This window comes from Bradyrhizobium sp. UFLA05-89, from assembly GCF_059803475.1.
In genome coordinates this window covers 55,904-112,339 of the sequence record NZ_JBANBA010000006.1, presented here as the reverse complement: position 1 = coordinate 112,339, position 56,436 = coordinate 55,904, and the positions used below count along the sequence as shown (strand labels likewise).

At 63.5% G+C, this 56,436-nt stretch carries 52 protein-coding genes and 1 pseudogene (2 of these 53 only partly in view); 35 read left to right on the top strand and 18 right to left on the bottom strand.

The genetic code is table 11. The features are described 5' to 3' along the window. Both SO139_RS05415 and SO139_RS05410 read left to right on the top strand, forming a co-directional pair. Positions 1–1,134, top strand: the 3' portion of a protein-coding gene (locus tag SO139_RS05415; protein WP_449376888.1) for an ABC transporter substrate-binding protein. Its footprint begins 63 nt before the window's first position; only the last 1,134 of its 1,197 coding nucleotides appear in the window; its start codon lies beyond the left edge, outside the window; it ends in the stop codon at positions 1,132–1,134. 35 nt (positions 1,135–1,169) lie between these two features. After that, positions 1,170–1,880 (top strand): SDR family NAD(P)-dependent oxidoreductase, encoded by a 711-nt coding sequence (locus SO139_RS05410; RefSeq protein ID WP_449376887.1) that lies wholly within the window; start codon positions 1,170–1,172, stop codon positions 1,878–1,880. Positions 1,881–1,903: 23 nt separating this feature from the next. Here SO139_RS05410 and SO139_RS05405 read toward each other — a convergent pair whose 3' ends face one another. Both SO139_RS05405 and ggt read right to left on the bottom strand, forming a co-directional pair. Then, positions 1,904–2,191, bottom strand: a complete 288-nt coding sequence (locus SO139_RS05405; protein WP_449376886.1) for a hypothetical protein — start codon at positions 2,189–2,191, stop codon at positions 1,904–1,906. Positions 2,192–2,532: 341 nt separating this feature from the next. Continuing rightward, positions 2,533–4,248: a gamma-glutamyltransferase gene (ggt, locus tag SO139_RS05400; protein WP_449377019.1), complete on the bottom strand. Its 1,716-nt coding sequence runs from the start codon at positions 4,246–4,248 to the stop codon at positions 2,533–2,535. Positions 4,249–4,891: 643 nt separating this feature from the next. Between ggt and tolQ the strand changes: the two genes are divergently transcribed. The 11 genes from tolQ (at position 4,892) to SO139_RS05345 (ending at position 18,875) form a co-directional block, all read left to right on the top strand. Next, complete coding sequence (gene tolQ, locus SO139_RS05395; RefSeq protein WP_449376885.1) at positions 4,892–5,608, top strand: protein TolQ; 717 nt, start codon at positions 4,892–4,894, stop codon at positions 5,606–5,608. A 37-nt stretch (positions 5,609–5,645) separates the two neighbouring features. After that, on the top strand, positions 5,646–6,113 hold the full coding sequence (locus SO139_RS05390) for a biopolymer transporter ExbD (protein ID WP_449376884.1): 468 nt from the start codon (positions 5,646–5,648) through the stop codon (positions 6,111–6,113). Continuing rightward, positions 6,110–7,057 carry a cell envelope integrity protein TolA gene (gene tolA / locus SO139_RS05385; RefSeq protein ID WP_449376883.1) on the top strand — a complete coding sequence of 316 codons (948 nt, stop codon included), beginning with the start codon at positions 6,110–6,112 and terminating at the stop codon, positions 7,055–7,057. The genes SO139_RS05390 and tolA overlap by 4 nt, the downstream gene beginning before the upstream one ends. Positions 7,058–7,076: 19 nt before the next feature. Continuing rightward, a complete protein-coding gene (gene tolB, locus SO139_RS05380; protein WP_449376882.1) occupies positions 7,077–8,444 on the top strand; it encodes a Tol-Pal system beta propeller repeat protein TolB in 1,368 nt (455 codons plus the stop codon). Positions 8,445–8,681: 237 nt separating this feature from the next. Then, positions 8,682–11,012, top strand: a complete 2,331-nt coding sequence (locus SO139_RS05375; protein WP_449376881.1) for a putative bifunctional diguanylate cyclase/phosphodiesterase — start codon at positions 8,682–8,684, stop codon at positions 11,010–11,012. Positions 11,013–11,186: 174 nt separating this feature from the next. Continuing rightward, complete coding sequence (locus SO139_RS05370; protein ID WP_449376880.1) at positions 11,187–11,912, top strand: N-acyl amino acid synthase FeeM domain-containing protein; 726 nt, start codon at positions 11,187–11,189, stop codon at positions 11,910–11,912. Between the two features lie 288 nt (positions 11,913–12,200). Then, positions 12,201–12,689 carry a peptidoglycan-associated lipoprotein Pal gene (gene pal / locus SO139_RS05365; protein ID WP_449376879.1) on the top strand — a complete coding sequence of 163 codons (489 nt, stop codon included), beginning with the start codon at positions 12,201–12,203 and terminating at the stop codon, positions 12,687–12,689. Positions 12,690–12,889: 200 nt separating this feature from the next. Continuing rightward, on the top strand, positions 12,890–13,918 hold the full coding sequence (gene ybgF, locus SO139_RS05360; protein WP_498539752.1) for a tol-pal system protein YbgF: 1,029 nt from the start codon (positions 12,890–12,892) through the stop codon (positions 13,916–13,918). Between the two features lie 75 nt (positions 13,919–13,993). After that, entirely contained in the window at positions 13,994–15,064 is a 1,071-nt protein-coding gene (tilS, locus tag SO139_RS05355; protein WP_449376877.1) for a tRNA lysidine(34) synthetase TilS, read from the top strand. Between the two features lie 242 nt (positions 15,065–15,306). Beyond that, a complete protein-coding gene (ftsH, locus tag SO139_RS05350) occupies positions 15,307–17,229 on the top strand; it encodes an ATP-dependent zinc metalloprotease FtsH (protein ID WP_284268825.1) in 1,923 nt (640 codons plus the stop codon). A 440-nt stretch (positions 17,230–17,669) separates the two neighbouring features. Next, positions 17,670–18,875, top strand: a complete 1,206-nt coding sequence (locus tag SO139_RS05345; protein ID WP_449376876.1) for an ABC transporter substrate-binding protein — start codon at positions 17,670–17,672, stop codon at positions 18,873–18,875. Positions 18,876–18,890: 15 nt separating this feature from the next. Here SO139_RS05345 and SO139_RS05340 read toward each other — a convergent pair whose 3' ends face one another. Together SO139_RS05340 and SO139_RS05335 are read right to left on the bottom strand one after the other, a co-directional pair. Next, complete coding sequence (locus SO139_RS05340; protein ID WP_449376875.1) at positions 18,891–20,393, bottom strand: hypothetical protein; 1,503 nt, start codon at positions 20,391–20,393, stop codon at positions 18,891–18,893. A gap of 103 nt (positions 20,394–20,496) precedes the next feature. After that, positions 20,497–22,014 (bottom strand): hypothetical protein, encoded by a 1,518-nt coding sequence (locus tag SO139_RS05335; RefSeq protein ID WP_449376874.1) that lies wholly within the window; start codon positions 22,012–22,014, stop codon positions 20,497–20,499. Between the two features lie 333 nt (positions 22,015–22,347). Here SO139_RS05335 and SO139_RS05330 point away from each other — a divergent pair, with 333 nt between their 5' ends. The 3 genes from SO139_RS05330 (at position 22,348) to SO139_RS05320 (ending at position 24,662) form a co-directional block, all read left to right on the top strand. Continuing rightward, positions 22,348–22,512: a Flp family type IVb pilin gene (locus SO139_RS05330; protein WP_027521915.1), complete on the top strand. Its 165-nt coding sequence runs from the start codon at positions 22,348–22,350 to the stop codon at positions 22,510–22,512. A gap of 92 nt (positions 22,513–22,604) precedes the next feature. Continuing rightward, the gene (locus SO139_RS05325; protein WP_449376873.1) at positions 22,605–23,840 is read left to right on the top strand and encodes a glycosyltransferase family 87 protein; all 1,236 of its coding nucleotides are present in this window, start codon (positions 22,605–22,607) and stop codon (positions 23,838–23,840) included. A 144-nt stretch (positions 23,841–23,984) separates the two neighbouring features. Further along, complete coding sequence (locus tag SO139_RS05320; protein WP_027521917.1) at positions 23,985–24,662, top strand: TetR/AcrR family transcriptional regulator; 678 nt, start codon at positions 23,985–23,987, stop codon at positions 24,660–24,662. Between the two features lie 6 nt (positions 24,663–24,668). Here SO139_RS05320 and pyk read toward each other — a convergent pair whose 3' ends face one another. Together pyk and SO139_RS05310 are read right to left on the bottom strand one after the other, a co-directional pair. Beyond that, positions 24,669–26,105: a pyruvate kinase gene (gene pyk, locus SO139_RS05315; RefSeq protein WP_449376872.1), complete on the bottom strand. Its 1,437-nt coding sequence runs from the start codon at positions 26,103–26,105 to the stop codon at positions 24,669–24,671. Beyond that, a pseudogene (locus tag SO139_RS05310) lies at positions 26,102–26,568 on the bottom strand (DUF1036 domain-containing protein). Before SO139_RS05310 ends, pyk begins: the two are co-directional and overlap by 4 nt. A gap of 160 nt (positions 26,569–26,728) precedes the next feature. On the opposite strand from SO139_RS05310, the gene SO139_RS05305 reads away from it, so the two are divergent. From SO139_RS05305 to SO139_RS05285, 5 genes are all read left to right on the top strand, one after another. Beyond that, positions 26,729–27,031, top strand: a complete 303-nt coding sequence (locus SO139_RS05305) for a DUF1244 domain-containing protein (RefSeq protein ID WP_449376870.1) — start codon at positions 26,729–26,731, stop codon at positions 27,029–27,031. 195 nt (positions 27,032–27,226) lie between these two features. Then, the gene (locus SO139_RS05300; protein ID WP_254099882.1) at positions 27,227–27,499 is read left to right on the top strand and encodes a DUF2312 domain-containing protein; all 273 of its coding nucleotides are present in this window, start codon (positions 27,227–27,229) and stop codon (positions 27,497–27,499) included. An 86-nt stretch (positions 27,500–27,585) separates the two neighbouring features. Beyond that, positions 27,586–29,352, top strand: a complete 1,767-nt coding sequence (locus SO139_RS05295) for an adenylate/guanylate cyclase domain-containing protein (protein WP_449376869.1) — start codon at positions 27,586–27,588, stop codon at positions 29,350–29,352. Positions 29,353–29,460: 108 nt separating this feature from the next. Then, on the top strand, positions 29,461–30,321 hold the full coding sequence (locus SO139_RS05290; protein ID WP_449376868.1) for an AraC family transcriptional regulator: 861 nt from the start codon (positions 29,461–29,463) through the stop codon (positions 30,319–30,321). Continuing rightward, a complete protein-coding gene (locus SO139_RS05285; RefSeq protein WP_449376867.1) occupies positions 30,321–30,740 on the top strand; it encodes a DUF1801 domain-containing protein in 420 nt (139 codons plus the stop codon). Before SO139_RS05290 ends, SO139_RS05285 begins: the two co-directional genes overlap by 1 nt. Before the next feature lie 109 nt (positions 30,741–30,849). Here SO139_RS05285 and SO139_RS05280 read toward each other — a convergent pair whose 3' ends face one another. Beyond that, on the bottom strand, positions 30,850–32,499 hold the full coding sequence (locus SO139_RS05280; protein WP_449376866.1) for a peptidoglycan L,D-endopeptidase MepK: 1,650 nt from the start codon (positions 32,497–32,499) through the stop codon (positions 30,850–30,852). Positions 32,500–32,824: 325 nt separating this feature from the next. Continuing rightward, entirely contained in the window at positions 32,825–34,567 is a 1,743-nt protein-coding gene (locus tag SO139_RS05275) for a L,D-transpeptidase family protein (protein WP_449376865.1), read from the bottom strand. Here SO139_RS05275 and SO139_RS05270 point away from each other — a divergent pair. Then, the gene (locus SO139_RS05270) at positions 34,551–35,300 is read left to right on the top strand and encodes a pentapeptide repeat-containing protein (RefSeq protein WP_449376864.1); all 750 of its coding nucleotides are present in this window, start codon (positions 34,551–34,553) and stop codon (positions 35,298–35,300) included. The genes SO139_RS05275 and SO139_RS05270 overlap by 17 nt on opposite strands. 153 nt (positions 35,301–35,453) lie before the next feature. Here SO139_RS05270 and SO139_RS05265 read toward each other — a convergent pair whose 3' ends face one another. After that, the gene (locus tag SO139_RS05265) at positions 35,454–36,956 is read right to left on the bottom strand and encodes a sigma-54-dependent transcriptional regulator (RefSeq protein WP_449376863.1); all 1,503 of its coding nucleotides are present in this window, start codon (positions 36,954–36,956) and stop codon (positions 35,454–35,456) included. A 124-nt stretch (positions 36,957–37,080) separates the two neighbouring features. Between SO139_RS05265 and SO139_RS05260 the strand changes: the two genes are divergently transcribed. The 6 genes from SO139_RS05260 (at position 37,081) to SO139_RS05235 (ending at position 45,662) form a co-directional block, all read left to right on the top strand. Continuing rightward, a complete protein-coding gene (locus SO139_RS05260; RefSeq protein ID WP_449376862.1) occupies positions 37,081–38,976 on the top strand; it encodes a M3 family oligoendopeptidase in 1,896 nt (631 codons plus the stop codon). A gap of 350 nt (positions 38,977–39,326) precedes the next feature. Next, entirely contained in the window at positions 39,327–42,326 is a 3,000-nt protein-coding gene (locus SO139_RS05255) for a patatin-like phospholipase domain-containing protein (RefSeq protein ID WP_449376861.1), read from the top strand. Between the two features lie 152 nt (positions 42,327–42,478). After that, entirely contained in the window at positions 42,479–42,631 is a 153-nt protein-coding gene (locus tag SO139_RS05250; protein ID WP_449376860.1) for an aa3-type cytochrome c oxidase subunit IV, read from the top strand. A 136-nt stretch (positions 42,632–42,767) separates the two neighbouring features. Further along, positions 42,768–43,895: a Re/Si-specific NAD(P)(+) transhydrogenase subunit alpha gene (locus SO139_RS05245; RefSeq protein ID WP_449376859.1), complete on the top strand. Its 1,128-nt coding sequence runs from the start codon at positions 42,768–42,770 to the stop codon at positions 43,893–43,895. Positions 43,896–43,907: 12 nt separating this feature from the next. Continuing rightward, on the top strand, positions 43,908–44,225 hold the full coding sequence (locus SO139_RS05240) for a proton-translocating transhydrogenase family protein (RefSeq protein WP_254099863.1): 318 nt from the start codon (positions 43,908–43,910) through the stop codon (positions 44,223–44,225). Between the two features lie 39 nt (positions 44,226–44,264). Further along, a complete protein-coding gene (locus tag SO139_RS05235) occupies positions 44,265–45,662 on the top strand; it encodes an NAD(P)(+) transhydrogenase (Re/Si-specific) subunit beta (RefSeq protein ID WP_449376858.1) in 1,398 nt (465 codons plus the stop codon). Here the strand turns inward: SO139_RS05235 and SO139_RS05230 are convergent. Beyond that, positions 45,649–46,569 carry a hypothetical protein gene (locus tag SO139_RS05230; RefSeq protein ID WP_449376857.1) on the bottom strand — a complete coding sequence of 307 codons (921 nt, stop codon included), beginning with the start codon at positions 46,567–46,569 and terminating at the stop codon, positions 45,649–45,651. The genes SO139_RS05235 and SO139_RS05230 overlap by 14 nt on opposite strands. A 129-nt stretch (positions 46,570–46,698) precedes the next feature. Between SO139_RS05230 and SO139_RS05225 the strand changes: the two genes are divergently transcribed. The 4 genes from SO139_RS05225 (at position 46,699) to SO139_RS05210 (ending at position 50,091) form a co-directional block, all read left to right on the top strand. Next, on the top strand, positions 46,699–47,502 hold the full coding sequence (locus tag SO139_RS05225) for an alpha/beta hydrolase (protein ID WP_474800854.1): 804 nt from the start codon (positions 46,699–46,701) through the stop codon (positions 47,500–47,502). A gap of 63 nt (positions 47,503–47,565) precedes the next feature. Continuing rightward, positions 47,566–48,663, top strand: coding sequence for a calcium:cation antiporter (locus tag SO139_RS05220; RefSeq protein WP_449376855.1), 1,098 nt, complete (start codon positions 47,566–47,568; stop codon positions 48,661–48,663). 102 nt (positions 48,664–48,765) lie between these two features. Beyond that, entirely contained in the window at positions 48,766–49,050 is a 285-nt protein-coding gene (locus SO139_RS05215) for a cupin domain-containing protein (RefSeq protein WP_449377018.1), read from the top strand. A 93-nt stretch (positions 49,051–49,143) separates the two neighbouring features. Next, on the top strand, positions 49,144–50,091 hold the full coding sequence (locus tag SO139_RS05210) for a hypothetical protein (protein ID WP_449376854.1): 948 nt from the start codon (positions 49,144–49,146) through the stop codon (positions 50,089–50,091). A 29-nt stretch (positions 50,092–50,120) separates the two neighbouring features. Here the strand turns inward: SO139_RS05210 and SO139_RS05205 are convergent, their stop codons facing one another. Next, positions 50,121–50,789 (bottom strand): tetratricopeptide repeat protein, encoded by a 669-nt coding sequence (locus tag SO139_RS05205; RefSeq protein ID WP_449376853.1) that lies wholly within the window; start codon positions 50,787–50,789, stop codon positions 50,121–50,123. A 126-nt stretch (positions 50,790–50,915) separates the two neighbouring features. Beyond that, positions 50,916–51,218, bottom strand: coding sequence for a 30S ribosomal protein S21 (gene rpsU / locus SO139_RS05200; RefSeq protein WP_027525171.1), 303 nt, complete (start codon positions 51,216–51,218; stop codon positions 50,916–50,918). 264 nt (positions 51,219–51,482) lie between these two features. On the opposite strand from rpsU, the gene aqpZ reads away from it, so the two are divergent. After that, positions 51,483–52,205: an aquaporin Z gene (aqpZ, locus tag SO139_RS05195; RefSeq protein ID WP_449376852.1), complete on the top strand. Its 723-nt coding sequence runs from the start codon at positions 51,483–51,485 to the stop codon at positions 52,203–52,205. Positions 52,206–52,329: 124 nt separating this feature from the next. Here the strand turns inward: aqpZ and SO139_RS05190 are convergent, their stop codons facing one another. Together SO139_RS05190 and purE are read right to left on the bottom strand one after the other, a co-directional pair. Next, on the bottom strand, positions 52,330–53,436 hold the full coding sequence (locus tag SO139_RS05190) for a 5-(carboxyamino)imidazole ribonucleotide synthase (RefSeq protein ID WP_449376851.1): 1,107 nt from the start codon (positions 53,434–53,436) through the stop codon (positions 52,330–52,332). Then, a complete protein-coding gene (gene purE, locus SO139_RS05185) occupies positions 53,433–53,921 on the bottom strand; it encodes a 5-(carboxyamino)imidazole ribonucleotide mutase (protein ID WP_449376850.1) in 489 nt (162 codons plus the stop codon). Before purE ends, SO139_RS05190 begins: the two co-directional genes overlap by 4 nt. Before the next feature lie 142 nt (positions 53,922–54,063). Here purE and SO139_RS05180 point away from each other — a divergent pair, with 142 nt between their 5' ends. Next, the gene (locus tag SO139_RS05180) at positions 54,064–54,798 is read left to right on the top strand and encodes a GGDEF domain-containing protein (protein ID WP_449376849.1); all 735 of its coding nucleotides are present in this window, start codon (positions 54,064–54,066) and stop codon (positions 54,796–54,798) included. Positions 54,799–54,908: 110 nt separating this feature from the next. Here SO139_RS05180 and SO139_RS05175 read toward each other — a convergent pair whose 3' ends face one another. From SO139_RS05175 to SO139_RS05165, 3 genes are all read right to left on the bottom strand, one after another. Continuing rightward, positions 54,909–55,160 (bottom strand): hypothetical protein, encoded by a 252-nt coding sequence (locus SO139_RS05175; protein ID WP_449376848.1) that lies wholly within the window; start codon positions 55,158–55,160, stop codon positions 54,909–54,911. Positions 55,161–55,184: 24 nt separating this feature from the next. Further along, positions 55,185–55,400, bottom strand: a complete 216-nt coding sequence (locus tag SO139_RS05170) for a hypothetical protein (protein ID WP_254099836.1) — start codon at positions 55,398–55,400, stop codon at positions 55,185–55,187. Between the two features lie 102 nt (positions 55,401–55,502). Next, complete coding sequence (locus tag SO139_RS05165; RefSeq protein WP_027553252.1) at positions 55,503–55,709, bottom strand: YdcH family protein; 207 nt, start codon at positions 55,707–55,709, stop codon at positions 55,503–55,505. Positions 55,710–56,039: 330 nt separating this feature from the next. Between SO139_RS05165 and SO139_RS05160 the strand changes: the two genes are divergently transcribed. Beyond that, positions 56,040–56,225, top strand: coding sequence for a YdcH family protein (locus tag SO139_RS05160; protein ID WP_449376847.1), 186 nt, complete (start codon positions 56,040–56,042; stop codon positions 56,223–56,225). 114 nt (positions 56,226–56,339) lie between these two features. Here the strand turns inward: SO139_RS05160 and SO139_RS05155 are convergent, their stop codons facing one another. Continuing rightward, a protein-coding gene (locus SO139_RS05155) for an NAD(P)/FAD-dependent oxidoreductase (RefSeq protein ID WP_449376846.1) crosses the window boundary here: on the bottom strand, positions 56,340–56,436 show its final stretch. Its footprint extends 1,007 nt past the window's final position; only the last 97 of its 1,104 coding nucleotides appear in the window; its start codon lies off the right edge, out of view; the stop codon is at positions 56,340–56,342.

The window sequence follows — 56,436 nt, the reverse complement described above, 5'->3', positions numbered from 1 at the left end:
GAAACGCCCGGAGTCAGCGAAACCGAGATCAGGATCGGCGCGACGTTTCCGTTCAGCGGTCCGGCTTCTCCCTTGAGCAACACCGGCAAGGGTCTGATCGCCTACGTCAATTCGATCAACGATCGCGGCGGCGTCAATGGTCGGAAGATCAATCTGATCACCTATGACGACGCCTATAGTCCGCCGAAGACGGTGGAGCAGACCAGGAAGCTCGTCGAAAGCGACGAGGTGGCGTTCCTGTTCAGCCCGCTCGGCACGCCCGGAATCGGCGCGACCATCAAATATGTCAACGCGAAGAGGGTACCTCATCTCTTCGTCGTGAGCGGCGCGACCAAGTTCACGAATTTCTCCGAATTCCCCATGACCACCACGGGGTTGCCGAGCTACACCACGGAAGGGCGCATCTATGCGCGCTACATCACGCAGACCAAGCCGAATGCCAAGATCGCGATCCTCTATCAGAACGACGATCTCGGCCGGGACTTCATCAGCGCCTTCAAAGATTATCTGAAGGACGGCTTCGACAAGAAAGTCATCGCGTCCTCTTATGAGGTGAGCGAGCCGACCATCGAGTCCCACATGGTGTCGCTGAAATCCTCTGGCGCCGAGGCGTTCCTGTTCGCGGGCACGCCGAAGTTCGCGGCGCAGGCCATCAAGAAGGCCGACGAGATCGGCTGGAAGCCCTTGTTCCTGATCAACCTGGTGTCGACCTCGGTCTCTTCGACCATCGTGCCGGCGGGACAGGAGAAGGCCGTGGGCATCATCGCCGCGACCATGCTCAAGGACCCCGGCGACAAGAGATGGGCAGATGACCCCGGCATGACTTGGTACCGCGCGCATTTCGCAAAATACCTGCCGGGCGCTGATATCGGCGACGCCAATTATCTGTTCGGGACCCAGCAGGGGCAGATCCTGGAGCAGGTGTTGAGGCAGTGCGGCGACGATCTTTCGCGCGACAACATCCTCAGGCAGGCGCGGAACATCCGCGGCCTTTCCCTGCCAACGCTCATTCCGGGGGTGACAATCAACACGGGGCCTGACAACAGTATGGCCTATACGCAATTGCAGCTGCAGCGTTGGACCGGAAGTTCCTGGGAGCAGTTTGGTGACGTGCTGAACGCAGAGGGCAACTGAACGCCGGCGCGCCTTTCCAATCTTGGGAGAACACCATGAAGACGGCGATCGTGATCGGTGTGGGCCCGGACCGAGGGTTGGGTGCCCAGCTCTGCAAGCGTTTTGCAAACGACGGGCTCAAGGTGATCGTGGCGGGACGCACGCCGAGCACTCTGGAGTCGGTTGCGCGCGATATCGTCGCCGCCGGAGGAGAGGCCATTCCTTTCGTCGCCGATGCCACCAAGGAGGGCGACGTCGCCGCATTGTTCGATATCGCTGGCAGCGAGCTCGATCTCGCGATCTACAACGCTGGCAACAACACGCCCGGCAAGATCATCGAGATGGAAGCCGACTATTTCGAAAACGCCTGGCGCGTCGTCTGCTTCGGCGGCTTCCTGTTCGGCCGCGAGGCGGTGCGCCGCATGGCGCCGAAGAAGACCGGCACGCTGCTCTTCACCGGCGCCAGCGCCTCGCTGCGCGGGCGCCCGGGCTTTGGCGCGTTCAACTCCGCAAAGGCGGGCCTGCGCACGCTCGCCCAGGCCATGGCCAAGGAATATGCGCCCGACGGCATCCATGTCGGCCACGTCATCGTCGACGGCGCGATCGCCGGCGACAAGATCATGAACCGTTTCCCCGATGCTGCAAGCCGGCAGGACAGCCTGATCAGCATCGAAGGCATCGTCGATGCGTTCGCCTTCCTCTACCGGCAGTCTGAACGGGCCTGGTCGTTCGAGCTCGACGTGCGGACGTCGAAGGAGAAGTGGTGAAGTCTTGTCCCTCGTCTCACCGATCAGGCGGCCGCCTTGTTCTTGATGGCGCCGATGATCGCGGTGAGAATCGCCCCGCCGGCGCCACCGGCGACGACTTGTGACACGATGCCGCCAACGCTCAAGTTTCCAGATTCGGCTGCGGCCATGATGGACGGAAGCAGCAACGTAATGACCTGGCCGAGCACTCCGCCGCCGACCAGACCTGAAATGACGTTTCCGGCCATTCCGAGATCAAATGTCGGCGAAGACTTGCCCGCGCCAATTCCACCAAGCGCGCCTGAGACGAGGTTGATCAGAATCTGTTCCATGCGGATCTCCCGTACGTGGTCGTCGGGCAGTTCGCCAGCCACTGCAGTCGTCTGACGAGCGGCCCACCCCCGCATCGTCAGGCGGCTTGCAGGCAAAGACAATAGAGCCTGTTGCCGATCGACCGGTGAAACAAACCCTCGGTCGTGGCACAAACTGCATAGCGAGGTTCGCAGCTTGCCGCTCTCCGCCGAACGACGCCCTGGCATGGTGGGCAAGGCGCGTCAGCGCCGTGCCCACCATCTCTCGCGATTGCGACAGAAGTGGTGGGCACGCTTGCGCCTTCGCTCTTCGAGCTGCGGCGGACAAGTCGCTTTGCCCACCCTGCGCATCGACAAGCCTCTCAATACCCGGCGGCCAGCCCCGAGTTGCGGCGGGGATCGTTGGCGCCATAGTAGCGGTTGTTGCCGACCGGCTTGCCGTTCAGCGACGGCGCGCCGACGATGATGACCGCCAGATGGTTGGCCGGCTGTGGCGGCCCGAACTTGTGGCCCATGCCTTCCAGAATCTTGCGGGTGTCCGGCGACAGCGCATAGTCCTCGACGTTGGTGAGGTCGGGCAGCCATTGCTGGTGGATGCGCGGCATGTCGACGGCTTCTTGCGCGTTCATGTCATAATCGATCGCGTTGATCATGGTCTGCAACACAGCCGTGATGATGCGGCTGCCGCCGGGCGTGCCCACCACCATGACCGTCTTGCCGTCCTTGGTGACGATGGTGGGGCTCATCGAGGACAGCGGCCGCTTGCCGGGAGCGATGGCATTGGCCTCGCCCTGCACCAGGCCGTACAGGTTCGGCACCCCGACCTTGGCGGTGAAGTCGTCCATTTCATCGTTCAGCAGCACGCCGGTCTTGGCCGCCGTCACGTTGGCACCGAACCAGTCGTTCAGCGTGTACGTCACCGAAACCGCGTTGCCGTCCTTGTCTGCGATCGAATAGTGCGTGGTGTTGCTTCCCTCATGCGGCTCTATGCCCGGCTTGATGTCCTTGGAGACGCCAGCCTTGTTCGGATCGATCACGGCGCGGATCTTGGTCGCGTAATTCTTGTCGAGCAGGCGGTCGAGCGGATTCTTCACGAAGTCCGGGTCGCCGAGGTAGCTGTTGCGGTCCACGTAGGCGTGGCGCATGGCTTCGATCTGGACGTGCACGGCCTGCGCGGAGTGGTAGCCCAGCTCTCTCAGCGGATAGCCCTCCAGGATATTCAGGATCTCGCAGATGACGACGCCGCCCGAGCTCGGTGGCGGTGCGGAGATCACGTGGTAGCCGCGATAGTCGCACTCGACGGGCGCGAGCTCGCGCGTCTTGTAGCCGTCAAGGTCGTCCTGCGTCAGCAGGCCCTTGCCGGCCTGGCTCGATGCCACGATGGCGCTGCCGACCCAGCCCTTGTAGAAGCCGTCGGTGCCTTTGCTGCTGATCTCGCGCAGGGTCTTGGCGAGTTCCGACTGCACCAGCTTTTCGCCCACCTGGAACGGCTGACCGTTGTTGAGGAAGATGGCGGCGGACGCGGGATCGTTCTGAAAATCCGTGGTGGCGGTATGCAACAAATCGATGTCGCCCTGGTCCAGCGCAAAGCCCTGTTCGGCGAGCTGGATCGCGGGAGCGAGCAGGTCGGCGCGCTTCATGGTGCCGTACTTTTCGCGCGCATACTCCATGCCCGAGACAGATCCCGGCACACCCACCGCCAGGTGCCCCTTGGTCGAAATGCCCTTGATGACGTTGCCATCCTTGTCGAGATACATGTTGGCGGTCGCGCCCTTCGGGGCCGTCTCGCGGAAATCGAGGAAGGTCTTGCGGCCGTCGGCGAGCTCGATCGTCATGAAGCCGCCGCCACCGAGATTGCCGGCTGCCGGATAGACCACCGCCAATGCGTAGCCGACCGCGACCGCCGCATCGACGGCATTGCCGCCGCGCTTGAGCACGTCCACGCCCACCTGTGTCGCCAGATGCTGCGCGGATACCACCATGCCGTTTTCCGCTGCGACCGGGGCGACCGACGCTGCACGTGCGGGGCAGAACGTTGTGAGGCTGACTGAGATGATCGCGGCGACCATGCACCGCATGCTTGTTGTTGGATTTTGCAAGGGAACGCTCCTTGGGAGGGCCGGTGATCCCGGCGCATATTGTTATCAGTGAGCGCACCCTATCAGCTCGTGCCCATTGTGAAATGGAAGGTGACGACTTGGCGTAGCCACAGGGCAAGCCGCGCTCCCTCGCCCCTTGCTGGGAGGGTGGGGCAGGGGGGTAGCCCAGGAAAAGGTGGCTCCGTCATTGCGAAGATTTCGGGAGGGAGTCCTCCCCTCCCTGGCCCTCGCCCGCAAAGCGGGAGGGAACCGACCCTGCCCTGGCCTGACTGCGCTCCCTCTAGACGACGGCTCTCGCCGGGCGAATTGCCGCATCCATCCCGGCCAAACCTCTGCCCAGCCTACCATTCCGGCAGCCAAATGCGCCCGCGCTAACCCCGCATTAACTATCGTCGGCGTCTGGTAAGGTCGGCAAGTCGCGCCCAAAGGCTTAGTCGAGGCCCTTAGTTTTGACATCTTGGCAGGGAAAGCAGACGGCCGGCTTCGGACGGGCCGCTGCAATCCAAAAAGATAAGGCTTTGCGCAGGCTTGGCAGGTGCGCGCGACCCGCGCGGCTTTGGGGAACCGGCAGCGATTTTGCGCGCCGAGGACATGGAACGATCGCCTTGAGAGGATACCGCTTATGAATCCGGCCGACGTCGCTCAGTCAGCCCTGCCGGTTGCTGCTTCCGCCGACGTGTCGCTGATCGCGCTGTTCTGGCAGGCTCACTGGATCGTGAAGGCGGTGATGCTCGGACTGTTGTCCTGCTCGGTCTGGGTGTGGGCGATCGCGATCGACAAGATCTTCCTCTATGCCCGCACCCGCCGCTCGATGGACCGTTTCGAGCAGGCATTCTGGTCCGGCGAGTCGATCGAGGAGCTCTATCGCACACTGTCGGCCAAGCCGACCCATTCGATGGCGGCCTGCTTCGTCGCCGCGATGCGTGAGTGGAAGCGCTCCTTCGAGAGCCACGCGCGTTCTGTCGCCGGGCTGCAGATGCGGATCGAGAAGGTGATGAACGTGTCGATCGCGCGCGAGATCGAGCGGCTGGAGCGGCGTCTGCTGGTGCTCGCGACCGTCGGCTCAGCCGGCCCCTTCGTCGGCCTGTTCGGTACCGTCTGGGGCATCATGTCGAGCTTCCAGTCGATCGCGGCCTCGAAAAATACCTCTTTGGCGGTGGTGGCCCCCGGCATCGCGGAGGCGCTGTTTGCGACCGCAATCGGCCTTATCGCCGCCATTCCTGCCACTATTTTCTACAATAAGTTCACCTCCGAGGTGAACCGGCAGGCCCAGCGGCTCGAGGGTTTTGCGGATGAGTTTTCAGCCATCCTGTCCCGTCAGATCGACGAGCGTGGGTGATGGACGCTATAGAGACGACGATCGTGGGCTTTAGATCATGGCGATGAACGTAGCCAGTTCGTCCGGTGGCGGCGGCCGCCGCAGCCGGCGCAAATCGGTCATGGCCGAAATCAACGTCACGCCGATGGTCGACGTGATGCTGGTGCTGCTCATCATCTTCATGGTCGCAGCGCCGCTGATGACATCGAACATCGACATCGATCTGCCGGTCGCCAACGGCGGCAAGTCGATCTCCTCGAACGCGCCGCCATTGACGCTGTCAGTGAAGCGGACGACCGGCGGCTGCAATTCGAACGTGGAATTGTATCTCGGCGACAGCCCGATCTCGGCTACTGATCTTCAGTCCAAGATCGAGGCGATCAAGGACACGCGGTCCGACGCCGACCGGGTCGTCTATCTGCGTGGCGACAAGGACGTCTGCTACACCGACATGATGAAGCTGTTAGGGCAGGTGCGCGCCGCCGGCTTCAAGGCCAATATCGTGATTATCCCGGAGCAGGGATGAAGGTCAAAGTCGACAAGACTGTTGTTGCGTCGATTGTCCTCCACGTCCTCGTGATCGGCTGGGGGTTGATCTCCTTTAGCTCGCGCGCGCTCGAAATTCCGGAAGAATCCGTCATTCCGGTCGATATTTCATTGGATCAGCCGGCCAAGGCAACCGCCGGCGTGCAGACCGCCGAAAAGGACAAGCAAAAGCCAAAGGTTGACAAGGTCGCTCCCGAAGTGACGCCGCCCGAGGAGTCCCAGGGCAAGATCACCACCAAGAAAGAGCTGATTCAGACCAACACGACTCCGCCGCCGCCGAAGCCGGTGGAGAAGCCCGTCGAGAAAAAGCCTGATCCACCGAAGCCGGTTCAGGAAAGCAAGACCAAGGAAGAGAGCAAGCCGGCCGACAAGAAGCCCGAGGAAAAGGTCGATCCGATCGCCGAAGCCCTGAACAAGCCGGAGAAGGAGAAGAAGCCTCCGCCGCCGAAGCAGGAAGCTGCCAAGCCGCAGCCGCCGAAGCCGAAGGACCGGCCGTTCAATCCGATGGACATCATGGCCAAGCTCGAGGACAAGCGCGATCCGACGCGGCACGAGATGACCGGCGCGACGCCGAATGCGACCAGTGCGCTGGGAACGCAGAACGGCAAGGACACTGCGATCGTCGCGACCTGGAAGGGCGCGTTCGTCGCTGCCGTCAGGCGCTGCTTCAGATTCCCCTATAATGGCCAGGATGCCGATCAGTTCGAGGTCGACATCGACATCCAGATGCGGCCCGATGGAACGGTTGCCTCCTCGCCCGTGATCGTCGCCGTGCGCGGGCCGTCGCGCTCGGTCGGCACGGCGATGGCCGAGAGCGCGAAGCGCGCGGTCGAGGAGTGTCAGGCCTATGCGTTCCTGCCCAAGTCGCAATACGACACCTGGAAATACATTCCGATGACGTTCGGCCTCAAAGACATGCTGTAAGCGAAAAGAAATAACTCAGATGAACAAGATGCCATTGCTGACGCGACGTGGATTCATGATGGCGGCAGGCTCGACTGCCACATTGCTGGCCGGCCAGGCCGCCCTTGCACAGCGACAGGAGGGGCGCCTCAAGGTCGACCCAACCGAATTCCAGCCGATTCCGATCGCGATCCCGAATTTCGTGGCGGGCTCACCCTCGGACGGCGAGGTCGGTGCCGGGGTGACGCAGGTGATCACCAACAACCTGAAGCGCTCGGGGCTGTTCAATCCGATCGACCAGGCCGCTTATCTGGAGCGCATCACCAACATCGACGTCGCGCCGCAATTCCAGAGCTGGAAGCAGATCAACGTGCAGGCGCTGGTCACCGGCCGCATGACGCGCCAGCCGGACGGTCGCCTCAAGGCAGAATTCCGCCTCTGGGACGTCGTCTCGGGACAGCAGCTCACCGGCCAGCAATATTTCACCTCGCCGGAATACTGGCGCCGCATCGCCCACATCATCTCCGACCAGATCTATGAGCGGCTCACCGGTGAGAAGGGCTATTTCGACAGCCGCGTCGTCTTCGTCGACGAGAGCGGACCGAAGGAGCGTCGCGTCAAGAAGCTCGCGATCATGGACCAGGACGGCGCCAATGTGCGCTATCTGACGCGGGGCTCGGACCTCGTGCTGACGCCGCGCTTCTCGCCGAACTCGCAAGAGATCACCTACATGGAGTTCGGCCAGGGCGATCCGAAGGTCTATCTCTACAACATCGAGACCGGCCAACGCGAAATCGTCGGCAATTTCCCCGGCATGACCTTCGCACCGCGGTTCTCGCCGGACGGCCAGCGCGTCATCATGAGCCTGCAACAGGGCGGTAATTCCAACCTGTTCGTAATGGATCTGCGCTCGCGCTCGACCACGCGCCTCACCGACACGCCGGCGATCGACACATCTCCTTCGTACTCACCGGATGGCACCCGCATCTGCTTCGAGTCTGATCGCGGCGGCAGGTCGCAGATCTATGTGATGGCGGCGGGCGGAGGACAGGCACAGCGCATCTCCTTCTCCAAGGACGACACCAACGCCAGCTATTCGACGCCGGTTTGGTCGCCGAAGGGCGACTACATCGCCTTCACCAGGCAAGGCGGTGGGCAGTTCTCGATCGGCGTCATGAAGCCGGACGGCTCCGGCGAGCGGCTGCTCACCTCCGGCTTCCACAATGAAGGCCCGACGTTCGCGCCGAACGGCCGCGTCGTGATGTTCTTCCGCGATCCCGGCGGGAATGGTGGACCGTCGCTGTTCAGCGTCGACATTTCGGGGCGCAACGAGCAGCGCGTGCCGACACCGGGCTACGCATCCGACCCCGCCTGGTCGCCGCTGCTGTCCTCGACAGCGGGCCAATAAATCCACGGCGTTCATCGGCGCGAAGTTTTCGAAAAACAGCGCCGAGTTTTCGCTTTCTTCGATTGCGGCAAGCTTTCCTTCACCCTGTGCCCGGCAAAGCTTGCCCAGTTGTTTGATATTTCAGCAAAAATTCGTTCGCTGAAGGTTCAAAACAACGCGGCTTTAACGATGTTCCCTCAGAAAGACTTCATCTCGGCTGGGTAAAAGTACGCTCCAAACAGGATGCGTAACAAGCCAATGCAACTGGCCGACCAGAAGCAGAGTGATCGAGACGAGCTGGAGCCCATACTCTACGCCGCTCTCATCAACTCCATGGTGCAGAATTTCTGGGCGATCTTCATCGGCTCGGCCTGTACCGCGGTGGCCGCCGTCATGACGGCGCTGAAAACTGGCGACGTCTTGCTTTGGCCGATCGCGTTTCTGATCATTGCCATTGGCACTGCGCGCGCGTTTCAGATGCGAGCGTACGAAGACCCAACGCTGGCTTTGACGTTCGAACAGGCCAGGCATCTGGAGCCACGCTACTGGCTCGGCGCGCTCGCCTATGCGGGGGTGCTCGGCCTGTGGTGCTTCGTTGTCATCTACAACAACGACGATCCGGTTGCGAACATGCTCTGCGTCGCCGTCACTGTCGGCTACACGGCCGGCGGAGCGGCCCGGAACTACGGCCAGCCCCGGGTGATCCAATGGCACGTCATACTTGCCTGCGGTCCGATGTCGCTCGCCCTGCTGCTGCATGGCGGATTCTACTACATTGGGCTCGCCGTGCTGCTCGTCCTGTTCTTCATCGGCCTGAAGAACATCAACCTCAGCCTGCATGCGATCTTCGTCAAGGCTCTGACCTCGAGTTTCCGTGAATCTGCGCTGGCGAGTCAGTTCGATACTGCGCTGAACAACATGCCGCACGGCCTTTGCATGTTCCGCGCCGACGGACGGCTTGCGGTGATGAACCATCGCTTCAGCGACTTGATGGTGCTGCCGGAGAATTTCGTCACTCGCGGCGCCAGCGCCGCCGACGTCATCGCGGCCTGCGTGGCCTCCGACTCGATCTCGGCGGACAGCGGCGACATGATCCTCGCCGAGATCAAGGGCGCGCAGATGAAGGAGATCGTCACCACCGATCCCGATCTGGAGCGCTGCCGCACGCTGTCGTGGACGTTCCAGCCGATGGCCGGCGGCGGCACGGTGCTCCTGCTCGAGGACATCACCGAGCGCACCAATGCGGAAGCCAAGATCAGCCACCTGGCGCGCTATGACGAGCTGACGGCGCTGCCGAACCGCGTCAGTTTCCGCGACGAGATCGAGCGGCTGCTCGCGATCTCGCACGATGCCGAGCGCCTCTCTGCGCTGCTGTTCGTCGATCTCGACCAGTTCAAGCAGGTCAACGACACGCTCGGCCACCCCTGCGGCGACCAGCTCCTGTGCGCGGTGGCGAACCGCCTGCGCGAGATGCTGCGCCCCGAAGATTTCGTGGCCCGCTTCGGCGGCGACGAGTTCGTCGTGTTCCAGCAGAACCTCAACTCGCCCGAGGATGCTGCCGCGCTTGCCCGCCGCATCGTCGAACGGCTCAGCGAGCGTTATCGCATCGACAATCACCTGGTCGAGATCGGCGCCAGCGTCGGCATCGCCTTGACTTCGCCCGAAGGCTCCAGCGCCGATACGCTTTTGAAGAACGCCGACATGGCGCTCTACCGCGCCAAGGCCGACGGCCGCGGCACCTTCTGCTTCTTCCGTGACGAGATGGCGGCAACGGTCGAGGCTCGCCGAATACTCGAGCTCGATCTGCGCAAGGCGCTCGCCAATGAGGAGTTCGAGCTGTTCTATCAGCCGCTGGTCAATCTGAAGACCGGCAAGATCACCACCTGCGAGGCGCTGCTGCGCTGGAATCATCCGGTGCGCGGCACGGTCTCTCCGGTCGACATCATCCCGGTTGCCGAGGATATGGGCCTGATCGTCGATCTCGGCCGCTGGATCCTGCGCCGAGCCTGCATGGAATGCATGAAGTGGCCCGAAGGCGTTAGCGTTGCCGTGAACTTCTCGCCGCAGCAATTCCACCAGCGCGACGTGCTCAGCGAAATCCGTTACGCGCTGGAAGTCTCGGGGCTTCCGGCGCATCGGCTGGAGATAGAGATCACCGAATCCTCGCTCTTGCGCAACACCCAGCTCACCCACGACATCCTGTCCCAGCTTCACGCGCTCGGGGTCAGCATCTCGCTCGATGATTTCGGCACCGGCTATTCGAGCCTCAGCTACCTGCATAACTTCCCGATGCAGAAGGTGAAGATCGACCGCTCCTTCCTCGAAGGCATCGACACCGACCGGCCGCTCACGCTGCTGCGCGGCGTGGCGCGGCTGTCGGCCGATCTCGGCATGGCGGTCGTGGTAGAGGGTATCGAGACCAACGAGCAGCTTGAGCTGATCAGCGCCGACGGCACCGTTACGGAAGCGCAAGGTTATCTATTCAGTCGCCCGGTCCCTGCGGTACGGATGCGTCAGCTCCTCAACGCCTCTCATGGTCGCCGCGGCGAAGACGGGCTCCAGGTTGTCGGATCGCGATCCTTCGCGTAATCGTTTCTCGAAATTTCCAACAGCGTCAGTGTGTTGCCATGGGACTCCGTAGTCGTACGGGTTAACCCTAATTGATCGATTGCTTTGCGTCGCGGTTAAGAAGGTGTTAATGAATTGTCACGCGCGTTGAAGTTGTTTTCACGCGTCGCGGTGGGTGGTGCGTAAGGAGTTTGGATGCAGTCCTCAGCCCGATCGGTCATTTCGGCTGTTGGACCGGGAGCAGATCTCCTGACCGAGGTCGACTACCGCCTCGCCGAAACCCACGAGGAGAAGGAGGAGATCTACAACCTCCGCTATCGCGCATATCTGCGGGAAGGGGCCGTCAAGGAGAGTCCGGACAGCCGCGTCACCGACCGATATGACGATCTGCCCAACTCGTGGACCTTCGGTGTCTATCTCCAGGGCGAGCTCTGTAGCTCCGTGCGCATCAGTGTGCTGACCTCGGAATGGCGCGCGTCCACCTCAACCGACGTGTTTCCCGACATTCTGCTTCCAAGACTTGACCGTGGCGAGGTCATGATCGATCCGACGCGTTTTGTCGCTGATCCCGACAAGGCGAAGCGGGTTCCGGAATTGCCCTATCTGACGCTGCGCATCGCCTATATGGCCTGCGAGCATTTCAAAGCCGATGTCGGCCTCGCGATCGTGCGTGCCGAGCATCAAGCTTTCTATCGGCGAGTTTTCCTGCACGCGACCATCGCCGAGCCTCGCCTGGTTCCAGGCCTCACGAAGCCGTTCGGACTCATGGCGGCGGATTTCCCGACCTTCCGGAAAAGAGTCTTTGAACGCTATCCGGTGATGCGTTCGACCGCTTTCGAGCGGCGAATGCTGTTCGGGCGCCGCGGTGAGCGTCAGGCCGCGCAACGACGGGTGCTGGTGGCGGACGCAGCCCACGCCTGATTCGCCGCAGGTTGGTGAGCCAACCGCGCCGCTCCGCCGACATTTTTCCTGTTCATCTTGGCTCGACAGGCCCAAATTTCGGGCAAAACAGGCCTTCTGCCGGCCAACGCGGCTTGCCTTCACCGTCGCGCCACATTTACAACCCATTAACCATCGCGGTTGCTTTTCGCCGATCGGGGGCATTTGACCGGCCGTGGCAACGTCCCATCAAGGTTGACGGAACGTTCGCTTAACCAACCCCCTGTAGACCGGACAGCAGTGGACTAACGTGAGCGCGGAGGCTCCGGAATGAAACATCCTATGCGTATCCTCCAGGGATTGAAGCTGGTCGCGGTGCTTGCCGTCGGGCTGTCGATGGGCGCCTGCGCCAACAAGAACCTTGCTTCGGATGCGATGGCCAACGCCGCGACGCCGGGCAGCCAGCAGGATTTCGTCGTGAACGTGGGCGACCGCGTGTTCTTCGAGAGCGATCAGACCGATCTGACGCCGCAGGCGATCGTCACGCTGGAGAAGCAGGCGCAGTGGCTCCAGAGCTATCCGCGCTACACCTTCACCATCGAAGGTCATGCGGATGAGCGCGGAACCCGCGAATACAACATCGCGCTTGGCGCGCGTCGTGCCCAGTCGGTGCGCTCGTTCCTGGCTTCGCGCGGCATCGACCCGAACCGCATGCGCACCATCTCCTACGGCAAGGAACGGCCGGTCGCCGTCTGTAACGACATCTCCTGCTGGTCGCAGAACCGTCGTGCCGTCACCGTGCTGAACGCTAGCTCCTAAAACGACGCGCTGTTCCGCCAAAGGAAACCTGATCAAGGAAACCTGATTTGCCGGCGCCCCCTCGGGCGCCGGTTTCGTTTCTCGGATCAGGTCTTAGAAAGCCCTTGGTACCAGTCACATTTTTGGCGTACTCCGTCTCCCTATGTCTCGCGCGGCGAATTGTCCGCCGTGCGCCACGTCGCTTTCGTCGTCAGGGCAAGATGTCATCCAGATTCCAGGCTTTTACCGGCACTGTGGCGATCGCCGCGCTGCTTTCGCTGTGCTCGCCCGTCTTCGCGCAGTCGGACGATGCCGACCCGGAGATGCGGATCGAACGGCTTGAGAACCAGCTCCGCCAGCTCACTGGCCAGAACGAAGAGCTGCAATATCGCAACCGCCAGCTCGAGGAGCGCCTCCGGCAGCTCGAGGGGGGCGCGCAAGGGGCGCCCGGACAGGCGCCGGCACAGCCCAATGTCGCGGCAGTGCCAGCAGCGCCGGGCTATCGGCAACAGCAGCAGGCGGTGCAGCAGCCAGCCTATGAGCCGCAGGTCGCGGCGCCCGCGCCGATCGTGCAGGAGCAGCCGGCGCCTGGAGCGCCCGGCACTCGCCGCCGCGGTGATGCGTTTGATCCCAACCAGAATCCGAGTGCACCGGGCGCGCCGCGCGCGCTCGGCGGCGGTCAGATGCCGATGCAGCAGAGCACCCAGGCCGGTGCGCCCGGCGGCCGCGGCGCCGGCGAGCCACTCGATCTCGCCAACACCGGCGGCCGCTATCCGCAAGCGGCCGCGCAGCCCGGCTACCCGGCGGCGCAGCCCGGTTATCCGGCGCCGGCCGCGGGCGGCGGTCCGGCGACCCAGCCGCCATCGCAATCGCCGCGCGCCGAGTTCGATCTCGGCATCGGCTACATGCAGCGCAAGGACTATGCGCTGGCCGAGCAGACCATGAAGAGCTTCACGCAGAAATATCCGAGCGATCCCCTGCTCGGCGACGCCCAATACTGGCTCGGCGAGAGCTACTTCCAGCGTCAGCAATATCGTGATGCCGCGGAGGCCTTCCTCGCCGTCACCACGAAGTATGAGAAGTCTGCAAAGGCCCCGGACTCGCTGCTGCGGCTCGGCCAGTCGCTGGCCGCGTTGAAGGAGAAGGAAGCCGCCTGCGCGGCCTTCGGCGAGGTCGGCCGCAAATTCCCGCGCGCCTCCGCCGGCGTCAAGGCTGCCGTCGATCGCGAGCAGAAGCGGGTGAAGTGCTAGCCGCTCTATCTCATTGAGCGCTGACAATGCGGATGACCCTGCGCTAAATAGGCGCGCCATCCTGCGGGCAGCGTCATGTCAGACGACGACAATTCTCCGATTTCGGCGCGCGAGGCGAAGCTGCTCTTCGCCGATCTGAGACGCGCGCCGGCGCTCGTGCTCGCGGTTTCAGGCGGTCCGGATTCGGTCGCGCTGATGTGGCTTGCCGCGCGCTGGCGCAAGAGCCTCACTCGCGGCCCGCAGCTCATCGCCGTCACCATCGATCATGGCCTTCGACCGGAAGCGGCGCGCGAGGCCCGCGACGTCAAGCAGTTGGCGCGCTCGCTCGATCTGCCGCATCGGACGATGCGCTGGACCGGCGCCAAGCCGAAGACCGGTGTGCCCGCCGCTGCGCGTGACGCGCGCTATCGCCTGCTGATGCAGGCCGCGCGTGCGACCGGAGCGACCCATGTGCTCACCGCGCACACCCGAGACGACCAGGCCGAGACTTTGCTGATGCGATTGTTGCGCGGCAGCGGCATCGCCGGCCTGTCCGCGATGGCGCCCATCACGGAGCGGGACGGGATCGCGCTGGCGCGTCCGCTGCTCGACGTGCCGAAGGCGCAGCTCATCGCAACCTTGAAGCGCGCCAATATCGCTTTCGCTGACGATCCGACCAACCGCGACACCGCCTTCACGCGCCCACGGCTGCGGGCGCTTTTGCCGCAGCTTGCCGCCGAGGGCGGCAGCGCGCGCAGCCTGGCCCGGCTCGCCACGCGGCTCTCCCGAGCCAATGCCGCCATCGACGTGCTGGCCGACGGCGCCGAGCGCTTCCTCGCTTTGAGGGATCGCGATCGCCCACTGCCCGATGCGCCTGCGCGAAGCTTCGAGGTCTCGGCCTTCGCTGCATTGCCCGAGGAGGTGCGCCTGCGGCTCCTGATGCGGGCGATCGACGCCGTTGGGCACGAGGGGCCGGCGGAACTGGGCAAGATCGAGGCTCTCTTGGCGGTCCTTGACCGCGGCATCGCCGAGGGCACGGGCCGGCGCAACGTCGGAACCAGTCGGGCGCAGATCAAGCAGACGCTCGCGGGGGCCCTCATCAGCCTGTCCCGGGGGCGCATCCTGATCGCGCCGGCGCCGGCCCGGCGTGTCAGGGGCGGATCATGACACCGGCGCGCTCGGTCCCATCCCTCAGAACACCTTAACCAGCCCGGAAAAACCCAGCCGGACCCGCCATTATTTCAGCGGGAATCGGGCTAAGATGGGATAAATAGTCCCATCTCGTTCCCTTGGCAGCGACCGGGGCGGCACCTAAATTGTATTCGTCTAACCGAGAGGATTCCTTGGGGATTTTCTCTAGCTTGCCCAAGGAATAGGGCCGCGATCCGCGCGACCACGAAGGAAGATCGATGAACGCCAATCTGCGCAATTTCGCCCTCTGGGTCATCATTGTCTTGCTGCTATTGGCGTTGTTCACGCTCTTCCAGAATCCCGGCCAGCGCGCCTCCTCCCAGGATATCGCTTTCTCGCAACTCCTGAGTGAGGTCGATCGGGGCAATGTACGCGACGTCGTCATCCAGGGGCCGGAGATTCACGGGACCTTCACCAACGGCTCGAGCTTCCAGACCTATGCGCCCAACGATCCGACGCTGGTGAAGCGCCTCTATGACAGCAAGGTCCAGATCACGGCGAAGCCGCCGGGCGACAACGTGCCGTGGTTCGTCTCGCTGCTGGTCTCCTGGCTGCCGTTCATCGCGCTGATCGGCGTGTGGATTTTCCTGTCGCGCCAGATGCAGGGCGGCGCCGGCAAGGCGATGGGCTTCGGCAAGTCGCGGGCCAAGATGCTGACCGAGGCGCATGGCCGCGTCACCTTCGAGGACGTCGCCGGCGTCGACGAGGCCAAGCAGGACCTCCAGGAGATCGTCGAATTCCTGCGTGACCCCGGCAAATTCCAGCGGCTCGGCGGCCGCATTCCGCGCGGCGTGCTGCTGGTCGGCCCGCCCGGCACCGGCAAGACGCTGATCGCGCGCGCGGTCGCGGGCGAAGCCAACGTGCCGTTCTTCACCATTTCCGGCTCCGACTTCGTCGAGATGTTCGTCGGCGTCGGCGCCTCGCGCGTGCGCGACATGTTCGAGCAGGCGAAGAAGAACGCGCCCTGCATCATCTTCATCGACGAAATCGACGCCGTCGGCCGTCACCGTGGCGCCGGCCTCGGCGGTGGCAATGACGAGCGCGAGCAGACGCTGAACCAGTTGCTGGTCGAGATGGACGGCTTCGAGGCGAACGAGGGCGTGATCCTGATCGCCGCGACCAACCGTCCCGACGTGCTCGATCCCGCGCTGCTGCGTCCCGGCCGCTTCGACCGTCAGGTCGTGGTGCCCAATCCTGATGTCGTCGGCCGCGAGCAGATTTTGAAGGTTCACGTCCGCAAGGTGCCGCTGGCGCCGGATATCAACCTCAAGACCATCGCGCGCGGCACGCCCGGCTTCTCCGGTGCCGACCTGATGAACCTCGTGAACGAGGCTGCCTTGACCGCGGCCCGCCGCAACAAGCGGATGGTGACCCAGGCCGAGTTCGAGGAAGCCAAGGACAAGGTGATGATGGGCGCCGAGCGCAAGTCGCTCGTCATGACCGAGGAAGAGAAGCTGCTGACGGCCTATCACGAGGGCGGCCACGCCATCGTCGGCCTCAATGTGCCGGCGACTGATCCGATCCACAAGGCGACCATCATTCCGCGCGGCCGCGCACTCGGCATGGTCATGCAGCTCCCCGAACGCGACAAGCTGTCGATGTCGCTGGAGCAGATGACCTCGCGCCTCGCCATCATGATGGGCGGCCGCGTCGCCGAAGAGCTGATCTTCGGCCGCGAGAAGGTGACCTCGGGTGCCGCCTCCGACATCGAGCAGGCCACGCGCCTCGCCCGCATGATGGTGACGCGCTGGGGCCTGTCGGAAGAGCTCGGCACGGTCTCCTACGGCGAGAACCAGGACGAGGTGTTCCTGGGCATGTCGGTGTCGCGGACGCAGAACGCGTCCGAAGCGACGGTCCAGAAGATCGACTCCGAGATCAAGCGCCTCGTCGAGGAAGGCTACAAGGAGGCGACCCGCATTCTCACCGAGAAGCATGCCGACCTCGAGACGCTGGCCAAGGGCCTGCTCGAGTTCGAGACGCTGACGGGAGATGAGATCGTCGATCTCCTCAAGGGCAAGAAGCCGAACCGCGAGTCCGTGCTCGAGCCGAGCACACCGCGCGCTTCGGCCGTGCCGCCGGCCGGCAAGTCGCGCCCGCGGCCCGATCCGGATCCCGGCCTGGAGCCGCAGCCGCAGGCGTAACCGCAAGCGGCAGATCGAATTGAAAAACGCGGCGGCAACGCCGCGTTTTTTGTTGGCAACTCCGCCCCCGTCGTCATTGCGAGCCACCGGGTCCGCGCGAAGCGCGGCCCGATGACAGGCTGCGCGAAGCAATCCAGAATCCCTCTGCGGAAAGACTCTGGATTGTTTCGCTGCGCTCGCAATGACGATGTTGTGCAGCTGTACGCGAAACCCAGGCCGTGTGCTCCGGACGCAGCGCAGCTCCGTAGCGTGGGCAAAGGCGCTCTTGCGCCGTGCCTACCGTCTCTCGGGGATCAGCATGGAAGTGGTGGGCACGCTGACGCTTTGCCCACCCTACGATCCCGACGCTGTAATGATTGGCGTCCCGTCGGCTCTCATGGCATGTTCCCTCAAACAAAGGCGCGGCTTGACCGCACCAGGCAAAGGGGAGGGGGAGGTCGATGCGTTTGGCGACGGCATTGGGTGCGCTTGGCGCCGTTTCATTCCTGATGTTGACCGGGGCCTCCATCGCCGCCGAGATGCGCGGCGTTACCGCCACCGAGATCAGGATCGGCCAGACCATGCCCTATAGCGGGCCGGTGTCGGCGTTCGGTGCGCTTGGCAAGGGCGAGGTCGGCTATTTCAGGATGCTGAACGAGAAAGGCGGCATCAACGGCCGAAAGGTCAATCTGATCTCGCTCGACGATTCCTATGCACCGCCAAAGACGGTGGAGCAGACGCGGCGGCTGGTCGAGAGCGACGAGGTCGCGCTGATCTTCTCCTCCATCGGGACGGCGCACAACACGGCGATCGCAAAATATCTCCAGGGCAAGAACGTCCCGCAGCTCTTCCTGGCGTCGGGCGCCTCGAAGTTCGCCGATATCGCGCAATATCCGCAGGCGACGATGGGTGTGCAGGCGCCGTTCCGCTACGAGGCGCGGCTCTATGCGCGCTATGCGCTGGCCAAGAACCCGACCGCGAAGTTCGCGGTGATCTCGCAGAACGACGATTATGGCCGCGACTACCTCGCAGGCCTGAAGGATGTTCTCGGCGAGAAATACGATGCCGTCGTCACCGGTGCCACCTACGAGGTCCAGGATCCGACCATCGATTCCCAGATCGTGAAGCTGAAGGCATCAGGCGCCGACGTCTTCGTGATCGCGGCGACGCCCAAATTCGCGGCGCAAGCGATCCGAAAATCCTTCGAGATCGGCTGGCGGCCGATGACGTTTCTCTCAAATGTCGCGGTCTGGGTGTCGACCGTGATGGAGCCGGCGGGGCTCGAGGCCGGCGTCGGCATTCTCTCCACCGCCTATGTGAAGGACCCCGACGATCCTGCCTGGAGGGACGACGCGGGTGTGAAGGGCTGGCGGGAGTTCATGACAAAGTATGTGCCCGAAGCCGATCAGCACGACACCAATTATGTCAATTCCTACAACAGCGCGATGGCGCTGGAGGCGGTTCTGAAGGCCTGCGGCGATGATCTGTCGACGGAGAACATCCTGAAGCAGGCGTTCTCGATCCACGATCTCGAGCTGCCGATGCTGCTACCCGGCATCAAGATCAACACTGGCACGACCGATCACGTGCCGGTCGATCAGATGCAGTTCATGCGCTTCAACGGCAAGAGCTGGGAGCGTTTTGGCGAATTGCAGACGGGGAATTGAAGAGCGCCCGTCCGCTCATTTCGATGTCGCGGGCGAAGGCGCGGCGGCCGCGCCTGCCGCGTCGTCCCGCACATGGATCACCGCGATGTCGTCCGCGTAGATCCGCTTCCAGCCCTTGAGCTGGTCGAGGATCTGCGGGCCCGGCGCATCGGCAACGAGCAGCGTCGCGTCGATCTTGTACTCGTCGAGCAGGCGCGGAAGGAGTTCGGGCTTCTTGCCTTCCGTCGCCTTGAAGAAGTCCATCACGAATTTCTCGCCATAGAGCTCGGCGCGGCCGTCGACGAAGACCGGGACGTCGCGCGAGATCAGATAGCCGCCGAACTGGTAGGCGTTGAAGATCCGCTGCGCCTTGCGCTGCTCGAGCAGGTCGACCGCAGCGACCGGCGTCTGGAACATCGTGAACGCGAAGCGGTGATGTCCCATATAGATCGCCGTCGAGGTCCAGCTGGCTGCCAGGATCATCAGCGCGCCTGTTACGGTGACGTAGCGGGCCGGCCAGATTTCGTCATTGCCCGAGTCCGATGCGGAGCGCGGCGACAATTGCCCAAGCGGCTTTGCCAGCACCAGCGGCACCAGGAACGCAAATGCCTCGATGCTCCTGACATGCGTCAGCGCACTCCAGGTCAGGAACAGGATCAGGAAAATCCGCGGCGCCGAGAGCGCGATGCCGCGATAGAAGCCGATGGCGATGAGGCCAAGCAGCGCGCCTTCGAACGCCGAGAACGAGGCGAAATTCGCTGGCATCCACTCGAAGATGACCGTCAGCAGTTCGCCGAGGTTGAGGATGTTGGTCGCGCCCCATAGCGTCCTCCAGCCATAAGGCGTGGCGCAGCTTGCGACCAGCGCGGCGATGCCGAACAGCATCCAGCGCAGGAATAGCTGAATCCGTCGTCCTTTTTCGGCATGCTCGACCGCCTCGAGCGCGATCGGACCGATCAACGCCAGACCCAGAACGAAGCCGCCATGCAGGTTCGCCCACAATGCCATCAACGGCAGCCAGAGCCATGACGGTGCGCTCCTGCGATCGGCGGCCGCCATCAACACGCCGGCCCACAGCACCATGACGGGCAGCGCCAGGATGTGCGGACGAGCGAGCAGGTGATGCAGTGACAAAAGCAGCGCCAGCATCGCAAACAGCACCGAGCGCGGAAGTTCGAGATGGGCGTCGAGCAGATAGACGAAGATTGCGACAGTGAGCGCGATCGCAACCGTGGTGAGGATCACCGGTCCCGCCCAGCCCCATTGTCCATAGGAGCTCGCGAACAGCACTTGCGACAGCCATGAGGTGGATATCCAGGGCTGGCCTGGCCGCGTGAAGGAGTAGATGTCCGTATAGGGCAGCGCGCGATGATCGAGGATCCATTGCCCGATCTTGATCTGCCAGAACGAGTCGGAATCCTGGAGCAGCGTGTCGCCGACAAAGAGGAAGCAGAGATAGGCGCCCGCGCCGACGCAGAGCGGCACCAGAACTCGCGCGCGGCTCTGCATCGTAACGCTTGTGGTGAAGGAAAGGGACATTCCCGTATCGTTGCCCTGATTGCTCCGGTCCATCAGCTCTGGCGCCGGTAGTGGATCATGGTGGTCATAATTTCCGGTCAGTCGGCACCCGCCCTCGCTATCCTTAGCGAGTAGCCGGAGGGGCGGGCGCCTCAAGAACTACAGGCGCCGGGCGAGTTGCCGGCTCATTTGGGCTTTCGAGAGCGGCGGCTGCACCGGCTTGCGGACGATTTTCGCGGATGTGCACGGCGAAGCGATCATCGGTGTAGATCCGCTTCCAGCCGGGAATGTGGTCCAGAATCTGAGGAGCGGGAAAATCGGCAAAGAACAACGTTGCTTCGATCTTGTATTCGTCGAGCAATGCAAGCAGGTCTTTGACGTTGCGCCCTTCAATGACCTTGGCATACCTCATGACGAACTTTTCGCCGTAGAGCTCGGCGCGACCATCCATGAACGGCCGCATTCCCTGGCTAATAAGATAGCCTCCGAATTCTGGCTGGTTGAAGATTCGCGACACATGCTGCTGCTGCAGAACCTCAACTGCGGCTGCGGGGGTGTGCGCCTGTCCGAACGTGAAGGAATGACGCGCGAGATAGGATACGGTCGATGTCGAGCCAGCGGCGACAATCGTCAGAACCGCCAGCATCGTAATGTAGGGCGAAGAACGTTCTTGATTCTGCCGGATGGCGGCGTTTCCTGCGAGAACTGACTGCTCAACGAACGGCTTCGCCAGAACGAGCGGTGCCAGGAATGCAAACACTTCGATATGTCTGTTGTGGGTCAATGCCATCCAGATCAGGCCCAACAAGAGCATGATGCGGGGCGGCGACAGGACCAGTCCCCTGTAGAACGCCATTCCGATCAGGAACAGCAGTGCACCTTCGAAGAAGCTGAATGAGCTGAAGTCGGCGGACTTCCACTCTGAAATGTTCGAGAGAAGTTCACCGAGACCGAGGATCTTGAACGCGCCAAGTGGTGAATGCCAACCATAGGGCGTGGCGCAGGTCGCTGCGACCGCGGCTATTCCGAACAGCGCCCAGCGTATTGCCAATTTGAGCCGTTGCTCGGACTTTGCGGCCCAGAGCGCTTCCAGGCCGATAGGGCCGATCAACACCAGCCCGAGAACAAAACCTCCGTGAATGCTGACCCAGAGAGGCACCAGCGGCAGCAACAGCCATGACGGCGCGCTGCGACGGTCGGCAGCGGCCATCAACCCGCCGACAAATGCGACCATTATCGGCATCGCAAGCACGTGCGGGCGTGCGATGAGGTGGTGCATCGACATCGCCAGGGCGAGCATCGCGATTGCGACGGCGCGGACCTGCCCAAGATGCGCGGTGAGCAGGTAAACGGAGATCGCCACCGTCGCAGCAATCGCCAGCGAGGCGAGGATGACCGGTCCACCCCAGCCGAGGGACGAATACGCTGCGGCGTAGAGCACCTCCGAAAGCCAGGCAGATGATGTCCAGGGTTCACCCAGCCGCGTGAACGAGTAAACATCCGAATACGGCAGCGCGCGATTGTCGATGATCCACTGTCCGATCTTGATGTGCCAATACGTATCGGAATCCTGCAGCAGGTAATCGCCGATTGCGAAGAAGAACAGGTAAGTGCAGGCGCCGAGGCAGATCGGCAGCAGCATCCTGTTGCGGCTTTGGCTTTCGACGCCAATGGCAGTTGAAATGGACACCACGCCTCCGTTCGATGCAGCACTTACGGCTGTCGGTGCCCGTTAGATCACGCCAGATATAAATTCAGGTAAATCGACGGCGCTCGCTCGTTTCCGGACGATTTAACCGGTTGTTTTCAATTTCGGTTTACCATCACGGAATACACGCAAACCGCTGCATGTTTCCGCGGACGAATTAACTGCGGTGCAATTCTTTGTCGCTACGGTCGGTTCCATGGTCGCGCGGCGCTGGGAAGCCGGTCAGACCAGACTAGTTGTAGCCTTGTGTACTCTTTGGAGCAGTCTATGAAAAACCTCGTTGCGCGCTTCGTGAAGGATGAATCCGGCGCCACCGCTATTGAATACGGTCTGATCGCCGCCGGCATCGCGCTGGCCATCATCACCGTGGTCAATAACCTCGGCACCTCGCTGAACTCCAAGTTCGGCTCGATCTCGTCCAGCCTGAAGTAAGTTTGGACGATCGACGTGAATTCGAAGAGCCCCGGGATTCCGGGGCTCTTTCATTTCAGCCGCTGCGCGCGACGAGTTGAGGGGAATGCAGCATGGCCGAACTCGCTTTGAGTCCGCCGTCAGGCCTGCGGCCAGGCTCGGTCCCGTCCGTGCTGTTCAACGTCTGCCTCGTGCTGCTTGTTCTCACGCTGCTGCATTTCCCGCTCGCCTATATCTCGCACTCCTGGATCTACGACGCGAACGGGTTGGGTAACCCCACCGACTTCGTGAACGTGTGGGCCGCCGGCAGGCTGGCGCTCGACGGCAACGCGATACAGGCGTGGGACTGGCAGGTGCAGAAGCAGGTCGAGGTCGCCGTGCTCGGGCAGGATTTCTCCGGCTATTTCGCGTGGCATTATCCGCCGCCGTTCCTGTTCGTCGCCGCCTTCCTCGCGCAATTTCCTTATGCCGTGGCTTTCGCGGGCTGGGCCTTCGCCAGCATGCTGCCCTATGTCGCGCTGATGCGCGCGATCGTCGGGCGCAGCTTCGGTGTCATGCTTGCGATTGCGTTTCCCGCGACCTTCGACAATCTTGCGATCGGGCAGAACGGCTTTCTGACTGCCAGCCTGATCGGCGGCACGCTGTATCTGTTGCCGCGTCATCAGGTGCTTGCTGGAATTTGTCTGGGCCTTCTCACCTACAAGCCGCAATACGGCCTGTTGTTTCCGCTTGTCCTTGTCGCGAGCGGAGAATGGAAAGTCTTCGTCTCGGCGGCTATTACCGCGGTGTGCGTTGTGCTGACGTCGATGCTCGTGTTTGGCGTCGAGAGTTGGGTCGCATTCTTGCATTGGATGCCAATGATCTCAAAGGCGGTTCTCTCTGAGGGGGCGGAATCCTGGCTGAGGCTTCAGAGCGTGTTCGCGATGGTGCGCTGTCTTGGCGGTAGCGAGACGCTCGGTTGGGCATTGCAGGCGGTGGTGGCTTCTGCCGTCGCGATCGGGCTCGTGCTGATGTGGCGCAGCAAGGTGCCTTACGCGCTGAAGGCGGCTGCGCTTGCGACCGGCACGCTGCTGTGCTCGCCCTACACGTACATGTATGATTTCGCGGTGCTGGCCATTCCTGTCGCCTGGCTTGTGCGTGCCGGATATGATGATGGCTTCCGTGCTTACGAGCCCTGTGCGCTCGGCTTCATGCTTGCGCTGCTTGCGAGCTTCCCGTTTCTGAAAATCCCCGTCGGGCTTGCGGCGACGCTGATCGTTGCCGCGCTCATCGTCGCCCGTGCGGTCGCCGATTGGCGTGAGCTGCCGGCGTCCCCGGCGGGCCTCGCCTCGTCCACTGCCGCGTCTTGAGCTGGCAGATCAACTTCGCACATTTGAGGTCTTGTCATCCGCTCTGAATAGTTGTTCAGTTCTTGCGGGCGATTTGCAGCGAAAACAGTGAAGAATCGTTCGGCCGAAACGCGCGGCCAGGCGCGTGGGGACAGGAAGCGCGCCATGGTTTACCGGCGGACCCATCAAGTGGTGAAACGCCTAGCTGCCCGGCGCAGCGCCATTCTGGCGGCGGCACGGGAGGCGGCAGCGGAAGGCGGCATGGTGGCGGTGCAGATCGCCCCGGTCGCGATCAGGGCCAACGTCGCGGCGGGAACGGTCTACCGCTATTTCCCTTCGAAAGCCGATCTGATCTCCGAGCTGATTGCCGAAGTGTCGCGCGACGAACTCGCCGCGATTCGCCGGGCGGCCGACGCCGCGCCCGGTCCGTCCTCGGCACTGGCGGCGGCCGTTACCACGGTTGCGGTGCACACGCTTTCCCAACGCAAGCTCGCCTGGGGCATTCTGGCCGAGCCCGTCGACGTCGATGTCAGTGCCTCCAGGCTTGCGAGCCGGCGCGAAATCGCGGGCGAAATCGCCTCCCGGATCGACGCTGCCGTGCGTGCCGGCCACCTGCCGGCGCAGGATACTGCCCTGGCGGCAACGGCGCTGCTCGGGGCGCTGCACGAGGCGCTGGTCGGGCCGCTCGCGCCCGACAATCTGGAGGATCCGGTCAAGCTGCGCGATGCCGTACAGACGGTCACGCTGCTGGCGCTGCGTGCCGTTGGCGTGATGGATGCCCGCGCCCGTGGCCTCGTGGTGCAGCAGACGGTGTTGCCGGCGAAGGCATTGGTGGGGGCTTAAGGCCCCTCACATATTCGCGTCGCCCTCGGGGCCGACGGAGGCGATCCGCACCATGTTGGTGGTGCCGGGGATGCCGAGCGGCACGCCCGCGACGATGATCACGCGCTGGCCGGCGCGGACAAAGCCATCGCGAAACGCGATCTGGCCGGCGCGGTTGACCATGTCGTCCTGGTCGCGCGCGTCTTCCGCCACCACGCAATGCACGCCCCAGACCACCGCGAGCTTGCGTCCCGTCGTCATGTTCGGCGTGATCGCGACGATCGGCGCCTTTGGACGTTCGCGCGCCACGCGGATCGCGGTCGAGCCGGAGCTGGTCCAGCAGATCAGTGCCGGCAGGTCGAGCGTATCGGCCATCACGCGCGCGGCGTCCGCGATCGCATCGCCCACTGTCGCTTCCGGATCCGGCCGCTGGGCCATGATCACGGACCGATAGGTCGGGTCGCGTTCGACCTCCTCGCCGATGCGGTTCATGGTCGAGACCGCTTCGACCGGAAACTTGCCGGCAGCCGATTCGGCCGACAGCATGATGGCGTCGGCGCCTTCATAGACGGCGGTCGCGACGTCGGAGACCTCGGCGCGGGTCGGCACCGGCGCCTGGATCATCGATTCCAGCATCTGGGTCGCAATCACCACCGGCTTGCCGGCGCGGCGCGCCATCCGCGTCATCTGCTTCTGAAGGCTCGGCACGCGCTCCAGCGGCAGCTCGACGCCGAGATCGCCGCGCGCCACCATCAACGCATCGGAGGCCTCGATGATGTCGGCGAGGCGGTCGATCGCCTGCGGCTTCTCGATCTTGGCCATCACGGCGGCACGGCCGCGGATCATCTTCTTGGCCTCGATGACGTCGTCGGCACGCTGCACGAAGGACAGCGCGATCCAGTCGATGCCGGTCACCAGCGCCGCCTCGAGATCGGCGCGGTCCTTCGGCGTCATCGCCGAGACCGGCAGGTCGGTATCGGGCAGGCTGACGCCCTTGCGGTCCGACATCTTGCCGCCGACCACGACGCGCGTCACCGCGTGCTCTTTCGTGGTTTGCTCCGCGATCAGCCGCACCTTGCCGTCATCGAGCAGGAGCGCATGGCCGGGCCGGAGCGCAGCCAGGATCTCCGGATGCGGAAGGTGGACGCGGGTCGTGTCGCCCGGCGCCTTGTCGGAGTCCAGCGTGAAGGTCTGGCCGTTCTGGAGCTGCACGGCCCCTTCGGCGAACGAGCCGAGCCGGAGCTTCGGTCCCTGGAGGTCGACCAGGATGCCGATCGGCCGCCCATAGCTGGACTCGACATTGCGGATCGTCGCCACCAGCTCCCGCATCTTGTCATGCGGGGTGTGGCTCATATTGATGCGAAAGATGTCGGCACCGGCCTCGAACAGGCGGCGGATCGTCGCGAGGTCCGAAGAGGCAGGTCCCAGGGTCGCGAGAATCTTGATACGGCGAAGTCGCCTCATGGCTTATTTCCAGGCGGGGGCGGGGGTGCTGGCGCGAGGCCAGGCGAGCCCGGGGGCGTAGCACCCGGCGGGCTATTGGGCAAACCCGGAACGCCGCCACCCGGGCCAACCGGTCCCGGCAGGCCAGGTACCCGCTGCTGCGAAGGCTGTTCGTTGGCGTCGGTCAGTTGCACCGTCCAGGCGCGCTGCTCGCCGGTGTCGACCTCGAAATAGCCAGTTCGGTCGTAGCCGCGGGCGAGGCAGTCCTCGGTCTGTCTCTTATACACCACCAGCCTTCCGTGGTCCACCCCTCTGCGTCCTTGTAGCCGAGCGCGATCCCGACCCGGCTCGAGGTGTTGTTGCAGAGGCGGAAGTCGGCCGAGGCGGGGCTCGCCGACAGGCACAGCAACGCAATCGCCAGCGCCGGGGCGAGGCGGACGAGCCATGTGGAGAGGCGCTGGAAGGCGGGAGATTCGGCGATCATTGTCGCGGGAAGCTATATCAGATCATTGACGATTTGGCGTAGAGCGCGGGAACTGCCCAACGACCGTCCAAGGGTCCCGTTTGCACCGGGATATGGCAAAATCTGTGACAAAGGCCTACCTAGTCCCGTAACGGTCAGTCCGGACAGCGAGGTCATCGTCATGACAATCGACGACAAAACCAGAACAGAGCTCGAAGCGGCGGCCTTTCGGCGCCTGGTCGAGCATCTGAAGGCGCGGACCGACGTCCAGAACATCGATCTGATGAATCTCGCCGGCTTCTGCCGCAATTGCCTGTCGAATTGGCTCAAGGACGCCGCCGACGCCCAGGGGGTGGCTCTCAGCAAGGACGAGAGCCGCGAAGCAGTCTACGGCATGCCCTATGAGACCTGGAAGGCGAAGTACCAGGGCACGGCCACGCCTGAGCAGCTCGAGGCCATGAAGAAGGTCCATCCCGGGCATTGAGCCCCGCTTCGAGGGGTAGAGTCGTTCGCAGCACAACCGGTTTTTGGCTCGCCGCGACACGAAGATGTGGGTGCGCTGTGGACGAGCGCGATGCTGCCTTGACGTAACGGCTGGCAAACCTAAGGGTCAAACCAGCACGCGCGGTGCGAGGACGCCGGCGTTACCTCACCTTGCCAGTTCCATCAGGAGTACGAGATGGCCATTGCCACCGCCGTCAACGAAGAAGCGCCCGCCACGAAATTCGCCAAGGATCAACTCCGCTCCATCATCGAGCGCATCGAACGGCTGGAGGAAGAGAAGAAGGCGATCTCCGACGACATCCGCGACGTCTATGCCGAGAGCAAGGGCAATGGCTACGACGTGAAGGCGCTGCGCACCATCGTGCGCCTGCGCAAGCAGGACCCCAACGAGCGCGCCGAGGCCGAAACGATCCTCGAGACGTACATGCAGGCGCTGGGAATGCTCTGACGGCCGGTACGGCCTTTCAATTGCGGCGTACCAAACCTAGGCAAAATCCGCTTCTCTGCTAAGCTGCTCGGTGAAGGGACCGAGTAATGGATGCGCCTGGACCAGAGCGCAGGCTCGCCGCGGTCCTCGCCGCTGACATGGTCGGCTATAGTCGTCTCATGGAGGCCGACGAGGCCGGCACGCTCGCGCGCCTCAAGACCCACCGGATCGAGCTCATCGATCCGGTTATCAGCCGCAATCGCGGACGCATCATCAAGACCACGGGCGACGGCCTGCTCGTCGAATTCCACAGCGTCGTCGACGCCGTGCTTTGCGCGGCCGAGGTTCAGCGCCGCATGGGTCGGCGTAATGCCGACGTTGCGGCTGGACGGTGGATACAGTTTCGCATCGGCATCAATCTGGGCGACGTGATCGTCGACCAGAACGACATTTTCGGCGATGGCGTCAACGTTGCAGCCCGGCTGGAGGCGCTGGCCGAACCTGGCGGCATCTGCATCTCGAGCGCGGTTCGCGACCAGCTCGGCCAGCGTCTCGATGGCATCGACTTCGACGATCTGGGCGAGCAGAACGTCAAGAACATCGCGCGACCCATCCGCGTCTTCCGCGTGCGGCTGAACCAGGAGATGGCGGGCGCGCTGGACGGGGCGACGGACACCGCGCCCGCGCCGGGCGTTTCGAAGAAGCCTTCGATCGCCGTGCTGCCCTTCGCCAACATGAGCGGCGATCCGGAGCAGGAGTTTTTTGCCGACGGCCTGACCGAAGACATCATCACCGAGCTGTCGCGCTTCCACGATCTGCTGGTCATCTCCCGCAACTCGACCTTCGTGTACAAGGGCAGGGCGGTGAAGGTGCTGGACGTCGCCCGCGAGTTCGGCGTCGACTATGTCGTCGAAGGCAGCGTGCGAAAGGCGGGAGGGCGCGTGCGCGTCACCGTGCAGCTGATCGACGCCGAGACCGACCGGCACATCTGGGCCGATCGCTATGACCGCGAGCTCGAGGACATCTTCGCGATCCAGGACGAGATGACCCGCGCGATCGCCGCGACGCTGCCCGGCCGCGTCGAGGCGGCGAGCCATGATCGCGCGAAACGCAAGCCGACCAACAATATGGCGGCCTACGAATGCGTGCTGGCCGCCAAGATCCTGCACCACCGCTCGAACCGCGACGACAATGCGCACGCGCAGTCTCTGCTCGACCGCGCGCTTTCGCTCGACGCGAACTACGCCCATGCGCACGCCTGGAAGGCATGCGTCCTCGGCCAGACCTGGGTCTACGGCTGGTGTGCGGATCGCGACCTGACCTTCCAGCACGTGTCGTCCGAGCTCGAGACCGCGCTGGCGCTCGACGACAATGACAGCGACGTCCATCGCATCCTCGCCGCGCTCAATCTGAACCGCGACGACCATGACAGGGCTGCCTACCATCAGGAACGGGCCCTCGCGCTCAACCCGAACTATGATCTCGTGGTGGTGCAGCAGGGCGAGCTGCTGACCTGGCTAGGCCGGCCGGAGGAAGGCATCGACTGGATCAAGAAGGCGATGCGGCTCAATCCCTATCACCCCGAACGCTTCTGGAGCCATCTCGGGCGAGCCTATTATTGTGCCGAGAAATATGCCGAAGCCGCCGAAGCTTTTTCACGGATCACGCGGCCCGACCATACCCATCATGCCTTCCTCGCCGCGATCTTCGCGCAGATGGGCAACTCGGTTGCGGCCGGCGCCCACGCGGCCGAGGTTCTCAAGCGCGAGCCGGCATTTTCGGTCGCCAATCATGTCATCAGCCAGCACTATAAGCGCGAGGTCGACCGTCAGCGCTACGAGACGGGCCTTCGCGGGGCCGGCCTGCCGGCCTGATTGCTGAGCTACCGGCGCGCTGCCGATGCAGCCGCTACCCGCAAATCCGCAAGATTTGTCGGAATGCTCCGTGCGATACTGTCGCAGGGCAGATCGAGATCGGGGCCGATGAATAGACCGCAAACGCAAGCAAGCTATGAGGCGCGCCTGACGCGTGTCGTCGACCACATCTATGCGCATCTGGACGATGACATTCGCCTCGACGACCTCGCCGAGATCGCGTGCATCTCGCGCTATCACTGGCATCGCATCTACGTGGCGATGCGCGGGGAGACGATCACTGCAACGATGCGTCGCCTGCGCCTGCTTCGGTCTGCGGACCGTCTCGCCAATTCGAGCGAGCCGATCAAGGCGATAGCGGAGCGGGCCGGGTATGGCGCCGTTGACGCCTTTGCGCGCGCGTTCAGAGACGCCTACGGCATGACGCCGGCCGACTACCGCGCCAATGGCAGCCACGCGGCGTTCAAGGCCGCGACGCGTGAGCAGGACGCCGAAGAGTTTCCCGTCGACATCGTGGCGCTGCCTCCGACGCGCTGTGCGGCCGCGCTACATGTTGGATCCTACATGCAGATCGACAAGGCGATGACACGCCTATTCTCGGAGCTGGGATCTCGCCGGTTGCTCAAGCCCGGCCAGGAGATGCGGGCAGCTTTCCTGGATGATCCCGATCTCGTTGCCGTCGATCAATTGCGCTCGAAGGCGTGTACGCCGGTTGCGGATGACGTGATTGTTCCGTCCTCTCTGGAAGCCATGACCTTGCGCGGTGGCGTGTACGCGCGGCTCTCCTATAGGGGGCCGTACGCCGACATGAAGGACGCTTATCGCTGGCTGCTCGGCGTTTGGTTGCCATCATCAGGCCATGAGAGCGACGATGCACCCATCTTCGAGACGTATCGCAACAATCCGATGGAGGTAGCGCCCAGCGATCTCCTCACCGCCATCCATCTGCCACTGAGCGATCGGCCGTGATGGTGCCCCCACTACCGCGCGAGGTGAGCCGCGCCTTCGAAGCCTTTCCACCGCCGATCCGCCGGCGTCTTCTCGACGTGCGCAAGCTCATCTTCGCGACCGCCAGGGCGCTCGACGACGTCGGTGCGCTGACCGAGACGTTGAAATGGGGCGAGCCGGCCTATCTCACCGAACATTCCGGAAGCGGAAGCACCATACGGCTCGGCCGCGTGAAAGAGTCCGATGATCACGCCGCTGTCCTGTTCAATTGCAAGACGACGCTGATCGAAGCGTTTCGCGAGCGTTTTCCGGATCAGTTCGAATATCGCCAGAACCGGGCATTGCTGCTGCCTGTTTCGGGCACGCTAGCGAAGCAGCCGCTCGCGGTCTGCCTGTCGCTGGCGCTCACATATCATCTCGATCGCCGCGGCCGGAGATAGTTCGCAGCCCGGATGGAGCGTTGCGTAATCCGGGAATCTTTCAGCGCGCAACAACTCCGGATTTCGCTGCGCTCGATCCGGGCTACGAAAGCAATGTCGCGGGAAGTGGTCAGCGCAGCGCGGCGGTGCGGACCACGAAGGACGTGGTTTCGAGCTTGGCGGTCGCCGAGCCCGAGAAGCTGTCGCAGGACATGCCCTGCATCGGATCGTCGGTGAAGCCCATCGCGACGACGGCCTGCGGCTTGATGAAGTAGGCGCGCATCGCGATCATGTCGATATCGCCCATCAGCGTCACCGACATCGCGCGGCTGGCGCTCGGGGCCAGCATCACGATCTTGAGCCACATGCTCTCGCCCTTGGCGGCCGAGAGTCGCGTCGAGGTCGCGATCATGCCCTGCTCGCCCTTGGTGACGACGGTGTTGATCTCGGTGGCGGGGGCGAGGTTGCGGGTCGCAGCAAGCGGACGGGCCGCGCGCGGGATCGGCGCGGAGGCGGCGACGACGTTGCCACGGTCGACCGGTGGGGCGGCGGCCGGCGCATAGGCCAGCGCCTGATAGGCCGATGAAGAAACGCTTGCGGTCGCCTGCGGATCGGTCGCCGAGGCCAGTGCCTGGCGCGCCCTGAGCGCCGCGACCTGGGCCGGCGTCGCCTGCTGCGGAGCCGCCGGCGCATCCCAGAAGCCGCGGGCGTTGATGATGTCGGCGGGCGTCTGCGGTTTCGCTTCGGTTGATTTGACCTCAGTCGATTTGTCGGCGGCGGGAGCAGGCTTCGGCTTGGGCGCCTGCACGACCTGCATGTCGGCCGCGGCGAGCTGGATCGCGGCCGGAAGTTGCGGCTTGGCGCGCGGCGTCGGCACCGGATCGGTGGGCTTCTCAGCGGTTTTGGCAGGCGCTGCCGCGGCCACCACGGTCGGCGCTACAGGCTTGGCACTGACGGCCGGTGCGCCCTCGTCATCCTCGTCGCTGGCGGGGGCCGATTTGCCCTTGAACAACGCTGCCAGGAAGCTCGGCTTGCCGATCGTCGCGGCGTCATCGCCATTGCCGCGCCGCTCGATGTCGGCCTTGGCGAGCTCATAGCCCTTGAGCGGCGTGCCATCGGTCGGCAGGTGTACGGTGCGTCCGTCCGGGAAGACACGGGCGAGCTGGTCATGCGTCATGCGCGGCCAGTGCCGGATGCTGCCGGTGTCCAGATGCACGAAAGGCGAACCGGAGGTCGGGTAGAAGCCGACCCCGCCGCGTTGCAGGCGGAGCCCTGCGAAGCGGATCTGCTCCAGCGGCACGCCCGGAATGTAGAAGTCCATTGCATGCCCCAGCATGTGCTGGCTGAAGCGCGCCACGCCTGAGGAGCGGCGGCGAAGCATGGCGTTGGTGGCGGGGGAGCGGTAGGAGGAGACGATCTGGATCGGCTGCCTGCCGTCGACGTCGCGATAGACCTCCCAGAGGATATCGAAGAGGTGGCGGTCCATCACGGTCTCGTCCTGGCTGCGCCAGTCTCGGAGATAGTGATTGAGCTGCTTCAGCGCGCCCTCGTCATAGCGCCCGTCGCGCTTGAAGGTGACGGTGAGGTCCTCGCCGGAATGGGTGTGGTGGAAGGAGAGGGTGCGGGTCTCGTTCAGCGCGGTCGCGTCGTGCACGTTGCCGGCGCCGGCAAGCAAAAGCAGCGAGGTCAGGCCGATCCGAGAACCGGCCATGACTCCCGCATGGGACAACGACACCGCAACGAATTGGCGTGCGAAACCAGTCAGCACGAATGAGCCCACCCAGTCGACGAGCGTTCAAATGGACTCTCTCCCGCCAACCCCGCTAGCGCGCGAAAGAGGATGAACGCTTTCTTAAAGCGAGAAGGTTAATTTGAGGTTTACCTTCCCGCCCCCAACCCAACGAGATCCCAAGAGGGATCCCAAGTCGAAAACCCAAGTCGAAACCCAAGTCAGGGTACAGACCTAACCGGTCGAGTGTGGCGAAAAAACGCCCCCCGCGGCGGGGCTGGTGGACAATGGTTAACGTTAAACGATCCCGTCGGACGACGGGATCGTTGATTTCATTGACGAATTTTCTTTTTGGCGCGAGCCCGGCCGGTAGGGATCAGCGGGTGAAAACGCGCTGCTGGCGCCGGCCGACCGGAGCCGGCGGCGGGGTCGGCGGTCCGAACAGCCGCTCGAAAAACGACGGTCCGGACGAGAAGCCGCCTCCGAAGCCGCTATTGGCGACCGCGACGCCAGAGGGCAGGGTCGTGGCAGGCCGCGAATAGCTCGGCTGCGAATGGGCGACGACGTTCTCGAGGTCCTTGCCACGGCTGTTCTTCAGGATGCTGATCATGGTCGCGTCGCGGCCATAGACGTCCCTGCGGAGTTGCAGCTTGCCACCGTCGTCCACGAACGCGGTCTGGTAGGTGATGTTGACCGGGATCGGGGTGGGGAATTTCAGATCGATCTCGCTGGAGCCGTACATGCTGCGGATCCGCTCCGGCGTGTAGTGCTCGTTCGGCATCGTGATGTTGAGCAGCACGGAGGCGTACTGATCCGGGTTCTGCACCCGCATGCAGCCATGGCTGAAGGCGCGCTCTTCCTTGGCGAACAGGTACTTGTCCGGCGTGTCGTGCTGATAGACCAGGAACTTGTTCGGGAAGTTGAAGCGGACGCGGCCGAGCGCGTTGGCTTCACCCGGCGGCTGCGAGATGTGCACGGAGCCGTCGCGGTTCTGCTCGAGGCGCAGGCCCATGCGCTGGAGCACGGTCGGGTCCTGCTGCAGCGCCGGCAGATATTCGTTGTAGACGATCGACGGCGGCACGTTCCAGGTCGGGTTGACCGTGATGTACTTCATCGTCTCGCTGAGCAGCGGGGTGGCGTGCGTCCCCGGCTTGCCCGTGACCACGCGCGTGGTCCAGACCTGCTGGCCGCGCTGCATGACCTTCAGCGTGTAGTCGGGAATGTTGAGGATGACATAGGCATCGCCGAGCGACGGCACGCCGAGATCGCGCGGCAGCCAGCGCCAGCGCTCCATGTTCACGAGCACGGTGTCGATCTGCCTGTCGCGCTTCGGGCTGTTCAGAGCCCTCACGGTCGGCGCGTCGAGGACGCCGGTCGCCTTCATTTCGACGCCGTCCTGGAATTTCCGCACGGCTTCCGCAACCGTCGCGTCATAGTGGTCGTCGTTGGCATTCTCGGTGATGCCGAGCTTGGCGCGGAGCTGCGGTACGCGCGGATCCTGGACGACGACTTCCGCCCGCTTCTTGCCGCGCGCCGGTGTGTACCTCAGCGCCGGGCCGTCGGTGATTTCGATCACCGGGCCTTCGCCCTGGCCGCGGAGCTGGGCGAGCTTCGCCTTGAGCTCCTTGTAGAGCTTCTGCGGCGGGTTGTAGCCGTCGAGTGCTATGGACGCATCAGACGCGGTCGTGACCTTGGTCAGCACCTCGCTCGGGTCGACCGGATGCTCGGGATAAAGGATGTCGGCGCTGACCTGCGACCAGTGCATGCGGCCGCTCTGCGCCTGGCGCGCATAGTCCAGCATGCTGGCGGTGAGCTTGAGCTCGGCCTCGGCGAGCGCATCGGGCGTCGTGGCTGCCGCGAAATCCGGCACCGGATAGTCGGCGGCGTTGAGCCCGTCGGACGCGGCATCCTTCAGCCGTGCGATCACGCCCTTAGCCGAAGCGCTGAGGCTGCCGCCTTGCGTCCAGACCGGCGCGAAGTCACGCGCGCCGTAAAACTTCTCGACGGCGGCGCGCTCGTTCTTGCGATCGAAATAACGCGAGCTCTTGGCGCCGAGCGCGTCCTTGATCTTGTCGGCAACCGGCTGATCGGCGGCGGGAACGTTGCTCGCGGCCTTCACCGGTTCGGCGGCCGGCTCTTTCGCGACATCCTTCGGCGGCTCGGCCGGTGCTGCAGCGGTCGCTGGCGCGGCCGGCGCGGTCGCAGCTTCGGTCTTTGCCGGTTCAGACTTGGAAGGTTCAGACTTGGAAGGTTCAGACTTGGAAGGTTCAATCTTGGAAGGCTCGGTCTTGGCGGGCTCGGTCTTCGCCGTCTCGTTCTTCGGCGCCTCTGTGGCAGGCGTCGTGGCGACGTCAGAAGGCTTGGTTCCGACCTTGTCGGGCGCCGGGGCAGCTTCCGCCTTCACGGGCTCCTTGCTGCTTGCGTCCCTGGCCGGCTCCTGCACGGTCGCGGTCGTGTCGAGCTTGATGTCGGCGGCGGTCGGAGGCGGGACGTTAGCCGGTTCTGGGCGCGGGATCGCGGCTTCGATCGCGAGCTCCGCGGCGCTGCTGCGCGGCTGGTCCTGGGCCAGCGCCGAAGTGGCCGACACCGTGAGGAAGGTCGCCGCGACCGTCATCAGCACGCGGTCAAAGCCTGCACGGTTGTTCAAACAGTCTCGCATCGTGACACACCCCTCGGGTGAACCGTCCCCATGGAACGGATTCACTGGACAGATTCGTTATCGTCTAACAGCTTCGGCCAATCGCGCCGGCTTCTCGAAAGTTGCACGCCTGCACGCAACGATTCTTACGCAGACGATATACAGGCCCCGTTTTTGCAGCCAGCGCCACCCGGGACAACTCACGACAAACTGACTTCAAGGAAGCCTCTTGGCAACGGATTGTGCGCTCCTGCCAAGCGCTTTTCCCTTTGTCTGTCACTTCCCGGTCACGGTTCAAATCGCCCGCAATGCGAAGGACTTGCGCCCCGTTTAGGCCATAAAGGGAACGTCGTTCCGCGAGTCCTGCTCAGTGCGTCTCCTCGCCGCTTTTGCCGCCAGATCCTTGGACGCCGGCTTCGTCGAGTTTGCGGTAGAGCGTAGAGCGGCCAATTTTGAGGCGGCGCGCGACCTCCGACATCTGCCCGCGGTAATGCGAGATCGCGAAGCGGATGATTTCGTTCTCCATCTCCTCCAGAGGCCGTACTTCCCCGGTGCTGGTCAGCATCGCGAGGGAGCCGGCGGCGGGCAGTGGGGCGATCGGTATTTCATTACCTGAAATCATGGTGGGCGCCATCGGCGCGACCGGCTCCAGCATCAGCGGCGCCATCGGAGCGTCGGTCATCTGTTGCGGGTGCGCGGCAAGCAGCGGGAAATCGTCGAGGCCAAGCCGGTCGCCTTCGCTCATGACCACCGCGCGATAGACCGCGTTCTCGAGCTGGCGGATGTTGCCGGGCCAGTCGAGCGTTGAGAGATGCGCCATCGCCTCGCCGCTGATGCCGGTGATCGAGCGGTTCTCCTCCGCGGCGAACCGCGCCAGGAAATGCCGCAGCAGATGCGGGATGTCCTCGCGCCGCGCGCGCAAATTCGGGATCGTCAGCGGCAGGACGTGAAGGCGGTAGAACAGGTCCTCGCGGAAGTGGCCCTGCTTCACCCGGTCCAGGAGCTTGCGATTGGTCGCGGAAATGATGCGGACGTCGACCTTCACCGGCTTGCGCCCGCCGACAGCCTCGACAGCGCCCTCCTGGAGTGCGCGGAGCAGCTTGACCTGCGCGGTCAGCGGCAGCTCGCTGACCTCGTCCAGAAACAGCGTGCCGCCATGGGCCTCGACGAACTTGCCGGCGTGCCGCTCGGTCGCGCCGGTGAAGGCGCCTTTCTCATGGCCGAACAGGATCGACTCGACGAGATTGTCGGGGATCGCGCCGCAATTGACCGCGACGAACGGCTTTGCCTTGCGCTCGCCGCTGCCGTGGATGGCGCGTGCGAACATCTCCTTGCCGACGCCGGAGTCACCTTCGATCAGCACGGGAATCGAAGAATTTGCCGCCTTCTGCGCGGTGCGCATCACATGCGCCATCGCGTCGCTGCGGGTGATGATGTCGGAGAACGTCAGCCGGCCCTCGCGGCTGTGCCGGATCCGCTGCAATTCGCCCTTGAGCGCGGACGCGTTGAGCGCGTTGCGCAAGGAGACCTGGAGGCGCTCCATGCCAACCGGCTTGACCACGAAGTCGGCCGCACCTGCGCGCATCGCCGAGATCACGTTGTCGATGCCGCCATGCGCGGTCTGGACGATGACGGGCACGCTGAGGCCAGCCTCTCGGATCTTTGCCAGGACGCCCATGCCGTCGAGGCCGGGCATCACGAGATCGAGGATGACTGCGTCGACGGCGGGAGCGTCGGGCGCGGTGAGGGCGGCGAGCGCGGCATCGCCGGAATCGACGATGATCGTTTCATAGCCGCATTTCTGCACCATGTTCTCGACCAGGCGGCGCGCGACGGCGTCGTCATCGGCAATCAAAATACTGGCAGCCATGGTGTTCCCCGCACGCTACAACTATCTGTCTCGAATCGGGGCACTCTGGCCGAAGCCGATTAACGTACTCTTAAACCTTGCTGACCCCATCCATTGCGATCGTTGAACACAGGTTTCCAACACGATGACTTCGCGCTCCAAATCCGCACTTAGCAAGTCCGCTCTTAGCACGTCTGCTCTCCGCAAGCCGAACACCAAGAAAGCCGCCGCCAAAGCAAAACCCTCCGGCAAAGCTGTGAGCAAAACCGGCAAGCTTCCGGAGTGGAACCTCGCCGACCTCTATTCCGGGATCACCGCGCCGGAAGTGGCGCGCGATCTCGAGAAGATGGATGCCGATTGCGTCGCGTTCGAGACCGACTACAAGGGCAAGCTCGCGACAGGGACAGCAAAGGAAGATGGCGGAAAATGGCTCGCGGAGGCCGTGCGGCGGTACGAGGCGATCGACGATCTCGCCGGCCGGCTCGGCTCCTATGCCGGGCTCGTCCACGCCGGCGACAGCGTTGATCCCAAGATTTCAAAGTTTTACGGCGATGTGTCAGAGCGACTGACGGTCGCCTCGACCCATCTTCTGTTCTTCGCGCTCGAGCTCAACCGCATCGATGACGATATCTTGACCCGTGCGATGCAGGCTTCCGAGCTCGCGCATTATCGCCCCTGGATCGAGGATTTGCGCAAGGAGAAGCCGTATCAGCTCGACGACAAGCTCGAGCAGCTCTTCCTGGAAAAGGCGCAGACCGGCTACTCGGCCTGGAACAGGCTGTTCGACCAAACCATCTCCGGCCTGCGCTTCAAGGTCGGGCCCAAGGAGCTCGCGATCGAGCCGACGCTGAATCTCTTGCAGGACCGCGACGGCGCCAAGCGCAAGACTGCGGCGGAAGCTTTGGCAAAAACCTTCAAGGCCAATGAGCGCACCTTCGCGCTGATCACCAACACGCTCGCCAAGGACAAGGACATCTCCGACCGCTGGCGCGGCTTCAAGGACGTCGCGGATTCCCGACATCTGAACAACCGCGTCGAGCGCGAGGTGGTGGATGCGCTGGTCGCCTCGGTGCGCGCGGCCTATCCAAGGCTGTCGCACCGCTACTACGCGCTGAAGGCGCGCTGGTTCAAGAAGAAGCGGCTCGCCTACTGGGATCGCAACGCCCCTCTGCCCTTTGCCGCGACCGATACCATCGCCTGGCCCGATGCGAGGAACATGGTGCTGACGGCCTATCGCGGCTTCTCGCCCAAGATGGCCGACATCGCCGAGCGCTTCTTCAGTGATCGCTGGATCGACGCGCCGGTTCGTCCCGGCAAGGCGCCGGGCGCCTTCTCGCATCCGACCACACCGTCGGCGCACCCTTACGTGCTGATGAATTATCAGGGCAAGCCGCGCGACGTGATGACGCTTGCGCACGAGCTCGGCCACGGCGTGCACCAGGTGCTGGCGGCCAGGAACGGCGCGTTGATGGCGCCGACACCGCTGACGCTGGCCGAGACCGCCAGCGTGTTCGGCGAGATGCTCACGTTCAAGCGGCTCCTTGCCCAGACCAAGAATGCAAAACAGCGCCAGGCGCTGCTCGCCGGCAAGGTCGAGGACATGATCAATACCGTGGTGCGGCAGATCGCGTTCTATTCCTTCGAGCGCGCCGTGCACAGCGAGCGCAAGAGCGGCGAGCTCACCGCGACGCGGCTAGGCGAGATCTGGCTCTCGGTGCAGGGCGAAAGTCTCGGTCCCGCGATCGAGATCAAGGCGGGGTATGAGAACTACTGGATGTACATCCCGCACTTCATCCATTCGCCGTTCTATGTCTACGCCTATGCATTCGGCGATTGCCTCGTGAACTCGCTCTATGCTGTCTACGAGAATGCCGCTGAGGGTTTCGCCGAGCGCTACCTCGATATGCTTGCTGCCGGCGGCACCAAGCACTACTCCGAGCTGTTGCGGCCCTTCGGGCTCGATGCCAAGGACCCGAAATTCTGGGACGGCGGTCTTAGCGTCATCGCCGGGATGATCGACGAGCTGGAGGCGATGGGCTGAAGCTGCGCGAACGCTGCTTCGGCTCTCGACGGGACTGACGGGCGCCGCGGCTGCGACATTTTTTCGCGAACTCGGCAATGTGCTCCTGGACGCGGTACCGCGCACGCCTCCCTTGTTGGTGGAATCGGTCTCGAACGACGTCATTGCCCTGCATTTCAGTGCATCTTGCAGCCTTCACACCCTTCTTCCAGCCGGTACGTTTCCAGGCCACCTTCGAGACGGGACCGGAGATCCTGCTACGTGGGATTGAACGTTCGCGAAAACTGGCAAGACTAATCTTGTGCGTACTGAGAATATATTTTTCAACTGCTGATTGTTGATGGATCGATTTCCGCCTGGGGGTGACACCCATGCTCGATCAAGGACCCGCCGCGCGAGCCGTAGAAGCCAGAAACGCCGCTGCCGTCGATGAGGAAACGCCGTGGTGCGAAAAGCACCACCAGATCGTCCGCGGCGAAATCGCAGCGATCAACACCCGCCGCGAGCCGGACCGGCGCATCGATCCAGATAGCTTAGAACCCTGCCAGTTGCTCGACGTCACCGGGCTCGCCTTGTCCGGCGGTGGCATTCGCTCCTCGGCCGTTTGCCTGGGCGTGCTGCAGGCGCTCAACCATCACAATCTGATCGGGCGGATCGACTATCTCTCCACGGTATCGGGCGGCGGCTATATGGGGACGTCGCTCAGCGCGACCATGACGGTCGCGCGTCGGTTCGTATTCGGCGAGAGGCCGGCGGGCGGAACTGTCACGGCAGCCGAGATCAGCGACACGCCCTCCGTCGGACATCTGCGGAACTATTCCAACTATCTGATCCCCGCCGGTGTGCGCGATCTCCTGACAGGAATTGCGATCGTCGTGCGCGGCCTGGTCGCCAATATCGGGCTGACGCTGCCGGTCGTGCTGCTGCTTGCCGCGATCACCATCTGGTCGACGCCGCTTCGGAGCTGCCTCACGGTCGCGAACATCTTCGGGATCGGCTTCAACGATCGCAAACTGTGCGAGCTGCACGATTTCAGCAGCATCGATCGTTACGGCTTCACCGCCTTCGGAGCTGCCGCCGCCTTGGTGCTGCTCGTCGGCAGCGTACTTGCCTATTTCAGCTCCCGCTCGGTCCGCGGCAGCGGCCCGAGCGTCGTGTGCGCCTATCTTGCCGGTCTCGCGTTGCTGCTCGGCGTCGCCTGCGATTTCGCGCGTTTTCTTCAGGTCCAGCATTTCGCGCTGACCCTGGCGACGGCCATCATCGGGGTTGTCCTGTTCTTCGGCTGGGCCCTCAAACAATCATTTGCAAGTCCGGGCAAGCGCCAGGAGTTCCGCTCGCATTGGCCGAGCGCCGGCGCGACCTTCCTCGTGCTGCTCGCAGTCCTCGCCTTCTTCGAATTTCAGCCCTTCATGCTGGGCCAGATGTTCGACGTTGCCGAGAGCAACGCGCTCGGCGGACCGGTCGGCGCCGTCGCCATCACCTGGATCAAGTCCCTCGCGGCGATCGCCGCGCCAATCGGCGTCTTCGTCACCGCATTCAGGCAGCAATTCGCAGAGGTGCTGAAGGGCAACAGCGTGTCCTCACAATGGGGCTCGCTCGTGCTCGCCATTGTAGCCAAGGCCGCCCTGTGGATCGCGGGTCTCGCGCTGCCGCTGATCATCTGGGTCGCCTACCTCTATCTGTCGTATTGGGGCATCGCCAACGACCTGTTCGAAAGGTGCCCGTCGGCTCTGGGCGCGGCGGCCCAAAGAGAGTGCCTCGCCAATGCCAAATCAAACGCGCCTGCGGGAAATCTGGCGGGCAAGATCCAGTTCGACGCCAGCACCGGCACCTTGTCCGCCGAGATCACGCCGAAAGCGATGCCGCCGGTCGTTCCGAATACGGAGAGGCTGACGCCGACCTGGCACGCCCCCGCATGGCTCGAATTCCTAGCCCAGAAAATTGGAGGCGTCGTTCAGAGAGAGTACCCGAATCTATTTCAGGGGGCGGCCTCCGAGCTCGGCTACTCATTTAGCCTTCCGATGGTCATCCTCTATACCCTTGCCGGCGTCGTGTTGTTCGTCATCTCGTTCTTTCTGACGCCGAATGCGAACTCGCTGCATCGGCTATATCGCGATCGCCTGAGCAAGGCCTTCCTGTTCGATCCGACTCGTTCGGCCGATGGCGACATCGGGCGCGTCGAGGCAAGCCTCGACCAGGGGCGCGATTTCAAGCCGCTCGATCGCATGAAGCTCAGCGATCTCTTTGCGGTTCGGACGGAGGACCCCGAAACGGCTGGGCAGGCTGCCGCTCCGAGCTTGCACGCGCCCTATCAACTCATCAATACGGCGCTGAACATCCAGGGCTCGGACTTTGCCAATCGGCGCGGCCGCAACGCGGACTTCTTCATGTTTTCCGCGCTGAATGTTGGCAGCGAGGCGACGGGCTATGCCCCGACCTGGGCGGTGCAGGATGACGAGCAGAGTCTCGATCTCGCCACTGCCATGGCGATCTCGGGCGCGGCGGCCTCCTCAAACATGGGCTCGAACTCGATCAGAGCGCTGACGCCGACGCTTGCGCTTCTCAACGTGCGTCTCGGGTATTGGCTGAAGAATCCGCGTTACGTCGATGAGCGCGTGCGGCCCCAGCGTCGCTCCACGCCGCTTTATTTCTGGTCGGAAATCTCCGGGCGTCTCTACGAGAACAGCGACAGCGTCTATCTCACCGATGGTGGCCACATCGAGAACCTAGGCGTCTACGAGCTGTTGCGTCGGCGCTGCAAGGTGATCATCGCGGTCGATGCGGAAGCCGATGCGCCGATGAACTTCGCCTCGCTGATGACGCTGCAGCGCTATGCGCGGATCGACCTCGGGATCCGGATTGATCTGCCCTGGACGCCGATCCGCGAACGCACCCGCGCACTGATGGCGCGCAATGCAGACAAGGCCGGTGACCCCTCATCGCCAGACGAGCACGACAATGCGCCGCGGGACCACGTTCACGTCGCGATCGGCACCATCGACTACGGCGGCCAGGAGAAGGGCCATCTCGTCTATATCAAGTCCTCGCTCACCGGCGACGAAAACGACTACATCCGGGATTACGCGCGACGAAACAATCGCTTCCCGCACGAGACCACCGGCGACCAGTTCTTCTCGGAAGAGCAGTTCGAGGTCTATCGCGCGCTTGGTTTCCACATGACGCACGGCTTCCTGGCCGGCGATCATCCCGTTGCGGTCGGCTCGGGCACTGCTCCGGACACGGCGAGATTCACCGATGGCGGCGAGGAGGCTGTCGACGCGGTGCGCCGTGCGCTCGGTCTGGCTGTGGTCGAAGCCGACGTCGAGCCGGAGACCGCGACGTTCATGATCGCCGTTTTGGACCAGGAGTAGGATGGTGTTGGGCGGCGAACGCTTCCCCGGTCCCGACAATCGGGTTTCCAAATGAGCCGATTTGCGGGAAAACTGCGCAGCTGTGCCGTTGCCCTGTCCGGCGGATTGCGGTAATGCCAGCCGGGAATTCGACTTTTCGACTGGGGACATCCATGGCCGACCATAGCGAAGTGGCGTACAGCACCGCCGATGGCAACGACTACGTTGCCCACGAGCAAACCTATGAGGGCTTCATCAAGCTGGTGAAGTACGGCACGGCCACGGTGGCGCTCATCGTCATCCTGATGGCGATCTTCCTGACCTGATCCATCGTCGGCTGCACCGCCAAGGGCGGCGGTTGCTCAGAAAATTTGCATCCAAGCCGGTTCTAAAACCGGTATCCAACGTTGCGGGAGTAACGCTAAATTCGCATGCGCGCTGTCCCGCGCCGCCGGAGGCCTCATGAAGATTGCCGTTGCCAAGGAAATCGATCCGTCCGAGCCGCGGGTCGCCGCTTCGCCGGATACGGTGAAGAAGTTCAAGGCTCTGGGCGCCGAGATCGCCGTTGAGCCCGGTGCCGGCGTCAAGTCGGGCCTGCTCGATTCCGACTACACCGCCGCCGGTGCTACCGTCAGCGCCGATGCGCTTGTCGATGCCGACATCATCATCAAGGTGAAGCGCCCCGAGGCGTCCGAGCTTGGCCAGTACAAGCGCGGTGCGCTCGTCATCGCGATCATGGATCCCTATGGCAACGAGGCTGCGCTGAAGACGATGGCCGATGCCGGCATCGCCGCCTTCGCCATGGAACTGATGCCGCGCATCACGCGCGCGCAGGTGATGGACGTGCTGTCGTCGCAGGCCAACCTCGCCGGCTACCGCGCCGTCATCGAGGGCGCCGAAGCCTTCGGCCGCGCCTTCCCGATGATGATGACCGCCGCCGGCACCGTGCCCGCCGCAAAAGTGTTCGTGATGGGCGTCGGCGTTGCCGGCCTCCAGGCGATCGCGACTGCGCGCCGCCTCGGCGCCATCGTGACCGCGACCGATGTGCGGCCGGCCACCAAGGAGCAGGTGGAGAGCCTTGGCGCCAAATTCCTCGCCGTCGAGGACGAGGAGTTCAAGAACGCGCAGACCGCCGGCGGTTACGCGAAGGAAATGTCCAAGGAATACCAGGCCAAGCAGGCCGCGCTCACCGCCGAGCACATCAAGAAGCAGGACATCGTGATCACGACCGCGCTGATCCCGGGCCGGCCGGCGCCAAAGCTCGTCTCGGCCGAGATGGTCAAGTCGATGAAGCCGGGCTCGGTGCTGGTCGACCTCGCCGTCGAGCGCGGCGGCAACGTCGAGGGCGCCAGGGCGGGCGAAGTCGCCGAGATCGATGGCATCAAGATCGTCGGCTACACCAACGTCGCCGGCCGCGTCGCCGCCTCGGCTTCCGGCCTCTATGCGCGCAACCTGTTCTCCTTCATCGAGACCATGATCGACAAGAAAGAGAAGAAGCTTGCCGTGAACTGGGACGACGAGCTCGTGAAGGCAACCGCGCTCACCAAGGACGGCGCCGTCATCCACCCGAACTTCCAGCCGAAAGCCTAGAGGAGAGAAGCCATGGAGCATGTCGCACAGGTCGTCGATCCCTTCATCTTCCGGCTGTCGATTTTCGTGCTGGCGGTGTTCGTCGGCTATTTCGTGGTGTGGTCGGTGACCCCGGCACTGCATACACCGCTGATGAGCGTCACCAACGCGATCTCCTCGGTGATCGTGGTCGGCGCGCTGCTCGCGGGCGGCGTTGCCAACGTGTCGAGCGGTTCGGGCTGGGCGCGCGGCTTCGGCTTCATCGCGCTGATCTTTGCCTGCATCAATATCTTCGGCGGCTTCCTTGTCACCCAGCGCATGCTGGCGATGTACAAGAAGAAGGCCAAGTAAGCGGCCACCTCGGGCTGATGGGACAGATGGGGACCTGAGATGAACGCCAATCTCTCTGCATTGTTGTATCTCGTGGCGGGGGTGCTGTTCATCCTGTCACTGCGCGGGCTGTCGAGCCCGGCCTCTTCGCGCCAGGGCAACCTGCTCGGCATGATCGGCATGGCGATCGCGGTCGCCACCACGCTTGCCAACCATCCGCCGGCCGACGGCCTTGCCTGGCTGCTCGTCATCGTCGGCATCGCCATCGGTGCTGCGATCGGCGCGGTGATCGCACGCCGTGTGCCGATGACCTCGATGCCGGAACTGGTCGCTGCCTTCCACTCGCTGGTCGGCATGGCCGCGGTGCTGGTCGCCGCCGGCGCATTCTATGCGCCTGAGGCCTTCGACATCGGCACCCCCGGCAACATCCACACGCAGAGCCTGGTCGAAATGTCGCTCGGCGTCGCCATCGGTGCGCTGACGTTCACCGGCTCGGTGATCGCATTCCTCAAGCTGTCGGCCCGCATGAGCGGCGCGCCGATCATCCTGCCGGCGCGGCATCTCATCAACATCGCGCTCGCGGTCGCGCTGGTCGCCTGCATCGTCGGGCTCGTGGTTACCGGCAGCCCGGTGTTCTTCTGGCTCAACGTCATCCTGGCGCTCGCCCTCGGCGTGCTCATGATCATCCCGATCGGCGGCGCCGACATGCCGGTCGTGATCTCGATGCTGAACTCCTATTCGGGATGGGCCGCGGCCGGCATCGGCTTCACGCTCGGCAATTCCGCGCTGATCATCACCGGCGCGCTGGTCGGCTCATCCGGCGCGATCCTGTCCTACATCATGTGCCACGCGATGAACCGGTCCTTCATCTCGGTCATCCTCGGCGGCTTCGGCGGCGAGACCGCGGCGGCCGGCGGGGGTACCGGCGAGCAGAAGCCGGCAAAGCTCGGCTCGGCCGACGATGCCGCCTTCATCATGAAGAACGCCTCCAAGGTCATCATCGTGCCCGGCTACGGCATGGCGGTGGCGCAGGCCCAGCACGCGCTGCGCGAGATGGCCGACATGCTGAAGAAGGAAGGCGTCGAGGTGAAGTACGCCATCCACCCGGTCGCGGGCCGCATGCCCGGCCACATGAACGTGCTGCTGGCCGAAGCCAATGTGCCCTATGACGAGGTGTTCGAGCTCGAGGACATCAACTCCGAATTCGCCCAGGCCGACATCGCCTTCGTGATCGGCGCCAACGACGTCACCAACCCGGCGGCCGAAGAGGACAAGACTTCGCCGATCTACGGCATGCCGGTGCTCCAGGTCTGGAAGGCCGGCACGGTGATGTTCATCAAGCGCTCGCTGGCTTCGGGCTACGCCGGCATCGACAACCCGCTGTTCTATCGCGACAACACCATGATGCTGCTCGGCGACGCCAAGAAGGTTACCGAGAACATCGTCAAGGCGATGTAGACGTCTGCCTCAGGCGAGGCGTTTTTCGGGTCTTCCCTCGATTTGTTGCTTCGTCGACAGGCAGCTCGGAAGACCCGGATTTAGCTCCACTAAGACCAATGGAGCTAACGTCTGAAATGATTGATGTTGCAAATCGCTCTGCGGCGCCGGCGGCGATGGCCGAGAGAAGCAGAATGAAGCCCGCTTTGTTGCCCTGAAACAAGGGCGTCAGAATGAGGCCGGATTTGACGGCGATCCCGACGACGACCCCGGAAATTGAGCCGGCAACAACTCTCGAAGCACCCTCAAAATAGTGAAGGGCTTTTCCGGATGATGCGTCGAACCGTAGCGTTCCGCCACGAGAGATAACTGAAAGTAGCGCACCTAGCGCACCCGCTCCGGCGCAGAGGATGAGCCAGAATGCAGCCTGCCCGACGCTCAGAATCACAGTGTTCCGAAAGAACCAAACGGCAAGCCCCGCTAGCAACAATGGCCCAGCGATAAGGCAGCACCCTGCGACATACCACATGCGCGAGAGCTCTCTGCTGCGTCCTTCAACAAAAACCCGCGCCGACGCGAGCATCCGAGCGGCATTGACGAAATCTTGGTCGAGGCAACACGCTATGGCTTCTCCAATGAACTGCTTGCACTGAAGCTTGGTGTGTTGGGGGAATTCATCTGAAACGGATATTTCGAGCGAGGATGCTTCGTTCAGGATTCGATTAAATTCAGCGACCTTCTCTGGAGCAACTTCCCCGTTCATTCGAAAGTCGATGTCGGAGTTCTCGTCTATGTAGACTACGTACTCGTCGGTCCAATAGATCATGGCTAGAATAGGCAATCCTAGCTTGTCCCACCGTCCGTATTCGGGATGCCGTTTCTGCACGGCTTTTGGATCGCTCCCGTGGTAGCTTACCTCCTTAAGCATTGACGTTCTCCCTCGGCCGGCAACTCTAGCGCGAGCCTACCCCTAGTCCACCCGTCTGCGCTATGTCCTTGGTCGCGGGCCCGGCCCGAATGGCGGTCCTGCAGCTGATCTAGCTAAGGTTTGCTCCGGATGTTGGCCGTTCTGAAGTGGCTCCTGGCAATCGCTGCGGTTGCTTATCTCGCCGGTCTCGTCCTGCTCTACGTGAAGCAGCGCGACATGCTGTTTCCGGCCCCGACCGTCGAACCTACCGCGCCTGCCGCCGCAGGCCTTCCCGAGGCGGAAGAGCATCTGCTCACCACGTCGGATGGCGAGAAGGTGATCGTCTGGCACGTGCCGGCAAAGCCCGGCCGTCCCGTGATCCTCTATTTTCACGGCAACGGGGATTATCTTGCCGGCCTTGTCGGTCGCTTCAGGGCCATGACGGCCGACGGCACCGGTCTCGTCGCGCTGTCCTATCGCGGCTATGCCGGCTCGAGTGGCGCGCCGAGCGAGCAGGGACTGCTGCGCGACGCCGCGACCGATTACGCCTTCGCAGCCTCGCGCTACGCGGCGGAGCGCATTGTCGCCTGGGGCTTCTCGCTCGGGACCGGCCTTGCGATCGCCATCGCATCCGACCACAAGATCGGCAAATTGGTCCTGGAGGCACCTTACACGTCGATGGCCGACGTCGCCGCCTCGCTCTACCCCTTGGTCCCGGTCCGCTTGTTGATGCGCGACCAGTTTCGCTCGGACGAGCGCATCGCCCGCGTCACTGCGCCGCTTCTGATCATGCATGGCACGGACGATCCGACCATCCCGATCGCGCTCGGCGAGCGGCTGTACGCACTCGCTCGCGAGCCCAAGCGCCTCGTGCGACTTCCCGGCGGCGGACACAACGATCTCGATGCCTTCGGGGCCATGGAGACCGCGCGACGATTCATCAATGGCAGCTGAGGGCTGACGCATGCGATCTTCTCGCGCATAATCGACCCCGGCTTGATTTGAGGAATTGTCTGCATGAGCGCACACGGACCGATGCCGCGGTCGTCATGGCTATTTCCCGCCCTGGCGGTGCTGCTGTTCCTGATCGTCACCGCGATGGGATACGGCTTCACCCTGTCCGTCGGCGGTTTCGTGTTTGCGATCGTCCTGCTGGTGATCCTGTTCGGAACGGTGTTCGCTGCCGTTCATCACTCCGAGGTGATTGCGGAGCGGATCGGCGAACCGTTCGGCACGTTGCTGCTCACGCTCGCGGTGACCATCATCGAGGTCGCGCTGATCACCACCATCATGCTCGGCGACAAGCCGGCGCCGGAGCTCGCGCGCGACACCGTGTTTGCCGTGGTGATGATCGTCTGCAATGGGCTCGTCGGCCTCTGCGTCTTCATCGGCGGCCTGCGCTACCGCGAGCAGGGTTTCCAGGTTTCAGGCTCCAACGTCTATCTCAGCACACTGATCGCGCTGGCGACCATCACGCTGATCATGCCCAACTATACGCTGACGACGCCGGGCCCGATCTATTCGACGCTCCAGCTCGGCTTCGTCGATCTCGTGACGATCGTGCTCTATGGCGTGTTTCTCTATACGCAGACCGTGCTGCACCGCGATTATTTCATCAATCAGGCTGATGACGGCAAGGGCGGCGAAAGCCATCTGTCAGGCACGATGCTGGTTCTCAGCATCGTCCTGCTCCTGGTCTCGCTCCTCGCCGTCGTTCTGCTTGCCAAGAAGTTCTCACTGGTGGTCGACGCCGTTGCCGTCATGATTGGTGCCCCACCGGCCTTTGCCGGTCTCCTGGTTGCGCTCCTGATCCTGATGCCGGAGGGAGTCTCGGCGATCGCCGCCGCGCGCAAGAACGATCTCCAGAAGAGCATCAACCTGGCCCTCGGCTCCTCACTGGCTACCATCGGGCTCACGATTCCAGCCGTCGGACTCGCCACCTATGCGCTCGATCAGCCGCTGGTTCTCGGCCTGAACCCCCAGAACACGGCGCTGATGTTCCTGACATTTCTGCTGAGCATGCTGACCTTCGGCACCGGCAGGACCAACGTCCTGTTCGGGCTGGTCCATATGGTGGTATTTGCCGTCTACGTGTTCATGGTCTTTGTGCCGTAAGCATGATCCGGAAAAGTGCGAAGCGGTTTTCCGAAAAGATCATGCGCAAACAACAACCTAAAGCGCGATGACGATTCATCGCGCTTTACGAGGGGAATGGAAATGCTTGCCGCCAGCTCCGAGGTTCAGGTCGACAATGACGAGGTCCGGGTCACCGAGTGGCGGCTGCCGCCCGGCGGCGCCACCGGCCATCACATTCACGGGATGGACTATGTGATCGTTCCCGTCAGGGACGGCGAGATGACCATCGTGGCCCCCGATGGCGAGCGCTCCAGGGCGCAGCTTGCGGCGGGCAAGTCCTACTTCCGCAAGGCAGGTGTCGCGCACGACGTGCTTAACGAAACTGCAACGGAGATCGTGTTCCTTGAGATAGAGTTGAAACCGTAAAAGCGGTGTGCCAATTGCCACCGATCCGTCGCAGTTGACCCCCTTACTATTGCCTCAAAGTTCCCGCATCAGACCGTGTGGGGAGTGGCCGGAATGCTGAAATACCTGACTAAAATCTCCATGGATATCTTCCCCTCGGTGCTCGCGACGATCATCGGGGCGTACATCGTCAATCACTACATCAACGCCCGGCCGGCCCCCGACACTCCCGCCGCCGCAATCGCTCCTGCCCAGACCAAGAAGGATGCCAAGCCTGCCGAGGTCGCGAATCTCCCCGCGCCCGGAGTGAAGGCCAAGGGTATCTCCGAGAAGGGCATCTCCGAGAAGGGCGTCTCCGAAAAGGGCGTTTCCGAGAAGACCGTGACGGACAAGCCGGCGGCCGAGAAGTCGGCTGACAACAAGGCCGCTGATCAGCCGGCCGAGAACAAGCCCGCCGAGACTTCATCCGCCGAGACCGCCGCCACTCCCGCTACGCCGCGGGGCCGGCCGACGGCTTCCCGCGACAGCAAGGCCATGGCCAAGGCGACGCCTGCTCCGGCCGTCAGTGCCCCGGTCGTCACCGCGCCGGCCTCCGAGACGACTCAGGCTCCGGCATCGAATGCCGCGACTCCTGACGCCAATGATCTCGCCCGCGCGGCGATCGAGCGGCTGCGCAAATCGCCCGAGGCCTCCACTCAGGAGACGGCCCATGCAGGCGAAGCGCCGCGGGTTCAGGAGGCGCCACGGCTCGTGACGGCGGCCCCATCTTCCGTGCGGCCGCTGCCGCCGCCAATCACGGTATCGACGCCGGGCCCGGAGGCTTATGGTTCCCCGACGACGTCGAACCCGTCTTACACCGCGTCCGTTGGCACCGATGATGCGAATCGGCTGACACCGCCGGCCGACATCCCGGTCCCGGTGGTGATCGCGCCGCCGCTCGATCTGCGGGCCGATGCGACCGGTCCCATGCCGAAGGCAAAGCCCAACGTTGCCGACGAGATGCTGTCGGGCGTCAAGTCGATGTTCCACGCGGTCCTGCCGAAGGGCGTCACCCCAGACTGATCTGGCGCGCTGCGCCTCCGATCCCGTTCTCAGCCGCCGACGCGGGCCAGCCCGCTCCGGGCGGCATCGTCACGCGGACGTAGCGCGACGGCCTTGGTGTAGGACGCCGCGGCCTTGGCCTTGTCGCCGAGGCGCTCATAGGCGAGCCCCCGCGTGGCCCAGACTTGCGCATTGTGCGGATCGGCCTCGGAAGCCTCGTCGAGGTCGGCTGCGGCTTCCTTGACCTTACCGACTGCGAGATAGCTGATGGCGCGGCCGAGCAGCGGCTCCGGCTTCTGCGGATTGAGCCCGCTCGCTGCGCTGAAATCTGCGATCGCGAACTCGTGCTCGTTGCTCGCCTGATAGATCAGGGCGCGGCCGTAGAGCGCCTGCGCATTGTAGGGATCGAGCGCAACGGCGCGGTTGAACTCCTCGAGCGCTGCCGCCGTCTCTCCTGATTTCGCGAGCGCCTGGCCCTTTGCCGTATGGCTCTGGGCCTCGGTGACAGTGCCGGCGCTGACCGCGCTCTCGGCGGGCGCAGCAGCAGGCGCGGTAGCAGATTTGGGCGCGTCCTGCTGCGGCTTCTCCTTCTCCGGCATCAGCGATCCCAGGTCGAACGAGCAGCCGGACAGTGCAACCGCGATCAGTGTGAGTGTGACGGAGCGCCGCCAGGGCAGGCATGACCGTGCCGGGCTGTGCTCGGGGAAAGGGGAGGCCATCTACGGGTTCGCTCGCGCTGGTGCCGCATCGGTAGTGCCCCGTCCCAGAAAAGGCACCGCTCACAAACAATAACGCGGGCCCTGGGCCCGCGTCATCGAAAACTCAATCTTGCAAGATCGGCAAAATCAGCGCGGTCCGCGCGGACCTGCGCCCGGGCCGCCACGGCCGCCAGCGCCACGCTCGCCACCGGGACCAGCGCCGAACACCGGCTTCGGCTTCATCGGCAGCAGGCCTTCACGCTGCAGCTTCTTGCGGGCCAGCTTGCGCGCGCGGCGCACGGCTTCGGCCTTTTCACGGGCCTTCTTCTCGGAGGGCTTTTCGTAGTGACCGCGGAGCTTCATCTCGCGGAAAATTCCCTCGCGCTGCATCTTCTTCTTCAGCGCCTTGAGGGCTTGATCGACATTGTTATCGCGAACGAGAACCTGCACGCGGCATCCTCTTCAGTGGATCGGATTTGAATTCTGGTAAGTCAAAGGGGATGGCAGAAAGCACAAGCCCTTAACCTTGAGCGCGCGGATGTATCAGACAAAACCCGCGATGTCCATCGTCCAAGCGGGCATTTGGGCCAAGATAAGCCATTAAATGGGGCAAAAATGCCCCCGTGCGGCCGCGATTGGGGTGATTTGGCGCCAATGGCGGGGCCGTTCCCGGACCTTTGATCCGGAAGTCTTGGAAATCACGGGGAGTCCCTCATGGATATGAAGAAATATGCCGCCGAGGCCATCGGCACCTTTTGGCTCACATTCGCGGGGTGCGGGAGCGCGGTGATCGCAGCCGGCTTCCCGCAGGTCGGTATCGGCCTGGTCGGCGTGTCCCTGGCGTTCGGCCTCAGCGTCGTCACCATGGCCTACGCCATCGGCCACATCTCGGGCTGCCATCTCAACCCCGCCGTTACGGTCGGTCTTGCCGCGGGCGGCCGGTTCCCGACCGGACAGATCCTGCCCTACATCGTCGCGCAGGTCATCGGCGCGATCGTCGCGGCCACGCTGCTCTACGTGATCGCCAGCGGCGCCCCGGGCTTCGACGTCACCAAGGGCTTTGCGTCGAACGGCTATGGTGCGCATTCGCCCGGCCAGTACGGCATGGTGGTGTGCTTCATCACCGAGGTGGTGATGACCATGATGTTCCTGTTCGTCATCATGGGCGCCACGCACGGGAGGGCGCCTGCGGGTTTTGCGCCGCTCGCGATCGGGCTCACGCTGGTGATGATCCATCTCGTCAGCATTCCCGTCACCAACACGTCGGTGAACCCGGCGCGCAGCACCGGGCCTGCCTTGTTCGTCGGCGGCTGGGCGCTGGCGCAACTGTGGATGTTCTGGGTCGCACCGCTGATCGGCGGCGCGCTCGGCGGCGTGATCTATCGCTGGCTCAGCGAAGAGCCGGCCGGCGTCGTCGCCGGCGTGAAGACCGCGTGATCCCTCGCGACAAACGCCGAACGCGTTTGCGTGGAGATCATGCTTGAACAACAACCTAAAGCGCGATGACGATTCATCCCAATCTCATCGCGCTTTAGGGGGATCGCGAAGCGCCGCGGTCCCCTCACTTGTCGCGGGCCGGAAGCACTTCGGTGACGTGGCCCATCTTGCGGCCCGGCTTGGGCGTGCCCTTGCCGTAGATGTGCACGGTGGCTCCGGGGACCGTGAGCCAGTCCGTGTAGCGGTTGATCTCATCGCCGATCAGGTTGGTCATGGTGACGACCTCGCCGTGCCGCACGGGCTTGCCGAGCGGCCAGCCGGCGATGGCACGGATATGCTGCTCGAACTGCGAGACGGACGCGCCGTCGAGCGTCCAGTGCCCAGAATTATGCACGCGCGGCGCGATCTCGTTCACCAGCACCTTTGGCCCCGTGCCGTTGGCGAGCACGAACATCTCGACCGCCAGCACGCCGACATAGTCGAGCGCGTCGGCGATCTTGCCGGCGATGCTGCGCGCCTCTTCGGCAAGCGCGTCCGGAATCGCGGCCGGTGCGCGCGAGATCTTGAGAATGTGATCGCGGTGCTCGTTCTCGGTGACGTCGAAACATTCGACCTGGCCTTCGGCCGAGCGCGCGGCGATCACGGAAATCTCGCGCTCGAACGGCACGAAAGCCTCCAGGATCGCCGACTTGGTGCCGAGGTTGGTCCACACTTTCGCGATGTCATCGCCCTCGCGGATGATCGCCTGGCCCTTGCCGTCATAGCCGAAGCGGCGCGTCTTCAGCACGGCCGGAAGCCCGATCCTGACGATTGCCTCGCGCAACGATGCGACCGAGGTGACATCGGCATAGGCGGCGGTGCCGATCCCGAGCCGGGTGATGAAATCCTTCTCGGCGAGTCGGTCCTGGGTGGTCTCGAGGATCTTGCGGTTGGGCAGCACGGGGCGGCGCGCATCCAGCACCAGCGCGGCTGCGGCCGGCACGTTCTCGAACTCGTAGGTGATGACGTCGACGTCGTTCGCGAACAGCTCGAGCGCCTCGACGTCGGCATATTCGGCGCAGGTCGCGTTCAGCACGACGTCGAAGGCCGGCGAGTCCGGATCGGGCGAGAACACCTGGGAGCGCAGGCCGAGCCGCGCCGCGGCCATCGCAAGCATCCGTCCCAATTGTCCGCCGCCGAGGATTCCGATGGTGTCGCCGGGCTTCAGCTTTACCCGTTTGGTGCCAGTCACGCCTTGTCCTCCGGGCGCTCGGCCACGGCGTCGGTCTGTGCCTTGCGCCAGGCCACGAGGCGTTTCGACAGCGCGGGATCGGACAGGGCCAGGACGGCCGCCGCGAGGAGCGCCGCGTTGATCGCGCCCGCCTTGCCGATGGCGAGCGTCCCGACCGGGATGCCGGCGGGCATCTGGACGATCGAGTGAAGCGAATCGATGCCCCGCAGCGCCTTGGATTCGACGGGGACGCCGAACACCGGCAGTTCCGTCAGCGACGCCGTCATGCCGGGCAGATGCGCGGCGCCGCCGGCACCGGCAATAATGACCTTGAAGCCTTCGGCCTTGGCGCCCTTGGCAAAGGTAAACAACCGTTCCGGAGTGCGGTGGGCCGAGACGATGCGGCTTTCGCAGGCGACGCCGAGCGCTGTGAGCGTATCGGCGGCATGCCGCATGGTGTCCCAATCCGACTGGCTTCCCATGATGATGGCGATCGGCGCGGTCATGACGTCAATTGTGCTCGGGAATGCAGAAACATAGGCCAGACTAACGGTTCCGGCCGGCGGCTCGCAAGGCGGTGGCAAGGAGAAGGGAATGCACTATCCTGTCTTGGTGAATCCCCGCAAGCCTTCATTGAGCAGGACGCCCATGAAGAAACCAAAAAGGGCGATCGCTGCGAAGGCGCAAAAGGGCCGGAAAAGCAGCGGGAGCCGATCCAAACCCGCGGCCAGACGCGCGGCCCGGCCTGCGGGCCGGCCCGCTGCGACGACCGGCAAGGCCAAGAACGATGCAAAGAACGATGCAAAGAACGCCAAGGCGATCATCCGCAACCTGCGCACCAAGCTCGCCCAGGCCCAGCGGCGCATCGACGAGCTCGAGGCTGCTGCCGACACCGACTTCCTGCTCGGCATCCCGAACCGGCGCGGCTTCGAGCGCGAGCTCCATCGTGCGATCGCCTACATGACGCGCTACGCCGCCCGCGGCGCGTTGATCGTGCTCGACGTCGACCGCCTGAAGCCCATCAACGACTCCTTCGGTCACGCCGCCGGTGACGAGGTCCTCAAGGCGATCGCCGCCACGCTGACGCGGCAGGTGCGTGCCTCTGACGTGGTCGGCCGTCTTGGCGGCGACGAGTTTGCGCTGCTGTTGTGGAACCTCAGCGAGACCGACGCCAAGGCGAAGGCCGCAGGCTTCGAGCAGGCGATCGACGATTTGTCCTTTGTGTTTCGCGGCCAGCGCGTGAATGCAGGCGCCTCCGCCGGCGTCGCGCTGCTCGGATCTCACGCCGAGGCGGGCCGCGCGCTGGAGGAAGCTGACGCGGCCATGTACGTGCGCAAGGCTCAGCGCCGGCACGAGCCGCGGATCAGGCTGATCAGCACCTAGAGGATGATGAGTTTTGGCTCAATCGGTGCGAGTCGAGGCGTGAACTTCACCTCTCCCTGCTGGGGAGAGGTGAACCCCAGGGCAACCGATCGTGTAGCTTCGTATCGTTCTTAGAGCGTGCTGAGGTCTTCCGGCACGTTGCCGAATTTGCGCAGCAGCTTGGCGTCGCCGAACTCGCCGGTCATGGGATCGCCGCTGCGGCTGAACGCGATCGCGCCGATATGGCCGGCGCCGTGCGCCAGGATCTCGGCGCGCCGCAGTGCGGCGGCCGAAGTCTGGCATTCCTCCGCGGCGCCTGCGACCGGCGATCCATCTTCGTCGGTGAGGAAAGGCAGTGCGACATAGTAGGTGACATCGGACATGGTCGGCTCCGAGTGCTCGTTGGCTCACGCGGCGCTGGAGGTGCTCCGCATCTTGTTGCGCGACGTCTCGGGAATGCAGCCGGCCGAAATTGCCGCCTGCAATTCCTCGAGCTCCGCTTCCAGATATTCGTTGGCCATGATCAGCGCCTTGATGGTGCTGCGCAGATTGCCGTCACACATCGCGATCGCCTGATCGCAGGCTTGTTCATAATGGCTGTTGTCGAAGGCGGCTGCGGACATGACATTTCCCCGGAAGCGGTTGAGGTCTGAATGTTCTTATTTTGTTCTTTTTGAGTCAAGAGAAATCCGATCGCGGAAAACGCATCGGGCATGCGGCCGCGATCAGGCGATGATGTCGGGCGTGATCTGGTCTTCGATGAAGGCGATACGGTCGCGCAACAACAGCTTGCGTTTCTTCAGGCGCTGTAACCGCAATAGGTCGGGGGCGGGCGATTGATGCAATGCATCGATCGCCGCATCGAGATCTCGGTGTTCCTGCTGCAACCGGGCGAGCTCGGCTTCGAGTTCGCGCTCGTCTTCATTGGTCATGATGTGCGGTAGCCGGAAAACCCGATGAGGTTACGAAAGCCTGTGGAAGGCCTGTGGAAAGTATCGTCCTTGCGCGACGTGATCGCAAGCGATCTGGGGTCCCTATCAACGTTCTCTCGCAAAGATATTTCAGTGGATCGCGGCGACCGCGCGCAGGCGCATTGAAATCATGGATGATTCCTGCCGGGGTTCCTTACTCACTGTTCATTACATATGAAGTTTCAAAAATGACAGTGGGACTACGGATACTTATCGACAGAACGAATCGGTGATGTACACTTCTCCGTCCGGATCGAATTCTGAGGTTCAACCCTACCGAGGAGGTTTCGAATGACAATTCAGGCACATCTTGTTGAATTGGAGCGGAAACACAAACTTCTCGAAAACGAATTGCACGAAGCTCTCGTGCACCTTTCAACAGACGACCTGCAAATTGTTGAGTTGAAGCGCCGGAAGTTGATGGTCAAGGACCAGATCGAGCGGTTGAGGCACGGTACCGACGACACGCTCCACTAGTAACCCCCGTACAGAATAGGCCTGATCTCGCACCCCTTCACGTAGGGATGAGAGCTGTTGCGCACATCCCTACGTCGAGGTGCGGAGCGTCGTGCGATTGATTTCGTGCGAAGCCTAGATGCTTGCGAGCTCGGCGACGTGGTCGGCGATCGCAAGTGATGACGTCAGGCCGGGCGACTCGATACCGAAGAGATTGATGAGGCCGTCCACG

What these genes read in the sequence shown, in the direction of transcription:
- SO139_RS05410 (WP_449376887.1), top strand. Translation starts at nt 1,170, where the DNA reads ATGAAGACGGCGATCGTGATCGGTGTGGGCCCGGACCGAGGGTTGGGT.
- SO139_RS05405 (WP_449376886.1), bottom strand. Translation starts at nt 2,191, where the DNA reads ATGGAACAGATTCTGATCAACCTCGTCTCAGGCGCGCTTGGTGGAATT.
- ggt (WP_449377019.1), bottom strand. Translation starts at nt 4,248, where the DNA reads ATGCGGTGCATGGTCGCCGCGATCATCTCAGTCAGCCTCACAACGTTC.
- tolQ (WP_449376885.1), top strand. Translation starts at nt 4,892, where the DNA reads ATGAATCCGGCCGACGTCGCTCAGTCAGCCCTGCCGGTTGCTGCTTCC.
- SO139_RS05390 (WP_449376884.1), top strand. Translation starts at nt 5,646, where the DNA reads ATGGCGATGAACGTAGCCAGTTCGTCCGGTGGCGGCGGCCGCCGCAGC.
- tolA (WP_449376883.1), top strand. Translation starts at nt 6,110, where the DNA reads ATGAAGGTCAAAGTCGACAAGACTGTTGTTGCGTCGATTGTCCTCCAC.
- tolB (WP_449376882.1), top strand. Translation starts at nt 7,077, where the DNA reads ATGAACAAGATGCCATTGCTGACGCGACGTGGATTCATGATGGCGGCA.
- SO139_RS05375 (WP_449376881.1), top strand. Translation starts at nt 8,682, where the DNA reads ATGCAACTGGCCGACCAGAAGCAGAGTGATCGAGACGAGCTGGAGCCC.
- SO139_RS05370 (WP_449376880.1), top strand. Translation starts at nt 11,187, where the DNA reads ATGCAGTCCTCAGCCCGATCGGTCATTTCGGCTGTTGGACCGGGAGCA.
- pal (WP_449376879.1), top strand. Translation starts at nt 12,201, where the DNA reads ATGAAACATCCTATGCGTATCCTCCAGGGATTGAAGCTGGTCGCGGTG.
- ybgF (WP_498539752.1), top strand. Translation starts at nt 12,890, where the DNA reads ATGTCATCCAGATTCCAGGCTTTTACCGGCACTGTGGCGATCGCCGCG.
- tilS (WP_449376877.1), top strand. Translation starts at nt 13,994, where the DNA reads ATGTCAGACGACGACAATTCTCCGATTTCGGCGCGCGAGGCGAAGCTG.
- ftsH (WP_284268825.1), top strand. Translation starts at nt 15,307, where the DNA reads ATGAACGCCAATCTGCGCAATTTCGCCCTCTGGGTCATCATTGTCTTG.
- SO139_RS05345 (WP_449376876.1), top strand. Translation starts at nt 17,670, where the DNA reads ATGCGTTTGGCGACGGCATTGGGTGCGCTTGGCGCCGTTTCATTCCTG.
- SO139_RS05340 (WP_449376875.1), bottom strand. Translation starts at nt 20,393, where the DNA reads ATGTCCCTTTCCTTCACCACAAGCGTTACGATGCAGAGCCGCGCGCGA.
- SO139_RS05335 (WP_449376874.1), bottom strand. Translation starts at nt 22,014, where the DNA reads ATGCTGCTGCCGATCTGCCTCGGCGCCTGCACTTACCTGTTCTTCTTC.
- SO139_RS05330 (WP_027521915.1), top strand. Translation starts at nt 22,348, where the DNA reads ATGAAAAACCTCGTTGCGCGCTTCGTGAAGGATGAATCCGGCGCCACC.
- SO139_RS05325 (WP_449376873.1), top strand. Translation starts at nt 22,605, where the DNA reads ATGGCCGAACTCGCTTTGAGTCCGCCGTCAGGCCTGCGGCCAGGCTCG.
- SO139_RS05320 (WP_027521917.1), top strand. Translation starts at nt 23,985, where the DNA reads ATGGTTTACCGGCGGACCCATCAAGTGGTGAAACGCCTAGCTGCCCGG.
- pyk (WP_449376872.1), bottom strand. Translation starts at nt 26,105, where the DNA reads ATGAGGCGACTTCGCCGTATCAAGATTCTCGCGACCCTGGGACCTGCC.
- SO139_RS05305 (WP_449376870.1), top strand. Translation starts at nt 26,729, where the DNA reads ATGACAATCGACGACAAAACCAGAACAGAGCTCGAAGCGGCGGCCTTT.
- SO139_RS05300 (WP_254099882.1), top strand. Translation starts at nt 27,227, where the DNA reads ATGGCCATTGCCACCGCCGTCAACGAAGAAGCGCCCGCCACGAAATTC.
- SO139_RS05295 (WP_449376869.1), top strand. Translation starts at nt 27,586, where the DNA reads ATGGATGCGCCTGGACCAGAGCGCAGGCTCGCCGCGGTCCTCGCCGCT.
- SO139_RS05290 (WP_449376868.1), top strand. Translation starts at nt 29,461, where the DNA reads ATGAATAGACCGCAAACGCAAGCAAGCTATGAGGCGCGCCTGACGCGT.
- SO139_RS05285 (WP_449376867.1), top strand. Translation starts at nt 30,321, where the DNA reads ATGGTGCCCCCACTACCGCGCGAGGTGAGCCGCGCCTTCGAAGCCTTT.
- SO139_RS05265 (WP_449376863.1), bottom strand. Translation starts at nt 36,956, where the DNA reads ATGGCTGCCAGTATTTTGATTGCCGATGACGACGCCGTCGCGCGCCGC.
- SO139_RS05260 (WP_449376862.1), top strand. Translation starts at nt 37,081, where the DNA reads ATGACTTCGCGCTCCAAATCCGCACTTAGCAAGTCCGCTCTTAGCACG.
- SO139_RS05255 (WP_449376861.1), top strand. Translation starts at nt 39,327, where the DNA reads ATGCTCGATCAAGGACCCGCCGCGCGAGCCGTAGAAGCCAGAAACGCC.
- SO139_RS05250 (WP_449376860.1), top strand. Translation starts at nt 42,479, where the DNA reads ATGGCCGACCATAGCGAAGTGGCGTACAGCACCGCCGATGGCAACGAC.
- SO139_RS05245 (WP_449376859.1), top strand. Translation starts at nt 42,768, where the DNA reads ATGAAGATTGCCGTTGCCAAGGAAATCGATCCGTCCGAGCCGCGGGTC.
- SO139_RS05240 (WP_254099863.1), top strand. Translation starts at nt 43,908, where the DNA reads ATGGAGCATGTCGCACAGGTCGTCGATCCCTTCATCTTCCGGCTGTCG.
- SO139_RS05235 (WP_449376858.1), top strand. Translation starts at nt 44,265, where the DNA reads ATGAACGCCAATCTCTCTGCATTGTTGTATCTCGTGGCGGGGGTGCTG.
- SO139_RS05230 (WP_449376857.1), bottom strand. Translation starts at nt 46,569, where the DNA reads ATGCTTAAGGAGGTAAGCTACCACGGGAGCGATCCAAAAGCCGTGCAG.
- SO139_RS05225 (WP_474800854.1), top strand. Translation starts at nt 46,699, where the DNA reads ATGTTGGCCGTTCTGAAGTGGCTCCTGGCAATCGCTGCGGTTGCTTAT.
- SO139_RS05220 (WP_449376855.1), top strand. Translation starts at nt 47,566, where the DNA reads ATGAGCGCACACGGACCGATGCCGCGGTCGTCATGGCTATTTCCCGCC.
- SO139_RS05215 (WP_449377018.1), top strand. Translation starts at nt 48,766, where the DNA reads ATGCTTGCCGCCAGCTCCGAGGTTCAGGTCGACAATGACGAGGTCCGG.
- SO139_RS05210 (WP_449376854.1), top strand. Translation starts at nt 49,144, where the DNA reads ATGCTGAAATACCTGACTAAAATCTCCATGGATATCTTCCCCTCGGTG.
- SO139_RS05205 (WP_449376853.1), bottom strand. Translation starts at nt 50,789, where the DNA reads ATGGCCTCCCCTTTCCCCGAGCACAGCCCGGCACGGTCATGCCTGCCC.
- aqpZ (WP_449376852.1), top strand. Translation starts at nt 51,483, where the DNA reads ATGGATATGAAGAAATATGCCGCCGAGGCCATCGGCACCTTTTGGCTC.
- purE (WP_449376850.1), bottom strand. Translation starts at nt 53,921, where the DNA reads ATGACCGCGCCGATCGCCATCATCATGGGAAGCCAGTCGGATTGGGAC.
- SO139_RS05180 (WP_449376849.1), top strand. Translation starts at nt 54,064, where the DNA reads ATGAAGAAACCAAAAAGGGCGATCGCTGCGAAGGCGCAAAAGGGCCGG.
- SO139_RS05175 (WP_449376848.1), bottom strand. Translation starts at nt 55,160, where the DNA reads ATGTCCGATGTCACCTACTATGTCGCACTGCCTTTCCTCACCGACGAA.
- SO139_RS05170 (WP_254099836.1), bottom strand. Translation starts at nt 55,400, where the DNA reads ATGTCCGCAGCCGCCTTCGACAACAGCCATTATGAACAAGCCTGCGAT.
- SO139_RS05165 (WP_027553252.1), bottom strand. Translation starts at nt 55,709, where the DNA reads ATGACCAATGAAGACGAGCGCGAACTCGAAGCCGAGCTCGCCCGGTTG.
- SO139_RS05160 (WP_449376847.1), top strand. Translation starts at nt 56,040, where the DNA reads ATGACAATTCAGGCACATCTTGTTGAATTGGAGCGGAAACACAAACTT.